Here is a 57,671-nt window from a genome sequence, read left to right on the forward strand (position 1 = left end):
TGGCTCAGCAGCTCGCCCCGGTCGGCCCCGGGCAGGTCCAACGCGCGGCTGTAGTCGGCCACCGCGTCGGCCCAGCGGCCCGACGCCTGGTGGACGAAGCCCCGGTTGTACCACAGGTCCGGGTTGTCGGGCTCGACCGCCAGCGCCGCGGTCAGGTCCGCGACCGCGGTGGCGTGGTCCCCGCCGTCGAAGGCGAGGGCGGCCCGGCTGGCCAGCGCGGCAACCAGTGCCGGGTCGGCCCGCAGCGCCGCGTCGAAGTGCCGCCGCGCCTGCGCCCGGTCGCCGTCGGCCAGCGCGAGCACACCGCGCAACTGCCGCAGACGGGGCTCGTCGGGGTGCCGCAGCAGTCCTTCGTCCAGGTGTGGGCGGGCGTCGTCGAGCAGCCCGTCGTCGAGCAGCAGGCTGACGAGGTTCACCCGGGCGTCCACCTGGTCCGGCTCCAGCTCGACGACGTAACCGAAGTCGGCCACCGCGCCGGCCAGGTCGCCCAGCTCGGTCCGGATGTCCGCCCGGTTGTAGTACAGCTCGTAGAACGGCGGCGACAGGCTGATCGCGGTGTCGCAGTCGGCGACGGCGCCGGCCAGGTCGCCCAGCCGCCGCCGCACGTCGGCCCGGTCGAAGTAGTAGTCGGCGTAGTTCGGATCCAGCTCGATCACCTTCGTCAGGTCGGCCAGCGCCTCGTCCAGCCGGCCGAGCGCGAGGTACGCCTTGCCCCGGTTGTGCACCAGCACCGACCGGTGCAGCCGGTGCTTGTCGCCGGGCAGCTCCTGGTCGAGCCGGCGCAGCCCCTCGTCGACCAGCCGCAGCGCCGCCGGCAGCCGGCCCAACCGCATCTCGATCAGCGCCAGACCATTGTTCTGGAACACCGAGTGGAAGGCCCGCTTCTCCAGGTCGGGCAGGAGCGAGGCGATCGCGATGGAGTTGTTGATGTAGCCCCGGGCCAGATGGTGGTCCCGCAGCTCGTCGGGGTGGAACCGGGTGTAGAGCATCGCCAGCGCGTACCCGGTGGACATCTGCAGCTCCGGGTCGGCGTACCGGCTGCGCAGGTCCAGGTAGGTCGGTTCCGCCTCCACGGTGCGCCCGAGCACCACCATCGCCGAGCTGGCCCGGGTGCTCAGCAGCCAGAACCGTTGCATCTGGGTCTCCGGGTCCACGATCGCCCGGCCGCGGGTCCCGTAGTCGATCACCGCGTGGTAGTAGCCCATCGCGCCGCAGTGCCGGGCCGCCTCGTAGAGCGCGTCCGCGCCGGCGCCGGCCGGATCACTGCCGCGCTCCAGGTGCCACGGGATCGCGCCCAGCTCCAGGCTCCACTCGCCGCGCTCGCGCAGCCGCGCCGCGCGCGCGTCGTGCAGCCGTACCCGGCGGTCCGCGTCCGTCTGCTCGTACGCGGCCAGCTCCGCCGGGTCGGTGGAGGTGCCGTCCGCGTCGACGTACGCCTGCGCCAACTCCTCCCGGTCGCGGCCGGCGGCGGCGCCCGGCCGGGGCAGGTCCGGCCGCCGGGTCGCGTACCGCTCGAGCGCGGCGGACAGCTCGGGCTCCAGGGGGCCGCCGTCGGTGCCGATGGTCACCTGCACCCGGTCCGGCCGGACCCGACGCAGGAAGATGGCGAGGAACTCCTGGTCGGTCGGGTCCGCCTGGTCCACCCGGTCGAACGCCACCCGCAGCGGCAACCGGCCGGTGGCGGCGGCGTGGCCGGCGACGAACTCGGTCGCCCCGTGCGCCAGCCGCCGGGTCCGGTTGGCCGGGTAGATCCGGGTCCGCTCCTCGGGTACGGCGAGGGAGGTGAGGGTCTCGGGCGCGGCGTCGATCGCGCCCCGCAGCTCCGGCGCGGCGGAGAGGATCTCGGTCAGGTGCCGGCGGACCAGGTCGGGCCGGCGCTCGTAGGTCTCCGGCACGATCAGCCGCAGCAGGCTGCCCAGCCCGGTGTACGGACCACGCAGGCCCCGGTGCGCGTCGACCGCGAGATCGGCCCGCTCGCCGTCGGCCGGCGACGGCCCAACCCGCCATTGGTGTGCAGTCATGCCTTGCTCCTCGGTTGGGATGGGTCCGGCGGCTCGGTGGCCGTCGTGGACGGTCGTGGTGGGCGGGCGGCGGTCAGCCGGCCGGAGCGGGGCTCGGACTTTTCGCCCGCCGGCGCTGGACCCGCCCGGCCAGCAGCGGCAGCAGCACCAGCTCGAACGCGACCAACAGGAGGGAGGCGACCGAGTCCCAGAAGCCGGGCCCGGCGGGCGAGCCGTTGACGAGGGCGCTGACCACCCGGGTGCCGAACTCCCAGATCAGCGGCGCGGTCCAGAGCGCGACGGTGACCAGCAGCACCCCGACGCCGGCGCAGGTGACCAGCGCGAACCAGGGGGCGAGCCGCCGGTCCCGCGGCGACCAGTCGCCGTCGGTCCAGTCGGCGCGGCGCACCCAGGGCAACCAGCCGAACCGGTCGCGCAGGTACGCCCGACTCACCTCGTCCAGGTTGGTGCAGCCCAGGGCCGTGGTGGCGACGTAGTACATGTCGGTGCGCAGGAAGACGTAGAACTGCCAGGACATCCGCAGCAACACGGTGTACGCCACCGCGAGCGCGAGTCGTCCCGGCCAGGACAGACCGTCGGACAGGTCGGCCGCGGCGGCGAGCACGAGCGCGCCGAAGAGCACCGCGTCGGCCAGCAGGCCGGCCGTCATCGGCAGGTAACGCCGCCGCGCCGGCACGGTGAGCAGCGCGTCCAGCTCGGTCTCGACCACCACGTAGTAGAGCCGGCGGCCGATCTGCATCCGGGTGGGCAGGCCGAGCCGGCGGGCCGCGAGCAGGTGGTAGAACTCGTGCCAGAGGATGGCCGGCGACTGGCAGAGGGCCAGGCCCAACTGCACGCCGAGCAGGGAGGGCACGAAGAACACGTGGTCGGCCTGGGGGCGCAGCTCCGGTCGGTTCACCATGGCGACGACGGCCGCGCCCATCACCAGCAGGTAGACGACCCAGGCCAGCGGGGAGAAGGCGAGCCGTCCGAGCCGGTGGAAACGCACCTTCGGCGGCGTGGCAAGCGGTTCCCCCTCGGCCCGGACGAACCTCAGCTCGCGCATCGCGTCCACGAAGTCGGCCATGTCGACGGTCTCGCCGTAGGTGCGCCGGTACCACTGCTCGGCCTCGTCGACCGGCATGCCCCCGGCCAGTCGGCGCAGCAGCGCGACGCCGTCCTCGGGCAGCATGGCGAAGGAGGCGGCGTCGACGCGGCCGACCGTGATGCCGTCCCGCTCCGGCACGTACGTGAGCGGGTGGAACTCCAAGCGGGTGGGTGACATCGGCCCTCCATCGCGGTGACGGCCGGCGACGGCCGCCCCGGCGCCACAGGCGTCGGGGCGGCCGGACCGGTCAGCAGCAGTCCGTGCAGTACAGCGGCGCAGACGTGGTGAGCTTGATGGAACCGGTCTTGCGGATCGTGATCTTCTTCATGACGTTCACCTCCTCGGACGGGCGTCGGGGTGGCTGGCCGGCCGGGGCCTGGGGAAGAACCTGCCAGCCGGCCGGTCCGGACGGCATGGGGAACGGCCCCCAAACTCCCGGCGGGCGGGGGCGCGAAGACGGGGCCGCTCCCCCATGTCCGGGACCGGGTCGTCACGCCACGCTGTCGCCATGCGAGATGACGCACTGTCGGTGATCGTCAGCGGCTCGAGCGCCGCGATGGCGACCTCGGGGTACCTGTCCTGGCTCCGCCAGGAGATCGACCTGCCGCTGCGGGTGCTGCTCACGGCGAGCGCCGAACGTTTCGTGCCGCCCCAGGTGGCCGCCTGGTACGCCGACGAGGTCTGGACCAGCGCCGATCCGGCGCTGAATCCGACCGAGTTCGCGAAGCGTTCCCTCGGCCTGGTGGTGCTGCCGGCGACGGCCAACATGCTCGCCGCGACGGCCCTCGGCCTGGCCGGCACGCCGGCGCAGACCGCGCTGCTGGCCAGCGACCGCCCGTCGCTGTTCTTCCCCAGCATGAACCGCTCCATGTGGGTCAAGCGGGTCACCCAGCGACACGTCGAGGCGTTGCGCGACGAGGGGCACACGGTGGTGGAGCCGCAGGATCGCGTGATCTTCGAACTGTGGCAGCGGGAGAACGCGATCGGCATCGCCATGCCGCCGCCGGACACCGTCGCCGAGCTGATCGCGAGCTGGCTGGAGACCACCCTCGCCACCGAGGGCGAGGAAGCCACCGGGGCCGAGCAGACCGCCGACCCGGTGGCCTGAGCCGGCTGACCGGGACAGGGCAACGAGGCGCCGGCGTTGGCGTGCGCCGTGTACTGGCCCGGCTTCCGGAAGGTCGACTTTCTCCGGGCCCTTCGCTCGTACGCCGCCCGACATCGCCGCTTCGGGGCCTGAGCGCCGGCGGGAGGGCGAGGACGACGACCTCCCCCTCCCGCCGGGGCTGCTCATGACCCGCGGTACGCGTCCCCGGCCGGGGTCAGGACGCCGTCCTCGCGATACAGCCCGAGTGCCGCCGCCTCCCCCGACGCGGGCAGCGCGAACAACGCGTAGCGCTCCACGTACGGGGTCGCCTGAAGCCGGGCGGTGGCCTCGCGGACGAACGCGGTCAACTGCTCGGCGCTCGGGTAGCGAGGATGACCGGCGAAGTTGGTCAGGCTGAACTCGGTGACCCACACGGGCAGTCCGTAGCGCTCGTGCACCGCCTGCACGTAGGTCATCAGGTGTTGCGGCGCGGCGGGGCCGAAGTCCGAGCCGTACCAGTGCAGGGCGATGAAGTCCACCCGCATGCCGCGCTGACGCGCCCCGCTCAGGAAGCGGTCGAGCCATCCGCCGGGGACCTCGCCGCCGAAGGCGACGGCCGGGCTACCCAGGCGCATACCGGTCCGTTCGAGTCGCGGCCACAACGTCAGCGCCTGCTCGACGCTCATGTTCGCCTGCTGCGGCAGGTCGGGCTCGTTGAAACCGAGCAGCGTGGTGCCGGAGCGCCGCGCGCTGTCGAGTTCGCCGTCGTTGACAGCGCCGGCTCCCCAGATCATCGGTACGAACTCCGCCTGTGCCGGGACGTCGTCCGGGTTCGCGGACCAGTCGTAGTACCAGCCGGCCCCCACCGCGTGGACGCCGTCGGCGACCCGGGGGAAGGCCCACGTGCTCACGCCCTTCTTCCCCGCCGCGCCGGCCGGACGCGGTGCGCCCGGCACGCTCCACCGCTGGGTCGGGCTGCCGGTGCAGGTCCACAGCCGCAGGTGCGTGCCGTCGGCGTCGCCGGGAGCGTCGAGGCACTTGCCGGAGCCGGTGTTGACCAGTTGCCCGTCGGTGAACCGCCACTGCTGCGCGCCGGTGCCGTTGCAGTCGAACAACTGGATGCGCGTGCCGTCCGCCCCGACGCCGCCCGCCACGTCGAGGCACTTCCCCAGCGCCCGCACCGGCCCCGAACCGTCGTGGAACCAGTCCTGGGCGACCGTGCCGTTGCAGTCCGCGAGCTGGATCGGCGTGCCGTTGGCGGTCTGCGTCCACGCCACGTCGACGCATCTGCCGCCGACGCCGACGATGGTCGTGTGGGCACTGGCCCGCGCGGTGGGCACCACGGCCAGACCCGCGCCGAGCACGGCCCCGACCGCACCGAGGACCACCACGGCGCGCACCGCCCGGTGCGCGCCGCCCCGCTGCCACATCTGCATTCGACCCCTCCACCACTCGCCGGACCCGCCCCACGACAGGCGGGACTGCGCCTACGACGGTCGGGGACGACCTTCGGTTCACCGATCACGCGATCCGATCGGACCGCGACGCCGACAGGTGACCGCGCCGAGCACCCCGAGCAGTAGCCGGACGGCCGCTACAGCCAGTCGTGTTCGCGGGCGTACCGGGCCGCGTCGTGGCGGGTCCGGGTCTGGGTCTTGCGCATCGCGTTGGAGAGGTAGTTGCGCACGGTGCCCGGGGCGAGGTGCAGCCGGACGGCGATGTCGGCGACCGAGTAGCCCTCCCCGGTGACCCGCAGCACGTCGATCTCGCGGTCGGTCAGCGGGCAGTCCTCGGTGACGGCGAGCGCGGACACGTCCGGGTCGATCCAGCGTTTGCCCGCGTGCAGGGTGGCGATGACCGAGGTGATGTGGGCCGGCTCGGCGGACTTGCTGACGAAGCCCTGCACGCCGAGCCGCAACGCCTTGCGCAGCACGCCCGGCCGGGCGTGCCGGGTCAGCATGAGGATCACCTGCTCGGGCCGCACGCGGCGGATCTCCGCGACCGCGTCCAGGCCGTCCACGCCCGGCATCTCCAGGTCGATGACCAGCACGTCGGGCCGGTGTCGCAGGGTCGCGGCGATCGCCGTCCCGCCGTCGGTGGCCTCGGCGAGCACGGTGATGTCGCCCTCCATCGGCAGCAGCGCGGCCAGGGCCGTCCGCAGCAACACCTCGTCGTCGGCGAGCACGATGCTCGTCATCGGCTGTCCTCCCTCGCCACCGTGGGGGCCGCGTCGGCGCGGGCGGGCGCGAAGACCGCAGCCGTACGGAACCGCCCGTCGCGCTGTTCCACGGAGAACTCGCCACCGTCGTCCACGACCCGTTGCCGCAACGCCGCCAGGCCCCGCAGCTCGGGAAGCCCGGTGGCGGTCACACCGTCGTTGACGATCGTGATGCCGGTCCCGGCGAGCGTGATCTGCACCTGGGCGGCCTGCGCGTGGCGCAGGATGTTGGTGGTGGTCTCCCGCAGCACCTGGCCGAGCAGTTCGCTGACGCGGGTGTCGACCTCGGCCTCCCGGGTCACCCGGACCCGGATGCCGGCGGCCTCGAACAGGTTCTTCGCGTTCTCGATCTCCGCGGTGAGGTTGAGCCGCCGTTGCGCGTACGCGAGTTCCTTGGTCTGCGCGATGGTGTCGCTGACCAGCGCGTACGTCTCCCGCAGCTCCTTGGCCACCCGTGCGGTGTCGCGGTCCAGCAGCCGCTGCGCCAGGGCGATCTTGAGCTTGACCACGTGCAGGGTGTGGCCCTGGATGTCGTGCAGGTCGCTGGCGAACCGGACCCTCTCCCGGACCACGGCCAGCTCCGCCTCGCGCTCCCGGGTCTGTTCGAGCTCCCGGATGAGGTCGTAGAACCGCTCCCCCACCACGGTCAGGACCGTCACGACGACGGTGAGGACGGTCGGCACGAGGACGTAGCGCCCCACGACGTCGCCCGGGTCGTCCCGCTGCACCAGCAGCCGCATCGCGCCGACCACGGCGACGAAGGAGAACAGCCCGGCCATCACCAGGGCACGGCGCCGCCGCACCTGGCGCAACGCGAGCGAACCCACGGCGCAGATCCCCCAGTACGCGTTGGGACTGCCGGTCACCAGCACTCCCAGTGGCCACACCGCTGCCGCGACGACCGCGCAGGGCAGCGCGAACCGGCCGAGGTCGCCCGCCGTCCACCGCTCGAAGGCCACCAGGGCCGCCATCGCCCCGGGCGCCAGGACGGCGACGTGCCACCAGGTACGCGCGTCGGTGTAGACCAGCACCACGGCGGCGAGCACCACCGGCGGCAGTGAGGCGGCGAGGTTGAGCCGGCGCAGCCTCTTCTGCGTCGACGCGGTGAAGCGCGGCGATGGTGCGGTCACCACCCCAGTATCCGACGATCACCGGCGACCACCAGTGACACCACGTCACACGCGGTCATGACACCGCGCCACTGCCACGCCGGGCACACCCGCGCTGTCATGGGTGCATGTCCACCACACCCGTCATCGAAGTCGACCGGCTGAACCTCACCTACGGTGACTTCCACGCCGTCAAGGACCTCTCCTTCGAGGTACGCCCCGGGGAGCTCTACGCGCTGCTGGGCACCAACGGGGCCGGCAAGACCTCGACGCTCGAGGTCGTCGAGGGGCATCGGAGGCAGACCTCCGGCACCGTACTCGTCTTCGGGCACCGCCCCGACGACCGGCGGACGGTGCGTCCCCGCACGGGGGTGATGCTCCAGGAGAGTGGTTTCTCCCCCGACCTCACGGTCCGCGAGTCCGTCGGTCTGATCGGACGGCTCAGCGGGCGCCGCGACGACGTCGACCGGGTGCTCGACCTGGTCGATCTCACCGACCGGGCCGGCCGGAAGGTGGCTCAGCTGTCCGGCGGCGAGAAGCGGCGGTTGGACTTCGCCACCGCGGTCTACGGCACCCCGGAGCTGATCGTCCTGGACGAGCCGACCACCGGCCTGGACATCCAGTCCCGCGACGCCGTCTGGGCGACTGTCGACCGGCTGCGCGAGAACGGCACCACCATCGTGCTGACCACGCACTACCTGGAGGAGGCGCAGCAGCGCGCCGACCGGATCGGGCTGATGCACCAGGGCGTCCTCCACCGCGAGGGCACCGTCTCCGAGCTGACCCGCAGCCTGCCGGCCGTGATCCGCTTCTCCCTCGCGGAACCGGCGCCGATGCTGCCGGTGCAGGCCACCGTCGACGCCGACGGGACCGTCGTGATCGAGACCTTCGCCCTGCAGAAGGACCTGCACGCCCTGCTCGGGTGGGCCCAGGACCACACGGTGGAGCTGCGCGACCTGCACGCCGGGTCGACCCGGCTCGACGACGTCTTCCGCGCCGTCACCCGCTGAACCTCTTCTCGAACCGGAGCGTCCCATGTTGTCCATCGCGTCCACCGAGCTGATCCAGATCTTCCGGAACCGGCTGGTGCTGATCACCAGCCTCATCATCCCGGTCGTTGTCTGCGCCGTCTTCGTCCGCCAGCACGAGATCTTCGCCGAGATCGGCAGCCTCGGCTACATCGCGGCGATCGTGCTGTTCACCGTGGCCGCGTTCGGGCTCTACGCCACCGCCGTCACCACGTTGGCCTCCCGACGCCAGAACCTCTTCCTGAAGCGACTGCGCTCCACCGCTGTCGCCGACTCCACCATCCTGGCCGGCCTGCTGCTGCCGCCCACCACGATCGCGGTGGTGCAGGTGGCCGCGATCCTGACCGCGCTGGCCGTCGTCGCCGGCGGGCCGGCCGACCCCGCCCTGCTGGTGCTGGCGGTCCTGGCGACCCTGGCCATGATGATCGGCTTGGCCCTGGCCACCGCCGGACTCACCAACTCTCCCGAGCACGCCCAGGTCACCACCCTGCCGGTCACCCTCGGCATGATCGCCGTGGCCACCTGGGTCGGCATCAGCGGCACCGGGAACCTCGCCTGGCTCAAGCGGCTGCTGCCCGGCGGCGCCGCCACCGAACTGACCAGGAACGCCTGGAACGGCGGCGTGGCCGTGACCGACTCCCTGCTCCTGCTCGCGCCGACCCTGGGCTGGGTCGTCGTCGCCGTCGCCCTGGCCACCCGACTCTTCCGCTGGGAGCCCCGCCGATGACCACCGACCCCCGGTCCGACCCACCGACCCTGGTGGAGGATCTTCTGCTGCTGCTGTTCCAGCCCCGGTCCGGAACCATCGCGGGCGAGAACACGCTCTTCTCCGTGCTCGGCGGCGCCGTCCTGGCGGACCTCGCCCTCGGCGACCACCTGGCCACGGACGCCCGGGGGCCGGATCAGGAGCGTGGCGGGTCACCCACCGTCGGACGACCTCCTGCGTCCGACGTGGGACTACCTCTCCGCGAAGCCGAGGGGCGCGCAGACCGCACTCGCGGCGATCGGCCCCCCACTGCGCGAGCCGGTTTTGGACAGGCTGATCGCGCGAGGCGACCTCGACCGGAGGCCGCACAAGGTGCTCGGCCTGTTCCGCACGACAGCCCTCCGGGAGGGTGGGACCGGACGCCGGGCGCGTCTGCTCGCCGACGTCCGACAAGCCCTCTCGGCGGACACGCCGCCACCGGCCCGCATCGCCGCGCTCGCGGCACTGCTCTCGGCGAGCGGAACTCTCCCGCAGTTCCACCGCGAGATCCCGTGGACGTCGTCGGTGATCACGCGGGCCAAGGAACTGGAACGAGGCGACTGGGGAGCCGACGCCGCGGCGCAGGCCGTGACCCGTACCGTGACGGCAACGGTCGTCAACACCGCCATCGCGGCCATCACCGTGCTTCCGCGCGGCTGATGGTAGCCCCGCCCGCCCGCACGCAGCGGCTACCGCGAGTACCGCGAGGCCGACATCGGTACGGTGTGCCGCATCCGCAGCCTGGTCACCGCGGGCCCGAGCACCACGACCATCGCCACCGTCCTGCCGTGCGTGCGGGAGGACGGTGACCGACTGGCGCCGACCTGCTCGGTCATGCTGGCCGACCTCACCCAGGAACGCCGACGGATCCTCCGGGCCATCAACGACCTGTCGGCCTCGCGGGACGCGCTCGACACCGGCGGGGATCACGCGCCACGGCTCGACCCCTTCCGACCGCACTCGACCCCTCCGGATCGGTGGTGGCATCACCCTGCCCGTCATGTTTATTTCATACGGCGAACGAATTAAGCAGTCAAGTGGCTGAACGGCTGATGCGGCATGCATCCGAAGCACTTCGGCAGCGAAAACGTCACCGCCGCCGCGCGGGGAGCGCCCCCGGCCTGGCATCGCGCACCGCGCCCGTACCCCTCGACTGAGCGGCAACTTGTTTTCTTCTGGAAATTAAGAAAGTCCTTGCAAAGCATTGACGCGCCGCCGCGCCGGTCCCTAGCGTCACCGGCGAAGGCCTTCCAGTGTGTACGGACCGCCGTGCTGCTGGCATTCCGTCCCATGCCTGCACTCCGGCCTGCCGCCGTTGGCAGGCCCACTTACCGTCCACCGGCGACCCCGCCGTCGGCGCAGCCGCGCCCGACGTCGTCGGCCGCTGCGCGGACCTCGCCTCACGCGAAAGGATCTGCATGCGCATCAAGGCGTTCCTGCTACCCACGGCGCTCGCCCTGGCCCTGTCCGGGACACCGGTCGTCGCCCACGCCGCACCCCCCACCGCCCGCCCGACCGACGCGGTCGACCTGGACGTGCTCTTCGTCAGCGCGCACCCCGACGACGAGGCCGGCAGCCTCGCCACCCTCGGCCAGTGGAAGGAGAAGTACGGCGCCAAGGCCGGCGTCGTCACCATCACCCGCGGCGAGGGCGGGGGCAACGCCGTCGGCCTGGAGGAGGGACCACCGCTGGGCATCATCCGGGAGCGCGAGGAGCGCACCGCGATCGGCAAGGCCGGGGTGGAGAATCTCTACAACCTCGACCGCGTCGACTTCTGGTACACGGCCTCGGCACCCCTGTCGGAACAGATCTGGGGCCACGACGAGACGCTGGGCCAGATCGTCCGGGTGATCCGGCAGACCCGGCCCGAGATCCTGATGACGATGAACCCGTCCCCCACCCCCGGCAACCACGGCAACCACCAGCAGGCCGCCCGGTTCGCCGCCGAGGCGTTCCACGCCGCCGCCGACCCCAGGGCCTTCCCCGAGCAGCTCACCCGGGAAGGACTCACGCCGTTCCGGGCGGCCAAGCTGCTGCGTACCGGCGGCACCGGCACCTCGACGGCCGGGCCGCGGTGCGCCTCCAGCTTCGTGCCGACCGTCCCGACCGACCAGGTGTTCGGCGTCTGGGAGGGCGCTCGCGCCGCCGACGGCCGGACCTGGGCCGAGATCGAGGTCGACGCCCGCCGGGAGTACGTCACCCAGGGCTGGGCGAGCACCGCCGCCGCCCCCACCGACCCCGCCGCGATCCGCTGCGACTTCTACACCCTGGTCGACAGCCGCGTCCCGTACGACCCGTCGGACACCTCACCCGAGGCGATCCTGCGCGGGTCGGTGCTGCCTCCGGCCGCCGGCGGGCTGCCCCGCGGCACCGAGTTCCAGCTGACCGCCGACCGGTTCGACCTCGCACCCGGGCAGCGCGTCACGGTCACCGCCCACGTGCGGGCGCCCCGCAACCGGGCGCTGACCGCTCCCCGGGTCGCGCTGCGGCTGCCCGAGGGCTGGAGCGCCACCGGCTCCGGCGCGCTGCGCGGTGCCGTACCGGCCGGCAAGGAGCGTACGGCCACCTTCACCGTGACCGTCCCGGCCGGCGCCGGCACCAACGCCCAGCACCTGCTCGGCGCGTCGCTCACCACCGGCCAGGGCGCCGGCCGAACCGATCGCGCCGTCCGGGTGGTCGCCGACGTGCGCGGCACCCTGGAGCCGCTGCCCGAGGTCGGGCTGTTCCGGAGCTGGGCCGGCGACAGCGGCTACCCGCAACTGGACACCCTGATCAAGCCGGTGCTGACCATCGGCTCGGGCAAGAGCCGGACCGTGCGGATCGACCTGCGCAACCACGGCACGACGGCGCAGAGCGGCACCGTCGCCCTCGGCCTGCCGGCCGGCTTCACCGCGGACGCGGCGACGAAGAGCTACACCGGCCTGGCGCCGGGCGCCACCGGCGCGGTCACCTTCACCGTCACCAACAGCGACGCCGGCCTGCCGACCGCCAACGAGGGCGGCGACGGCGGCGACTACGGATTCACCATCACCACCACCAGCGGCACCGGCAGCACGGTGGAGACCGGCGCCCTGGAGATCGTGCCGACCAGCGTGGTCCCGCGAGCCGGGCAGAACCACACCGTCGACGGGGTGGCCGGCCCCGGCGAGTACCCGGGCGAGGAGCTGGACCTGTCCCGCATCTGGGAGGGACAGGCCACCACCGGACAGGACGCCTCGGCCACCGGGCGGATCGCCTGGACCGAGGACGCCCTCCTCGTCTTCGTGCAGGTCACCGATGACGTCCTCGGCAAGAAGGTGGTGCCCCAGGACTGCAAGCGACAGCGGCGTACCGACAGCGTCGAGATCATCGTCGATCCCAAGGGGAACTCGACGGACACCTCCACCGTGTTCAAGGCGGGCATCTTCCCGGTCACCGACGACCCCGCCAACGGCGACCCGCCGTGCTGGCAGCGGGACGCCGACAACCGGCAGGGACCGGGTGCCACGACCGCCCCCGGCATGACCGTGGTCAGCAAGGTCACCGCCCCGTACACCGGTTACACCATCGAGGCCCGCATCCCGCTCGCGGTGCTGCCCGACGCGATCGACCCGACGCACATGGGCTTCAACGTGCTGGTCTACGACTCGGACACCCAGGACCTCAGCTCCCAGTCCCGGCTCGGCTGGTCCACGTTCACCGGCGTCCGCGCCGACCCGTACCGGTACGGGCTGGTCACCCTGCCCGGCCTCACCCCGGTGGACCGGCAGCCCACCGCCCCCGTCTTCCCGGACACCGCCGCGCGCAGCGTGCACAGCGCGCAGACCATCGCGCAGTCGGCGGTGGACGGCGTCGCGCCGGCCGCCGTGGCCCGGCTGCCCGAACGGGCGCTGCGACTGACCGGCCAACGACAGGTGGCCGGTGGCGTGCGGGTGACCGTCCGGGCCGACCGCGCCGGCGCGGCCTACCTGCACACCTACGACGGTGACCGGTCGCTCGGTGAGCGCACGGTGCAGCTCCGTCCGGGACGCCCGGTCACCGTCCTGGTGCCGGTGACCGGTGGCACGCCCACCTCCGTCCTGGCCGCCTTCGAAAGCGGCGGTGCGGCACTCGCCCGCCAGGTCCCGTTGACCTGATCCGCGTGCCGGAACCCCCGCCGACCGGCGGGGGTTCCGGTCTCGTCGGAGGTGAGTTCCTCGCCTTGTCCGGCCCCCGGCGCTCCCGCTTTCGGGTTCGCGCAGGCGGGCACCGATCAGATGCCGACGCGGCGTGTCTCGTAGGCCCACATGACGATCTCTACGCGGTTGCGGGCGTTGAGCTTGCGCATCAGGGCGGCGATGTGGGTCTTGACGGTGCTGAGGCTGATGGCCAGCTCGTCGCCGATCTCGCTGTTGGTCCGCCCGCGAGCGGCGGCCAGCAGGACCTGTTCCTCGCGAGCGGTCAGCGGCTCGACCGGCTCGGGGGGCACCGGGCGCGGACGGCTGTTCGCGAAGGAGGACAGGAGCCTCGCGGTGATGTTCGGGGCGATCAGGGCGTCGCCGCGGGCGGCGGCATGGACGGCCTGGGCGAGCATCTCGGCGCCGGCGTCCTTGAGGAGGAAGCCTCGGGCGCCTGCCTTCAGCGCGCCGTAGACGTACTCGTCGAGGTCGAAGGTGGTGATGACGACGACGGGCAGCGGATCGGCGACGTCGGCGCCGGCGAGCTGGCGGGTGGCCTCGATCCCGTCGACCTCGGGCATGCGGATGTCCAGCAGGCACACATCGGGACGCAGCGAACGGGCCAGGGCGATCGCCCGGCGACCGTCGGCGGCCTCACCGACGACGGTGATCCCCGGCTGGGCGTCCAGGATCATGCAGAGCCCGGCCCGGACGATGTCCTGGTCGTCAGCGACCAGCACGCGGATGGTCATGACGCCCGCGCCTTGCGAGGCAGCGAGGCGTCGACGCTCCAGCCGCCGTCCGGGTCAGGTCCCGCCCGGAGGGTGCCGCCGAGCAGGCTCGCCCGCTCGGCCATGCCGCGCAGCCCGTAGCCGGCGTGCGGGGAGCTGGTCGTGGTCGCCTCGCCGTCGTCACGCACCCGCAGGTGCACCTGGCCGCGGGATGCGGTGACGTCGACGGTGACTCCGGTGGCGCCGGAGGCGTGGCGGGTCGCGTTGGTGACCGCCTCGGCGGCGATCAGGTAGAGCGCGGTGCCGACCGCTGGCTCAACGGTCTCGACGTCGCCGGAGACCCGCACGCGGACGCCCAGCACCTCGCCGCCGGGACGAGCGAGTCGTTCGACGTCCGCCACCCCTCGTCGGGGGGCGAGGTCGGCGTCCGTTCCGTCGCGCAGCACCCCCACGAGGGCGCGCATCTCCCGGAGCGTCCGGGACGCCTCCTCCTCGATCGTGACCAGGGTGGCCAACGCGCGCTTCGGGTCTGCGGCGGACAACGCGCGACCCGCCTGTGCCTGGACGGCGATGGCCAGGACCCGGTGGCCGACCGTGTCGTGCAGCTCGCGGGCGAGTTCGTTGCGCTGACGAAGCCGCACCTGCTCGATGTCGCGGTCGTGGCTTCTGGCGCGGTAGCGCACCGCCGCGCCGAGCGCGGCCGAGAACAGGAAGAACCCGTAACCGGCGATCTTCTCCGCGGGTGAGGTCGGGTCCGCGACGAGGGTGACGGGTAGCCAGACGAGGATGATGCCGAGCCCGAGGGCGGCCTCTCGACCTGCCCCCCAGCGCAGCAGGGCGTAGGGCAGCACCAGCAGCCCCGCGATGCCCAGCAGACCGGTGGCATCGATGACCGCGATCCTCGCGATGTCGAACGCGAGAACGGTTCCGAAGGCAACGGCGACCGCGGCCAGCGGCCGCGTGCGTCGCCAGAGCAGGCACCCCGCGACCACGACGCTGACACCGACCAGCAGCGGTGCCCACGCCTTGTCGTCGCGCAGCAGCATCTCGACGAGCGAGACCGCGACGAGAGCCGAGGACAGCGCCCAGTCCCGCCAGACCCGCACCGGCGGGCGCGCGGGGCGCGGCTCAGCCCAGATCCCAGCAACCATGCTTCCCCCTCCCGGACAACGTAGGAGGGTCGCCGCTCGGGCGAATCAGCCGAAAGTACGGCGGCTTTCCCGTGCCCGGGACCGGGACGGCGCGAGCCCGCGAGCGGATGTGGCACCCGTCGGCGCTGTTCATAGTGAAGACGTCGGGTGAGCCGACCCGGCTGACACCAGCACCCAGGAGAACCGATGATCAGAACCGACAGACCAGCCGGTGCGCTCCAGGAGCCGCACCTCCCGGTCCAGGCGAAGCTCGCCGCGGCCTGGACCAGCTTCATGTTCCTCTACATCTACGTCGACTACCTCGCCCTGTACAAGCCCGGCTTCATCGACGAGATCCGGGCCGGCGTCGTTCACGAGTTCGACACCGGCCCCACCTTCGTCACCCTCGCGCTCACGCTCATGGCCGCCCCGATCCTCATGATCCTGCTCTCCACGACACTCCCCGCCCGGGTCAACCGCGCCGCCAACCTCGTCGTGGCGACGCTCTACGTCCCCGTCTCGGTGTACAACGCGGACGGCGAGTCCTGGACGTACCTCTCCTTCTACGGCCTCTCCATCGGGCTCGAGCTGCTGCTCCTGGCCTTCATCCTGCGCGCCGCGTGGACCTGGCCGCGGGGAACTCGGGTCGCCGCCGGCCGCGACCTCGCCGAGGCCCGGCTGTGACGGTGGAGGCGGGCCCGGTGCCCGGGGTCGGCGACAGCGGTTCATGGCCGTCGTCGAGGAACTCGGAGAACTCGTGGCCGCCCGGCGCAACGGCGACCCGGGACACGAGCCGGGGGTCCGCCGCAGTCTGAGGACGCACGCGTCGTACGACCCGGAAACACCTACGGTGCGGGGCAAGTGTCGACCTTGCCGCGCACCGTTCGGGGTTCGGTTGGTGTCCTGATCCGACAGTCGAGGTGTTACCAGGGGGGACAGCCGATAGACACCTCTGGGCTCACCGCGAGCACCGATCCGGCACCGTTTCGAATGGTCGCCCTGGCGGTGGCGAAGGCGATGATGTCCTCGGTCCAGAACGAGTGCCCGGCGATGGTGCCGTCGGAGGCCACGGTCTGGGTACGACTCTCGGACTCCAGGTCGGACATCTGCCAGACCTCGACCGTGATGGTCACCGTCGTCCCGGGCGTCAAACCGTACCCGTCCCCGTATCCCCAGATCTCAAGGTCGTTACAACCTCCCCCCGCCACCGCGACAGGCGCCGCAGCCGCCACTGCGACCGTTCCGGGCGCAATCGCCAGGAGGGCCGCCCCGGCCAGCGCAGTCACGGCACGTCCTACCCGCGTCCTCAATGCGTTCATCATTTTCTCTCTCTCGACACACAGTCGTTCGCGCGAGAGAAGGGTATGGGCGACATCTATAGGCGGCCTATGTCGACGGACCCGACCCGCTCGATGACCCGACTGACCACGTCAGCTCCCCGCGCGTCACGCGCCCGTGCAGGACAATGGTCCTCACGACCGTCCCAGTGCTCGCGACGCTCCGTGCGCGATCTGCTCTCCGGGAGTCCATTCGTGGCGGCGCCGGTCCGTCACTGCAGCCAGGGTGGTGCCGACCTCCATGGAGTCCCGATCGCTACGCCGCGACATCCCTGAGTCAGCGTGATACCCGAAGTGCTGGGCACCGTGGGAGTCGGCTTCATCTCGGCCTTTCTTCCCGTCGTGCCCGCGGAGCCGTACCTCGTCGGGCTGGTCGCCACGACGACGACCAACCCCGCACTGCTGGCCGCCGCGGCAGCCCTTGGTCAGAGCGTGGGCAAGCTGACGATCTTCCTGACCGCGCGCGGGACACTGCGGTCACCGATGCTGCGTCACTGGCTCGCCAGGAAGCGGGCCCTCGTGGCCCGGCGCGGCGACTCCGCGAGCCAGCACCCCGGTCGGTTGCGCCGCATGGCGACCAGGCTGGTCACGGTGGTTTCGGCTGATCGCCACCGGATCACCGGCCCGCTGCTGCTGTTCGTGAGCGCCTTCACCGGCGCACCACCGCTCATCGTGATGACCTTCACCGCCGCCGCCGGCAAGATGCGCACGGCGGTCTTCGCGTCCGCATGCCTCCTCGGCCGCACGGCCCGCATGATGGTCGTGGCACTGCTCCCCGCTCTCGCCGGCCTGTCGCTCCATCTCTGACAGTTCGACATCCGTCCGCTGATCGGACCGACGCCGCCCCGGCAATCCGCCAAGAAAAGCTTGCACGTGTCCCGTCGACTTAGGCGTTGGCCGATATGCTCGATGACCCGAGAGGAGATCTTTATGATCACCACGGACGGACAGCCGACCCGGTCGCCGGTGGCGCTCGATGCCCGCCACGGATGGGCTCGCGACGTCCCGACCTCGATCATCAATGTCCCCAACGCGATCACCGTTGTCCGAACCGTGGTTTCCGTCCTCCTGGCCGTCACCGCGATCTCTTCCGGGAGTGGGCCACTGCTCGCCTGGGCCGTCGGCACCTATTGGTTCGGCGACATCCTGGACGGTTGGGCGGCCAGGACGCTGGGACAGGAGACACGGTTCGGCGCCGTTCTCGACATCGCCTGCGACCGGTTGTGCTGCGCGCTCTGCCTCGCGGGCCTGGTGCTCCGCTTTCCGGAGATGACCGCGCCCCTCGCGCTCTTCGCCGCGCAGTTCCTCGTCCTCGATCTCGTTCTCAGCCTGTCGTTCCTCCGGTGGCCGGTGCTGAGCCCCAACTACTTCCACCTGGTGCACCCCGGGGTCTACCGGTGGAACTGGTCGCCGGTGGCCAAGGCGGCGAACACCGGTGGCCTGGTGGTGCTTGCCGTGGTCGCGCCGTCGCCGGTCTGGCCGGCGCTTCTCGCCGTCGCTGTCGTCCTGGTGAAGGCGACTTCGCTCGTGGTCGTCCGACGGCTGCCGCACCCCTAGACGCCCCGGTCAGAGCCCACCGCCCGGACGAGGAGCGCCTGGACGGAGGCGGGGGCGGAGCGACAGGAGCAGAGGTGATCGAATGACCAGGCTGGAGACGGCATCCCTCCCCGCTCACGCCGGTCGCGATCATCGCCTACCGGGTCGGGGCCGGCGCCGACGGCCACACCGCCCGCCGGCTGCGCCAGGAGACCCGGCGCGGCGCCGTCTTCGACATCGTCGCCGATCGAGTGTCGAGTGTCGCTGTCATACTCGCGCCGGCAGAGGTGCGGCCATCAACGGCAGCCCCCTCCTGCTATTCCTCGTGCAGTTCGACGTGCTGGACTGCGTCCTCGGTCTCCGATTCTTGCACTGGCCGATCCTGAGTATCAACTACTTTTACCTCGTCCATCGCGGCGGCTACCGGTGGAACTGGTCGCCGATGGCCACGGCCGTCAATACCGCGGGCCCGGTTCTGCTCGTCGCCTTCGTGCCGTCGCCGGCCTACGCCATCGTTTTCGCCATCGCCGTGATCATGGTGAAAGTCAGATCATTGCGTACGCTCCACCGCCTTGCCGCCACGTCTTCCGAGGTGGGCGTGGCGGCTCGACAATCTGTCCGAATTATCCGTCGTGACGGATAAGTAAATTTCGACGTCTGCTGATTGACGACTACGCAGCGGGGGCAACGGTCACCACAAATGCGACATAACCCGCCTCCGGAAACGCTGTCGTAACCCTGCGATGACGGAGCGTCCCGGAACGATCGAGCCGCATCGCCGCCGGAATCCGCCCGGCTCGGCCCACCCCTGGGGCCGGTGCTGATCGGATGACCGTGACCTGCGCCGGAACCGTTCGGCCAGCAGGTCGCGGTCTTTGTATCGGGGCCACCAATAGCCCGTTGATCAGCGGCGGGTGCGGCCCCGGCCAACTAACACAGATCGCGGGAGCCTGCCAAGTGCACGCGATCGGCGCCGGACGCAATCCTCCGCTCGGATTGCCTCTCCGGCGCGGCGATGTGTACCTTCCGTGTAAGCGGTGATTGACTGGTAGATCGCAGGCAGACAAGACACCTGTTTGTGGTTGCGGTCGACGGCGGATCGTTCTGCGGAGCGCCTTAAAGATCTGCTCCGGAGATGCCCTGTCCGTCCGGCTCGTGACCTACCACGGCAGTCAACGGGGGACGTCGTGCATTTGTATTCTCGTCCGGACAGTCGGCTCCTCACGCCCACGTTGGGAACTCCCCGCGGGCGCACCTCGTCCGGCCCCTCTCCTCGCGCGATAGCCGCGCCGCCGTCCCGGTCCAGGCCGGGGCGGAGCGCGCCGGACGGTCGCGCCGCCCTCGCCGGTTCGCCGGCGGCGACGAGCGCCGTCCGCTCAGGAACTGCCTCCCACCAAGCGCCCGCGTCGCGGGGTCGAACGAAAGGCAGACGATGCAGTTCCGCATCCTAGGACCGGTCGGCCTCTGGACCGACGAGGACGAGGTACCGCTCCATGGCATGAAGCAGCGCACCCTGATGGCCGCGCTCATGCTGTCCCGCGGCCGGGCACTTTCCGACCACCAGATCGGCGAGCTGCTGTGGGGCGCAGACCCGCCCGAGACGTTCCAGGCCCAGATCTACACCTACGCGTCCCGGCTGCGACGCCTGCTGCGCGACTCCATCCAGATCGTGCGGCGGGGGGCCAGCTACACGCTGCACATGCCGGGCACGCGCTTCGACTACGAGGAGTTCACCGACCTGTCGGCCAAGGGAACCGCCGCGCTGCGGGAGGACCGGCCACAGGAGGCCGGCGAGATGCTGCGCCAGGCGCTGGACCTGTGGCGCGGGCCGGCGATGACCGACGTCACGGAGCAGCTCTCCGACCGGGAGCGCCCGGCCATGGAGGAGGCCCGGCTCACCGTCCTGGAGAACCGGATCGACGCCGACCTGGCCAACCATCGCCACGAAGAGGTCACCGCCGAACTGCTCGGCCTGGTGCGGCAGTATCCGCTGCGGGAACGACTGAGGGCCCAGTTGATGCTGGCGCACTACCAGTCCGACCGGCGGGCCGACGCGTTCGCCGTGTTCCACGAGGGGCGCCAGTGCCTCGACGACGAACTGGGTGTCCAGCCGGGAGCGGCCATGCAGTACACGTACCAGGCGATCCTGACCGGCAAGCGGAGCGCGGACAGCCCGGCGGACCGATAGGCCGGATACCGACGAAATATAGGCCTGCGGCAGAGGGTCGGCATTGACCGACTCGCCTGGAAGGACCCGCAGATGGCCGTCGACAGCACCTGGACTCCGTTGGAGATCTCCCCGCACGACGTCGGCTGCGAGGCCGCGCCCCGCGCCCTGATCGACTACGTGCGGGGAGAACCCGATCTCACCGGTCTGCTGGCTCGCGAGAAGGCCGTGGTGTTCCGCGGTTTCCAGGCCACGCCGGACGAGCTGCCCGGCGTGATCGACGAGCTGCTGCCGGACCGGCTCGCCTACGTCCACGGCAACTCGCCGCGCACGAAGGTGGGCCAGAACGTCTACACCTCGACCGAGTACCCGCCGGAATTCACCATCTCGATGCACAACGAGCTGTCGTACGGGCACGCCTGGCCCTCCCGGCTCCTCTTCTTCTGCGAGACGGCTCCCGAGACCGGCGGCGCCACCCCGGTGGTCGACGGCGAGCGCTGGCTCGAGTCGCTCGACGACGACGTACGCGACGCCTTCGCCGGCGGGGTCCGGTACACGCAGAACCTGCACAACGGCCGCGGTCTCGGCAAGAGCTGGCAGGAGACCTTCGAGACCGACGACCGCGACGCCATCGAGGGCTTCCTCGGCGACTCCGAGGCGGAGTGGGAGTGGCGCAAGGACGGCTCCCTGCGGGTGATCCAGCGCCGGCCGGCCACCACGGAGCACCCGATCACGGGCACGCGCGTCTGGTTCAACCAGGCCGACCAGTGGCACGCGGCCGGCCTCGGCTCGGAGACCGCCGCGGCGCTGGCGAGGGTCATCCCGGCCGACGAGCTGCCGCAGTCGGTCACCTTCGCCGACGGTTCGCCGATCCCGGACACGTACGTCGAGCAGATCCGCGACCGTGGCCTGGCGCTGGCCGTCGACGTCGACTGGCACGCCGGCGACGTCCTGCTCATCGACAACGTGCTGGTCGGGCACGGTCGCCGCCCGTTCACCGGCAAGCGGCGGGTCCTCGTCGCGATGTCCAGCTGAGCTGGGGGTCGTCATGACCGCGAACCTGCACGACCAACGCATCGGATCGTCCCTGCGGCGTAGCGCCAGGCGGTTCGCGACCGGCGTCACGGTCGCCGCCGTCCGCCACGGCGCGGACTCGCATGCCCTGACCGCCAACTCCTTCCTGACCCTGTCGCTCGAACCGCCGCTGGTCGGCCTCTCGGTAACCGCGTACGGCCGGATGCGGGCCCTGATCGAGCCCGGTGACCTGCTCGGGATCAGCGTCCTTCGCGAGAGCCAGCACGAGTACGCACAGCACTTCGCGGCCCGTGAGCGGGGCGTCCTTCCGTCGCACCTGCCGCCGTTGACGACGGCCGAGCCGGCCCCGCTGGTGCCCGGCTGCGTGGCCTGGTTCCAGTGCCGGATCGCTCAGATCCACCCGGTCGGCGACCACGACCTGCTCGTCGCCGATGTGCTCGAGTGCGACGTCGCCAACCGTGACGACCCGCCCCTGATCTTCCTGGACGGCGGGTACCGGACGGCCGGAACCGAGGTGCGCCATGACTGACCAGGTGTCCCACCGGATCCCGCTCTCCGCGGCGCAGCAGGGCGTCTGGTTCGCCCACCGGCTGGACCCGACGGGCCAGCAGATGAACTGTGCCGAATACCTGGACATCGTCGGGCCTGTCGACGCCGGGCTGATGCGTCACGCCTGGCGGCAGGTTGCCGGCGAGGCCGACGCGGTGCGTACGGCCGCGATCGTCGAGGACGAGGGCGACCTGCTGCAGGTCATCGCGAGCGAGCCGCTGTCCGAACTGGAATGCCACGACCTGAGCGGGGCCGCGGACCCGGCCGCCGAGGCGCGTCGCTGGGCTACCGCCGACCTCACCCGGGCGGTCCAGCCGGCGGCGGGCGGGCTCGTCTCGGCCGCGCTGCTCACGCTCGCCGACGACCGTCACTGGTTCTACTACCGCCTGCATCACGCCGTCATCGACGGCTACGGCGTGCTCCTGCTCGGGCGGCGGCTGGCCGAGGTGTACACCGCCCTCGCCGCGGGTCCCGAGCGGCAGGCCGAGGCGTCCGGCCCGCCGCTGGGGTCGATCGAGCTGCTGGTCGGGCAGGACCGCGCGTACCGCGACTCGGCGGCGTTCGCCCGCGACCGCGACTACTGGGCGGGCCGCCTCGGTGATCAGCCCGAGGTGATGCGGATGCCCGGGCGACCGGCCGCTCCCGATCGGCCGCTGCGGCTGAGCAGCCCGGACCGGCTGGGCGACGGGGACGTCGCGGCGCTCTCCGAGGTGGCCCGCCGCAACGGCACGACCTGGCAGGTGGTCCTGCTGACCGCGATCGCCGGGTACGTGCACCGCGTCACCGACCGCCGGGACGTGATTCTGGGCCTGCCGGTGGCCGGGCGGCGAACCGCGGCGGCGCGCCTGGTTCCGGGGATGGCCACCAACTCCGTGGCGCTGCGCATCGACGTCGACCCCGCGAAGAGCCTGACCGAGCTGATCCCGGCGATGGCGGCCGAGGTCGGCGGCGCGCTCCGACACGAGCGCTACCGCGCCGAGGATCTCCGCCGGGCGCTGGGTCTCACCGGCAGCGCCAACCCCTTCCTCGGTCCGATGGTCAACTTCATGCCCTACGAGCAGGAGCTCCGCTTCGGCGCGGCGTCCGCGACGTTCCACAATCTGGCGTCGGGCCCGATCGTCGACTATTCGATCTCCATCTCCGGTACGCCCGGCGGCCCGATGCCGCTGATGTTCGAGGCGAACCCCGAGCACCACGACGAGCAGGGGCTGCTCGCGCACAAGGACCGGGCGCTCGCCTTCATCCGGACCGTCCTGACCACTCCGGACACGGCGGTCGGCCGGCTCGAGGTGCTGACGCCGGACGAGCGCGCGGCCGTGCTGGCCGCCTCCCAGGCGCCGGAACGCTCCGACCCGAGCGGCCGGGTCACCGTCGAGAAGCTGGTGCAGCGGCAGGCGTCCGCCACGCCCGACGCGGTCGCGTTGGTGCACGGCGACGAAGAGGTGACCTATTCCGACCTGGCGGCGCGAGCCGCGGCCGTGGCCCGCTGCCTCGCGGCCCGGGCGGTCGGACCGGAGGACTTCGTCGCGCTGGCGATTCCCCGCTCCCCCGGGCTGATCGTCGCCATGCTGGGCGTGCTGCGGAGCGGCGCGGCCTACGCCCCGATCGACGTCGCCTATCCGGAGGGCCGGATCCGGTTCATGCTCGAGGACCTTCGTCCGCGGTATGTGCTGGTCACCGAGGAGACGGCCGGCTCGGTGCCGGACGGCGCGGAGCCGATCCTGCTCAGCGAGGCCGAGGCGTTCGCCGGAGACGCCGCGCCGGCGGGCGCGGCGGCCGACCATCCGGCGTACGTCATCTACACCTCAGGATCGACGGGCACGCCCAAGGGGGTGGTCGTGTCGCGTCGGGCCATGCTGAACTTCGTCCTCGACCACGCCGACCGGTTCGGCTTCGACGCCGGCAGCCGCTCGTTGCAGTTCGCGTCGCCCAGCTTCGACGTCGCCACCGGGGACATCTGGCCGGTGCTCGTGCGCGGCGGACGGCTGGTGCTGCCGCAGCCCGACGAGGCCGCCGGCGCCGAGTCGCTCGTCGGGCTGCTGCGGCGACAGCGGATCACCCATGCCGCGATCCCGCCGGTGATGCTGGCCCAGCTACGCGGTGACGACCTGCCCGAACTCATCTCACTGATCACCGGTGGAGAGACACCGGGTGACGATCTGGTACGCCGCTGGGCCGCCGGCCGCCGCATGGCCAACGTGTACGGCGTGACCGAGGCCGCCGTGGCCAGCACCGTCAGCCCGCCGCTCGACACGGTGGAGACGCCCGCGCCGATCGGTCACCCGATTCGGGGCACCCAGGCACTGGTCCTCGACTCGCAGCTCACCCTCACCGCGCCGGGCGTCGCGGGCGAGCTCTTCCTGGGCGGGGCCGGGCTGGCTCGCGGCTACCTCGGCCGGCCGATGCTGACCGCCGAACGCTTCGTGCCCAACCCGTACGGGCCGGCGGGATCGCGGCTGTACCGCACCGGGGACGTGGTGCGCCGGCGCGCCGACGACATGCTGGAGTTCTCCGGGCGTACCGACGACCAGGTGAAGATTCGCGGTTTCCGCGTGGAGCTGGGCGAGGTCGAGGCGGCGCTGGCGGCTCATCCCGCCGTGGCCGCGGCGGTGGTCGTGCTCCGCGAGGACCAGCCGGGGCACCGGATGCTTGTCGGCTACGCCCGGCCGGCCGACGGCGCGCAGGTGACCGGCGCGCAGCTGCGCCGCTTCGCCGGTGACCGGCTGCCGGAGCACATGGTCCCGGCCGCGGTGGTCCTGTTGGACGAGCTGCCGGTGACTCCCCACGGCAAGGTGGACCGCAAGGCGCTCGCGGCACCGGTGTTCCGGGCCGGCGGCGGCGACCGGCCGGACCCCACATCCGTCGAGGGTGTGCTGTGCGAACTGTTCGCCGAGGCGCTCGGGCAGCGCGAGGTCGGCGTCGACGACTCCTTCTTCGAGCTCGGCGGCGACAGCATCCGCGTCTTCCCGCTGGTGGCCAACGCGGCGGAACGCGGCCTGGAGTTCAGCGCCCGCGACGTCTTCCAGCACGCCACCGTGGCACGCCTCGCCCAGGCCGTGCGGCGGATCGCCCCGGAACCTGAGGCTCCGGCCGGCCAGGCGGAGCCTGACCTGCCCTGGCTGGACGCCACCCGGCGGGCGACGCTGGCCGAGGAGTATCCGGGGATGACGGCGGTCCTGCCGGTCTCGCCACTACAGGAGGGCCTGCTCTTCCAGCATCTGGTGGCCCGGGGCGGCCGGGACGCCTACACCTCCCAGGTCCGCTTCCACCTGACCGGGCGGGTCGACCCCGACCGGCTGCGATCGGCCGCGGACGCGCTGCTGGAACGCCACGAGAACCTGCGGGCGGTGTTCCGTTACGACGACGGCTTCGCCGGGCCGGTCCAGGTCATCACCGGCGTACGCGAGGCGGGCTGGGCCCACACCGACCTGTCCGAGGCAGCCGACCCGGAGGCCGAGGCGGACCGGCTGGCCGCGGCGGACCGGGAACGCGGCTTCGACCTGACCCGCCCGCCGCTGCTGCGGCTGCACCTGATCCGGCTCGGCGACCGGCACCTGCTCACGCTCACCGCCCACCACGTGCTGTGGGACGGCTGGTCGACCGCGATCCTGGTGCGGGAGCTGTTCACCGCGTACGCCGGGGGAACGCTCGGCCCGGTCACGCCGTACCGGGACTATCTGCGCCACCTCGCGGGCACCGACGGGGAGGCCTCGCGCCGGGCGTGGCGCGCGGCGCTGGACGGCCTGACCGCGGCGACCCTCATCGCGCCGGGTGCGCAGCCGGCCGCCGGCCCGCAGACCCAGCTGCGCCGGGACCTGGACGAGTCGCTGAGCGCCACGCTCACCGACCGCGCCCAGGGCCTGGGCGTCACGCTGAACACCATCGTCGAGGCCGCCTGGGCGACCGTACTGTCCCAGCTCACCGGGCGCGACGACGTGGTGTTCGGCGCCTCCGTCTCGGGCCGGCCGCCGCGGCTGCCGGGCGTCGAGAACATCGTCGGGCTGCTCACCAACACCGTGCCGGTACGCGTGCGCCTGCGCGCCGGCGAGCCGGCCGGCGCCCTGCTCCGACGCGTCCAGAACGAGCAGGCCGACCTGATCGCCCACCACCACCTGGGGCTGGGCGAGATCCAGCGGCAGAGCCCGCTCAGCGGCGAGCTGTTCGACACCGCGATCACCTTTGTCAACTACTCGTTCGACCCCGCCGTGTGGGACGCCGCGCTCGACGAGCCGCGGCTGACGGGCGTCGAGGTGGTGGACGACACCCACTACCCGGTACGGCTCGTCGTCGTGCCGGGCGAGCGGATCCACCTGCGGCTCGGCCACCGGCCCGGACTGTTCCGTCCGCGCACGGCCGAGCAGCTGCTGGACCGCCTGGTGCGCGCGCTGCGCGACGCGGCCTGAGCACCGCGGACAACGGAAAGGAGCGCGGCGGTCGTGCGAACGCCGGACATCTTCATCAAGGGGCTCGGGACCTACGTACCCCCGACCGTGCCCATCGAGCAGGCGGTCGCCGACGGGCGGTACCCGGCCGAGGAGGTCGGCCTGCACCAGCTCGCCGGCGCCGCCGTGGCCGGGGACGTGCCCGCGCCCGAGATGGCGCTGCACGCCGCCCGCGAGGCACTCGGGCGCGGCGGGCACTCCCCCACCGACGTCAGCCTTCTGCTCTACGCCGACTCCTGGTACCAGGGGCCGGACGGCTGGCAGCCGCAGTACCACCTGCAGCGGCACCTGCTCGGCGGCGACCTGCTCGCGATGGAGGTACGGCAGGGCTGCAACGGCATGTTCGGCGCCCTGCAACTCGGCGCCGGATTCCTCGGCGACGGCGCCGCCCGGGCCCGGGCGGCGCTGCTCGTGGCGGCGGACAACTTCGGCACCCCGCTGATCGACAGGTGGCGGATGGGGCCCGGCTACGTCGCGGGTGACGCGGCGAGCGCGGTTCTGCTCAGCACCGAGCCCTCGTTCGCCCGGCTGCTCTCGGTCTGCTGCGCCGCCGTGCCCGGGGCCGAGAAGATGCACCGCGGCAACGAGCCGCTCTTCCCGCCGGGCCCGACCGTCGGGCGGTCCCTCGACTTCGCCGCCCGCAACGCCGACTTCAAGCGGGAGGTGCTGGCCGACGGCACCGGCACCGCGGCCCTGGTCGGCATCCACCGCCAGACGCTCGCCGTGGTCGACCGGACGCTCGACGAGGCGGGCATCGACATCGGCGACGTGACGCGGGTGGCGTACATGAACTACTCCCGGGAGATCGTCGAACAGCGCTGCATGGCCGTGCTCGGCCTGGCGATGTCCCGCTCCACCTGGGACCACGGCCGCACCCTCGGCCACCTGGGCGCCAGCGACCAGATCGTGGCCCTGGACCACCTCCTCGCCACCGGCGCCCTCGAGCCCGGGGATCACCTGCTCATGCTCGGCGTCGGGCCGGGCGTGACGGTGTCCAGCGCCGTGGTGCGGATCGAACATCCTGCTCCCTGGTTCGAACAGTGAGGAGACACTGATGGGGACATCCGACATCGCGCCGATCGCCGTCATCGGCGCCGGCTGCCGGTTCGCTGGCGACGTCCACAGCGCCGACGACTTCTGGCGGCTGCTGGTCGACGGCCGGGACGGCATCGGCGACCCGCCCACCGAACGCTGGGCGGCGTATCAGGACGTCGGCCCGGACCATGCCACCGCCGCCCGCCAAGCCGCCGTTCCGGGCGGCTTTCTGCGTGACATCGACGTCTTCGACGCGGCGTTCTTCGGGCTGTCGCCGCGCGAGGCCGAGCTCATGGACCCGCAGCAGCGGCTTCTGCTGGAGGTGACCTGGGAGGCGCTGGAACACGCCGGCATCCCGCCGCACGACCTGGCCGGCGGAGACACCGGCGTCTTCGTCGGCGTGGGCTCCGACGACTACGGCCGCCGGATGCTGGAGGACCTGCCGTCCATCGAGGCGTGGACGGGCATCGGCAGCGCCATGTGCGCGGCGGCGAACCGCATCTCGTACGCGCTCGACCTGCACGGGCCCAGCGTCGCCGTGGACACCGCGTGCTCGGCCTCGCTGGTCGCCACCCACCTGGCCACCCAGGCGCTGCGCGACGACGAGTGCCGGATCGCTCTCGTCGGCGGCGTCAACCTGATCGTCTCCCCCGGCCTGACGCTCACCTTGCAGGCCGCCGGTGCGACCGCGCCGGACGGGCGTTGCAAGCCGTTCGACGCCGAGGCCAACGGGTACGGACGGGGTGAGGGCGGGGGCGTCCTGGTCCTCAAGCGGCTCGACGACGCGGAACGCGACGGCGACCGGATCCTCGCGGTGATCCGGGGCAGCGCGGTCCACCAGGACGGCCGCACCGGCGGAATCATGGCGCCCAACGGCGACGCCCAGCGCAGGCTGCTGGCCGAGGCGTGCCGCCGCGCCGGAGTGGACCCCGCGTCGGTCGACTACGTCGAGGCCCACGGCACCGGCACCCGGCTGGGCGACCCGCTGGAGGCGGGCGCGATGAGCGCCGTCTACGGCAGCGGCCGTCCGGCCGGGCAGCCCTGCCTGATCGGCTCGGTCAAACCCAACATCGGCCACCTGGAGGCCGGCGCGGGCATCGCCAGCCTGATCAAGGCCACGCTGGCGCTGCACCACGGGACGCTGCCACCGAGCCTCAACTTCCACGAGCCCAATCCCCTGATCGACTGGAGCGTCTCCGGGCTGCGCGTGGTCACCGAGCCCACGCCGTGGCCGAACCATGACGGGCCGCGCAGGTGCGGCGTCTCCGGCTTCGGATACGGGGGCACGATCGGGCACGTCGTGCTGGAGCAGGCGCCGGCCGACGCCGCGGCGCAGACGGACGCCTCGGGCCCGAGTGCCCCGGACGCGACCGAGCCGCGGCTGTATCCGCTGTCGGCCGGTTCACCACAGGCGCTGGCGCAGCGCGCGAAGGCGCTCGCCGACCAGCTCACCCAGGACGGGACGCTCCCGCTCGACGCGGTCGGCCGAACCCTTGCCGTACGCCGCTCGCACCTGGGACACCGGGCGGCGATCGTCGCCACCGGCCGTGACGAGCTCGTCGAACGGCTGCGGCTGATCGCCGAGGGTCAGCAGGACCGGAATGCCGTCCTCGGCTCACCCGGCGACGATTCGGGACGCGGCCTGGTCATGGTCTTCTCGGGCCACGGCGCGCAGTGGGCCGGGATGGGCCGCGATCTGCTGGTCGGTGAGACCGCCTTCGCCGAGGTCATCGACCGGCTGGAGCCGATCTTCCAGGCGGAGATCGGCTTCTCGCCGCGGCAGGTCCTGGTCGACGGCGACCTGGAGAGCGTGGACAGGATCCAGACGATGATCTTCGCGGTCCAGGTCGGCCTGGCGGCGGTCTGGCGTTCCTACGGGGTACGCCCGGACGCCGTCATCGGCCACTCGGTCGGTGAGCTGGCGGCCGCCGTCACCAGCGGCGCGCTCAGCCTCGACGACGGCGCGCGGCTCAGCTGCCGGCGCTCCAAGCTGCTGCGCCGCATCGCCGGTCAGGGCGCGATGGCCATGGTCGCCCTGCCGTTCGCCGATGTCGAGGAACGCCTGCGCGGACGCGACGACGTGGCCGCCGGCATCGCGGCGTCACCGTTCTCCACTGTCGTGTCCGGTGCGCCGGAAGCCGTCGAGGAGCTGATCGAGCGGTGGGGCGCCGAGGACGTCACCGTCCGGCGGGTCGCCTCGGACGTCGCGTTCCACAGCCCGCAGACCGATCCGTTGCTCGCCGATCTCGCCGCCGCCGCGGACGACCTGGACACCGGCAAGCCCCGGCTGCCCATGTACAGCACGGCGCTGGCCGACAGCCGCGGCGCCGGGACGCTGGACGGCGCGTACTGGGCCACCAACCTGCGTCAGCCCGTACGCCTGACCGACGCGGTCCGGGCCGCCGTCGAGGACGGCTACCGGGCCTTCCTGGAGGTCTCGGCGCACCCGGTGGTCGCCCACTCGATCCGCGAGACGCTCGGCGAGACCGACGCCCCGGACGCGTTCGTGGGCACCACCCTGCGGCGCGACCAGCCCGAGCAGGCCACCCTGCTGGCCGCGGCCGGCCTGGCGCACTGCCACGGCATCGCGCTCGACTGGGATCGCCGGCAACCGACAGGCGGCCACGTCGACCTACCCGGCATTCCGTGGCAGCACCGGTCCCACTGGCACGACACCGCCGTCTCCGGCCCGGGCGGCCGGCGCCCGCACGACCCGGCGTCGCACACGCTGCTGGGCGCCGCGTCCACGGTGGCTGGTCCGTCCGAGATCGAGGTCTGGCGTACCGACCTCGATCGGGAGAGCCGGCCCTATCCCGGCAGCCACACCATCGGCGGTGTCGAGATCGCGCCGGCCGCCGTCTACCTGACCACGTTCCTCGGCGCGGGCGGCGCGGACCGCACCGTGCTGACCGAGGTGTCCCTGCGGCTGCCGCTGGTGGCTCAGGAACGCCGCGAGGTCCAGGTGGTCCGGGACGGATCCGGCCTGCGGCTGGTGTCCCGGTCGCCGGGCGAGGACGGCGTCTGGCTCGTGCACGCGACGGCGACCGCCGGTCTCGACGACGGGGCCGCGGCCGCGGCGCTGCCCCGGACGCGCTGGCGGGCGGCAGAGCCGGGCGGCGTGCGGGAGTACCTGACCGGGGTCGGCGTGCCGACGATGGCCTTCGACTGGGATGTCGAGGAGCTGCTACGCGGCGATGACGCGCTGCGGGCCCGGGTCACCGTGGACGACACGAGTTCGTGGGCCGGGGTGCTCGACGCGGCGTTCTCCGTCGCGCCGACCGCACTGCCCGGCGAGCCTGTGCTGCGCATGGTGGCCGGCGTCGACCGGGTCCGGGTGACGGGCTCGCCGCCGGCCGTCGCCGACATCCACGTGGTGCGCGATCCGTCCGCGCCGAACCGCCTCGACGTGCGCGTCAAGGGCGCGGGCACGGAGGGTCGCGCCGAGATCACCGGGCTCGCCTACGCCGCCGTCGACGACGACACGCTGGCCGCCGCCGCGCCCGGGGAGCTGGTCCACGAGCTGCGCTGGCGCGAGCTCACGGCGGACGAGGACGCCGGTCCGGTGCCCGCCCTGGTGCTGGTCGGCGACCCGGATCGCACCGGCGCACTGGCCGGCGCGCTGCGCGCGGAAGGCGTCCCGGTCGACGTCGCCGACACGGCACCGGAGGACGCCGTGCTGCCGGGCGGCGAGTCGGCGGACGTGGTCCTGGTGGCCGGTCCCGCCCCGGGCGCCGGCGCCGATCTGCCGGACGAGGCGGCCCGCGCCACGTGGGACCTGCTCGGCACCGCACAGCGGCTGCTGGCGCGGGACCGGCGCGTCCGGTGCGTCACCACCGGGGTGCTGGAGAGCGAGTCGCCGGCCGCGCTGGCCCAGTCGCCGGCGTGGGGGCTCGGCCGGGTGCTCGCCGGCGAGTACGGGGAGCAGTGGGCCGGCATCGTCGACCTGCCCGCCGACGACCCCGCCGCGGAGATCACCACGCTGCTCGCCGTGCTGCGCGGAAGGCGGCGTGAGGACGTCGTGACCGTACGCGACGGCGTCGCGCGGGCCGCCCGCCTGGTGCGCACGGACCGCGAGCCGGCGGGCGGGCCGCTCGCCTGCCGTGCCGACGGCACCTATCTGGTCACCGGCGGCCTCGGTGTGCTCGGCCTGGACGTCGCCCGGTGGCTGGCCGAGCGGGGCGCACGGCGCATCGTGCTGGCGGGACGGACCGGGCTGCCCGCCCGGGCCGACTGGGACACGACGCAGGACACGGAGACGGCGCGGCGGATTCGCGGCGTACGCGAACTGGAAGGGTCGGGGGTCACCGTCAAGGTGATCGGCCTGGACGTCGCCGACGCCGCTGCGGTGGCGCGGGCCCTCTCCCCTGACGCGCTCGGCATGCCTCCGATCCGCGGCGTCGTCCACGCCGCGGGCGTCCTCGACAACCGGATGGCGCACGCGGTCGACGAGCCGTCGCTGCGCACCGTGCTGCGCCCCAAGGTGGACGGCGCCTGGGCGCTGCACCGGACGTTCCCGCCGGGCAGCCTCGATTTCTTCGTGCTGTTCTCGTCGTGCGGCCAGCTGCTCGGCCTGCCGGGCCAGGCGTCGTACGGCGCCGCCAACGCGTTCCTGGACGCGCTCGCCACCCACCGCGGCGACGTGATCAGCTTCGGCTGGACGTCGTGGCGTGGCCAGGGCATGGCCGTCAACGAGACCGTCGACCAGGAGTTGCGGTCCCGCGGCACCACGCCCGTCTCCCCCGCCGAGGCGTTCGCCGCGTGGGACTACGCGCAGCAGCGCGGCCCGGGCCACTACCCGGTCCTGCGGATGCTGTCGGGCGTGGAGGTGACCGAGCCGATCGCGCTGCTGAGCGAGGTGGCCGTCGCCGAGGCGGCCGGTCCGGCCGCGGAGGAGGACCTCGGTCTCGCCGGTCTCGACGCCGGCGAGCTGCGCGAGCGTCTCCTGGGCGAGGTGAGCAGCGACATCGCCGCCGAGATGCGGATGCCTGTGGATTCGCTCGACCCCCGGCGCTCACTCGTGGAACAGGGCCTCGACTCGGTGATGACCATCGTCATCCGGCGGCGCCTGGAGAAGCGGTTCGGTCAGCCGCTGCCGACCGCCCTGCTCTGGCAGAAGCCGAGCATCTCGGGGATCGCCGATCACCTGGCGACGCGGCTCGCCGCCTGATCCGCGCGGCGTACGCACCGGAAAGGGCCGGGCCGGGAACGAATCCCGGCCCGGCCCTTTCCGTGGGTCAGAAGCTCGGCGCCGCGGTCGGCGCCTTCAGCGTGCCGAGGTACTTGTGCCACAGGTGGTCGGGGTTGCCCTCCACCGTGGTCAGCACCTCGCGCATGGCGGCCAGCGCCTTGGGCTCCTCCCCGTCGTAGACATCGCCCTGCAGCATCTTCAGCACGTCGAGGCGGTAGCGCGGGTCCTGGACGAACGCGGTGAAGAGCACGTTCAGCCGGTAGTAGATGGAGATGAACTCGTACCAGTACTTCACGGCGCGGCGCAGCTTGTTCTCGTACGTGGCGAAACGCTCCTTGCCGAAGTCACCCGCCTTGTGCGCGGCGATGATGTCCTGCGCCGCGATGCGGGCGCTGTTCAGCGCCACGCTGACGCCGCTGGAGAAGATCGGATCGACGAACCGGGCCGCGTCGCCGACCAGCACGTAACGGTCACCGCAGATCTGCTTCATGGAGTAGCTGTAGTCGCCCTCGGTCTTGAACGGCCGGACCTGCTGCGCGTTCTTCAGCGCGTCGTGCAGGTCAGGCCGGCTGGCCACCATGTCCCAGAAGAAGCCGTCCTGGTCGCCGCCGAACTCGCGGAAGCGACTCTTCTGGCTGACCACGCCGACGCTGGTGACCTTGTCGGTGATCGGGATCTGCCAGACCCAGCTGTCCTTGACCTGCAGGAAGTGCACGAAGATGTGGTCCGCCTGCGCCTCGGTGGGCGCGAGGGCCCGGCGGTCCAGCCCTTCGAACCAGCTGTGCACGGCGTACTGGTCGAAGACCGGATCCGCGACCTTCGTGCGCAGCTGCCGGCCGAGCATCGTCTGCCGGCCCGACGCGTCGACCACCATCCGGGCGGTGTACGTCAACCGGCGCGGGCCGGCGCCGCACTCGACCGAGACCAGCTCCGGGTCGTCGAAGTTCACCCGGTGTACCCGCATGCCGTTGAAGACGGTCGCGCCGCTCTCCTGCGCGTGCTTGAGCAGAATGGCGTCGAACCGCCCCCGGTCGACGTGGAACGTGTAGTCGCGGTCCACGCCCGGCTGGTTGCGCTCGACGAACTGGACGTCGGCGGTCCAGCCGTGGCTGAGCCCGTCGTGTCCGAGCAACGGGATGTATCCCGAGAGCCCCGACGTCCACGAGGCGCCGTACTTCTTCGGGAAGTCCGCCTCGTCGATCCGGCCGATCGCGCCGATCTCGACGAGCACCGGCGTGGTGGCGGGGACGAGCGACTCACCGACGTGCTCGCGCGGGAAGACGGCGCCCTCGATGACGGCGACCGAGATGCCGGCCTGAGCCAGGTAGGAGGCCATCGTGGAGCCCGCGGGCCCGCCGCCGACGACCACGACGTCGTAGTCGGCGGTCACCGCCGGCCTCCCGTCGCCGGAACCGGGTCGGCCTCGTCGAGCAGAGCGGCGATCGAGCGTACGTCCGCGAAGTTCGCGGCGTCGATCTTCTCGAGCGGCACGAGCAGGCCGAGACGGTCCCGGATGAAGGTCATGAGGATCGCGATCCGCAGCGAGTCGAGCACCCCGGACGTCATCAGCGGAGTGGTCTCGGTGATCGGGCCGTCGTCCACGGCGTCGGGGAACTGCTCCCGCAGGAACGCGAGGATCGCCGGCTGATAGGTGTTCTCGGACATCAGAAGCCTTTCTTTGCTGGGTACGGTCCGGTTACGCGTCGGAACTGCTGGCCACGACCTCCTCATCGGACATGCCGGCGATCTCCGCGGTGACGGCCTGCTCGACCGCCGCGGCGATCTCGGCGACCGTGTCCCCGTCGAAGATCGTTCGCATCGACAGGGGAACGTCGAACGCCGCCTGGATCGCGGCGATGACCCGGATCGCGAGGATCGAGTTGCCGCCCGCGGCGAAGAAGTGGGTGCCGGCGTCGACCGGCACGCCGAGGTGCTCGGCGAAGATCTCGGCGATGCGCTCCTGCACGACGCCGCTGACCGAGACGCTCGGTGCCGCCTCGCGCGGCGCGGTCGCCGGCGGCAGCGCGCCGCGGTCCAGCTTGCCGTTGGCGGTCAGCGGCAGCCCGGCCAGCGGCACGAAGGCGGCGGGCACGAGGTAGGCAGGCAGCCGCTCGGCGCAGAAGGCCGCGAGGTCCGCCGGTACGGTCGCGGGATCGGCCGGGACGACATACGCGACGAGCGCGGCGGCCTCGCCCGTGCCGTCCACCACGACGGCAGCGGTGCGTACCGCCGGGTGATCGCGCAGGACCGCGGCCACCTCGCCCGGTTCGATCCGGTACCCGCGCACCTTGACCTGCTCGTCCCGCCGGCCGAGGAACTCGATCGTGCCGCCGGGCAGCAACCGGACCAGGTCGCCGGTGCGGTAGATCCGCGAGCCGGGCGGCCCGGACGGGTCCGGCAGGAACCGCTCGGCGGTCGCCGCCGGCCGCCCGGCATAGCCGCGGGCCACGCCGGCGCCGCCGACGTGCAGCTCACCGACCACCCCGATCGGCTGAGGCGCCAGCCGATCGTCGAGCACGTGCAGGGTGACGCCGGGGAGCGGGCGGCCGATCGGCACGCGTTCACCGCGGACGGGCGCGGTCACCGGATGGATGCTGGCGCCGACGGTCGTCTCGGTCGGGCCGTACTCGTTGATCAGATTCTCCGGGCCAAGCGCGGCGGCCCACGCGTCGGCGAGCGGGACCGGCAACTCCTCGCCGGCGACCACGATCGTCGCGGCCAGCGCCGACATCTGCCCGGCGTCGAGCTGGTGGCGGAGGATGTCGAGGTAGCCAGGGGTCAGCTTGATGAAGGAGAACGCCCCCGCGGCCAGCAGCCGGCCGCCCAGCTCGGTCAGGTCGAGGTCCTGCGGCAGCAGCCGGACGGCCTGCCCGGCCAGCAGCGGCGCCCACAGGTTCGGCACCACCAGGTCGAAGGCGACCGAGAGGAACACCGGCGCGCCGCCCGTGCCGCGGGAAGCGAGGTCCTGCACCGCCCAGTTGACGTGCCCGGCCAGACCGGAGTGGGTGACCTGGACCCCCTTGGGCGAACCGGTCGACCCGGAGGTGTAGATGACGTAGGCGAGCGCCTCGACAGCCGTGTTCCGCTCCGGGCGCCGCGCGTCGGCGGCGTCGATCACGGCGGCGTCCCGGTCCACCGCGACCACGGCGACGTCGGTCAGGCTCTCGCCGAGCCGGTCCAGGTGGGACTGGGCGGTGACCAGCAGCCGGGCGCCCGCGTCGGCGAGCACCAGCCCGGCCCGGGCCGCCGGCGTCTGCGGATCGAGCGGCAGGTACGCCGCGCCGGCCTTCCAGATCCCCAGCAGCGCCACCGGCAGCGCCGGACCGCGGTCGAGCAGGACACCCACGGTGGACTCCGGCCCGGCGCCCGCAGACCGCAGGTGGTGCGCGAACCGGTTGGCGGCCGCGTCCAGCTCCGCGTACGTCAGCTCATCCTGGTCGGTGACGACCGCGACGGCCCGGGGCGTGGCCGCCGCCTGCCGCTCGAAGCCGTCGAGCACCGTGGCGTCGCCGGTCCGCGCCGGAACCGACCGGTACCCGGTCAGCAGTTCCCGCTCGCCGGCCGGCAGGAAGTCCAGCTCCGACAGGCGACCGCCGGGGTGCGCGCAGATCGCGGACACCAGCTCGGTCAGGTGCCCGGCCATCCGCTCGATCGTTGCCCGCTCGAACAGCGACGTGGCGTACTCCAGCAGGCCGACCATCGCGCCGTCCGGCTGCGGCCGGACGTAGAGCGTGAGGTCGGTCTTGGCGACCCGGGAGGCGTGCACCAGCGTGTCCAGGTCCGCCTCGTCCTCGGGGGCGCCCGAGAGTTCGGCGCCGTGGAAGTCGAACGCCACCTGGTACAGCGGGGTTCGGGACGAGTCGCGCGGCGGCGCGAGATCGGCGACCAGTTCGTCGAAGGGCAGGCTCTGGTGCGAGAGCGCCTGCTTGCAGACGTCCCGCACCCGCTCCAGCGCCTCGGCGACCGTCATCGCGCCGTCGAGCCGGCAGCGCAGCACCACGCTGTTGAGGAAGAACCCGACCACGTTCTCGGTCTCCGGCCGGCTGCGGCCGGCGACCGGTGCGCCCACCACGACGTCCCACTGGCCGGTGTAGCGGGCCAGCAGCACGGCAAAGGCGGTCAGCATGGTCATGAACGCCGTGGCGTCGCTGTCGCGGCCCAGCTCGGTCATCGACCGGGCGAGCGGCTCGGGGATCGCGAACGGGACGACGGCGCCGGCGCTGTCGCGGACGGCCGGGCGGAGCCGGTCGGTGCGCAGCTCGGTGGCCGCGGCCCCGGCCAGGTCCGCGCGCCAGTGGTCCAGGTCCGCGCGGCGCGCCGGCGCGTCGGCGGCGGCGCGTTCCCAGGCGGCGAAGTCGGCGTACTGGATCGGCGGCTCGGGCAGGTCCGCGCCGCGGCCGGCCAGCAGCTCGTCGAACTCGCGGGTCAGGATCGCGGACGACCAGCCGTCGCTCGCGATGTGGTGCACGAGCAGCACGAGGGTCCGTGAGCCGTCCGGGACGGTCTGCGGGTCGGTGTGCAGCAGCGCCCGCACGAGGTGGCCACGTTCCAGGTCGAAGCCCGCACCGGTGGCGTCGGCGAGAACGTCGCCGAGCTCCGCGCGGGGCACGGCGACGGTCCGCAGCGGGACCGGGCGCGGCTCCTGTACGTACTGCTTCGGCTCGCCGTCGACGACGGCGTACCGGGTGCGCAGCGACTCGTGCCGGGCGGCCAGCGCGTCGAGCGCCTGCCGCACCGCCGACTCGGGTACGCCGGCCGGGACCGTCAGGAAGACGCCCGAGACCCACTCCCGGCTGCCCGGGTCGAGGCGGTCCAGCAGCCAGATCCGTTGCTGGCCGGCGGAGAGCGGCAGGCCGCCCTCGCGCGGCGCCCGCTCGATCCGGTGGTGGTCGTGGCGGGCGGCCTCGACCAGCTCGGCGTGCCGGGTCACGGTCGCCGGCGACAGCAACGCGTCCAGCGCGATCGTGCGGCCGTACGCCGAGCGCAGGCGGTTGGCCAGCTGCACCAGTTGAAGTGAGGAGCCGCCCAGCCGGAAGAAGTCGTCGTCGCGCTCGACCCGGTCGACGCCCAGCACCTCGCGCCACAGGCCGGCGATTCGCGCCTCCTCCGGCGACGCGGGCGCGCCGGAGGTCGCCCCGGACCCGGCGCCGGGTACGGGCAGTGCCCTGCGGTCGACCTTGCCGCTCGACGTGCTCGGCAGGGCGTCCATCGGCACGATCGCGGCCGGCAGGTGGGTGGCGGGCAGCCGCGTCGCCAGGAAGCCCGACAGCGTCGTCAGGTCGGCTCCGGGCGCGGCGACCGCATAGGCCGCGAGCCGCATCGCGCCACTCGACGCCCGATACGCCGAGACCGCCGCCGCCCGTACCGCTGGGTGGTCCAGCATCGCGGCCTCGACCTCGCCGGGTTCGATCCGCACGCCGTTGATCTTGAGCTGGTCGTCGAGGCGACCGGTGAACTCGAGAGCGCCGTCCGCGCGGCGGCGCACCCGGTCACCGGTGCGGTAGAGCCGGGCGCCGTCGCCGGTGGGGTCGGGCACGAATCGCTCGGCGGTCAGCGCCGGGTCGTTGAGGTATCCGTGCGCCAGGCCGACGCCACCGAGGAGCAGCTCGCCCTCGTCGCCGTCCAGGACGGTGCGGATGCCCTCGATGGCCCGCCCGATCGCCACCGGCCCGGACCGTTGCAGCGGGTCCGCCTCCTGCGCCACGGCTTCGATCGAGCACTCCGTCGGGCCGTACGTGTTCCAGACGGTGACCGACTCGGTGTTGTCCTCGACCTCCGCCAGGAAGTCCTGCACCAGCTCGGCCGTCAGCTGCTCGCCGCCGCTGGACAGCAGCCGCAGCCCGGTGCAGCGATCCCAGCCCGTCTCGTGCACGAGCGCGCGCAGCAGGGACGGCACCACCTGCAGCACGGTGACGCCGTGCTCGGCGACCAGGCGCACGAGCGACGCCGGGTCGCGCTCCGCGCCGTCGGGCGCCACCACCACCGTGCCGCCGGCGCGCAGGACCGCGAAGATCTCCCAGCCCGCCGCGTCGAAGGTGACAGGCGTCTTGAAGAGCACCCGGTCGGCGGCGCCGAACCCGTGGCAGCGGACCCGCCAGGCGAGCTGGTTGTCAAAACCGGCATGCGGGATCACCACGCCCTTCGGGCGGCCGGTGGATCCCGAGGTGAAGAGGACGTAGGCGGCCGAGTCCCGGTCGATCGGGCGGAGGGCAGGTTCGGCCGGGCGGTGCGCGGACGTGGCGAGGGCGTCGTCGAGCACGACGGCGCGGGCACCGGCGGCCACCACGGGCGCCTGCGTGTCCGCCTCGGTCAGGGCGAACCGGGCGCCGCTGCCGGCCAGCAGGCCGCGGAGGCGCTGCGCCGGATGGTCGGGCGCGAGCGGGAGATAGGCCCCGCCGGCCCGCCAGATCGCAAGCAGGGCGATCACCAGCTCCGCGCGGCGGCGCAGGAGCACACCGACCGGCTCACCGGGCCGCAGCCCCTGCTCCACCAGGAGTCCCGCCAGGCGGTCGGCGCTGCTGTTGAGTTCGGCGTAGGTGACCTCCCGGTCGCCGTCGGCCAACGCCACCGCGTCGGGTCGCGTCGCGGCGTGCCGGGCCACCAGCGCCGAGGTCGGTACGGCTTCGGTTGTCATGTCGATCTCCTCGCGTCGTCGCGGGTCAGCCGAGGGGGGTGAACGTGATCGGCAGCCGCTGCAGGAACCGGAAGTTGACGCTCTCCAGCCAGTCCGGCTCGACGTCGACGGTGTGCAGGTCGCCGGCCCGGCGCAGCAGGGCAGCGATGCCGATCTCGATTTCGGTCACGGCCAGGGCGGCACCGAGGCAGTAGTGGATCCCGTACCCGAAGGACAGCTGGTCGGTCGCGTGGCGGGCCACGTCGAGCCGGTCCGGGTCGGGGTAGCGCTCAGGATCTCGGTTGCCCGCGCCGAGTACGAGCGTGACCGTGTCGCCCCGCTTGATGTGCCGCCCGCCGATCTCCAGGTCGTCGAGCGCCACCCGGGAGGTGAACTGCACCGAGCCGTCGTAACGCAGGAACTCGTACGCGGCGCCGTTCGCCAGCTCTGGCCGTTCACGCAGCAGCGACTGCTGGTCCGGTTGCTGGATGAGGGCCAGCACCGCGTTGCCGATCACGTGCGTGGTGGTGGCCTGCCCGGCGTCGATGAGCAGCAGGAAGTTGGCGAAGACCTCGTCGTCGGTGTAGTCCGCCTCGTCGAGCTGTCCCGCGATCATCCGGCTGAACAGGTCGTCGGCGGTGCCGGCCCGGCGCGCCGCGGTCTGCCGGTCGAAGACGGCCCGCAGGTCGTTGATGCGCGGCACGGCCCGGCGCGACTGCGTGAAGAACTCGTGCAGCAGGCCGGGCCAGTCGCTCAGCAGGTGCAGCGCATCGTCCGGCACCCCGGCCAGCCTGCCGACGACGCGGCGGGTGAGCGGTTCCGAGAAGTCGCGGATGACGTCCATCCGCCCGCTGCCGGCCACCTGGTCGAGCAGGTCGTCGGCGATCTCCTGGACGAGTGGCCGCAGCTCGCGGATGAAGCGCGGGGTCAGGCCCGGCTTGATGAGCCGCCGCAGCCGGGTGTGCCGAGGCGGCTCGTTGAACAGCATCATGTCGGCGAGCGCCGTCTTGAGCGGCTTCATCTCGGTACGCGCGCTGGCCGGCAGCTGCTCGTAGAACGACTCGACGCGCGCGCCCGTGAGCCGCTCGTCCTTGGAGAGCTGAACGATCTCTGCGTAGCCGAGGACCAGCCAGGTCCGCATCCATTCGTCCCACACCACGACGCCGTCGGTCCGCATCGCGCGATACAGCGCGTACGGGTCGAGTTTCCATTGCGGGTCGTAGAGGGCCAGCAGGCTCGGCGGCCGCGTCCCGGCGGAGGTGTCAGTCACCTCTCCAAGCGTCCGGAGCGGACTATATTTCTCCGGTACCGAAGCTATCGCGCCCCCGCGACGGTGGTCGCGGGGGCGCGGGTCGGCTCAGTGTGCCCGGGTCAGTGGGCGTGCGCGTAGACCTCCGGCTCGGCCTGGTCGGTCTTCAGCTCCCGTTCCCGGGAAAGGCTCCGGCGCGACCAGGCGCGGTCACCCAGCAGCGCCAGCGCGGCCGGCAACAGCACACCGCGCACCACCGTCGCGTCGATCAGGATCGCCACCGCCATGCCGACACCCAGCATCTTGTACTCGATGGCGGAGAGCGTCACGAAGACCGAGAATACGCCGATCATGATGGCGGCGGCGCTGGTCACCACGCCGGCGCTCGCACCGACACCGCCCACGGTCGCCGTGCGGACGTCAGCACCGGCCGCCCGGCGCTCACGGACCCGGCTCAGGATGAAGATGTGGTAGTCCATGCTCAGCCCGAACAGCAGCACGAAGATGAAGAGCGGCAGCCAGTCGGTGATGCCGCCGTACGCCGTGAAGCCCAGCAGGCCGCTCAGATGCCCGTCCTGGAACACCCAGGTGAGCACGCCGTAGGCCGCGCCGATCGAGAGCAGGTTGAGCACGATCGAGGCGACCGGCAGCCACCAGGACCGGAACGCGAGGCTCAGCAGGACGAACGCGAGCAGCAGCACGAAGGCGAACACGTAGATCATTCGTTGCCGTACCTGCTGGGTGAAGTCGTACGCGAACGCCGTCTTGCCGGCCACCGCGAACTTCGCACCGGGCACCTTGCCGAACGTCGCGGGCAGCACCTCCTGCCGCAGTTCGCGCAGTGCCTGGTTGGACCGTTGGTCGGTGCCGTTGCCGTCGAGCGGGACCCGGACCACCAGCGCCTCACCCACCCGCATCACCGACACCGGTTCGTGCAGCAGTCCTCCGCTGGCGCCGATCCGCCGGCGCAGCTCGTCGGTCGCGGCCGTCATCTGCGGGCTTGCGGCGTCGGCTCCCCAGACGACCACCTGCTCCGGTGCGGCCGCTCCGGGGAACGCGGCCTGCATCCGGACCGCACCGTCGACGGCGGGCACACTGCGCGGCAGGCTGTTCGTCGGCCCGGCGTCCTGGAGCCGCATGTCGAGCGCCGGCACCATCAGGCCCACCAGCACGAGGACCGCGACCGTGCCCCAGAGCAGAGGGCGGCGTACGACGTTGCGGGCCACGGCCGTCCAGAAGCGCGACTCCCGCGCGACCGTGCGCCGGCGGCCGAGCCACGGCACCCGCGCCCGGTCCACGCGATGGCCGAGGATGGCCAGCAGTGCGGGCAGCGCGGTCACCGAGCCGATGACGGCGAGACCGACCACGGTGATCGTGCCCATGGTGAGGCCGCGGAAGTTGTCGAGGCCGGTCATCCAGAGGCCGCCGACACAGAGCATGACGGTCAGCCCGGAGATGACCACGACACGTCCCGAGGTGCGGGCGGCGATCTCCAGTGCGGCGCCGGTCTCCCTGCCGGCGGCCCGCTCCTCCCGTTCCCGGCGCAGGTAGAACAACGAGTAGTCGACGCTCACGGCCACGCCGATCAGCAGGATCATCGACGAGGTGGCGCTGTTGATCGGGACCACCAGGTCGACCACCGACAGCACGCTCATGGCGGCGGCCACGGTGGTCGCGGCGAGCAGCAGCGGGATGCCGGCGGCGATCAGCGACCCGAACACGACCAGCAGGATCAGGATCGTCAGCGGCAGCGACGTGGTCTCGGCGGTCTTGAAGTCCTTCTTGATGGCGTCGTCCACCGTGGCGGAGAGACTCCGGTCGCCCGCCTGGTCGATGCGCACGCCGGTGTGCGTGGCCGCGACGGCGCTGACCGCGTCGGTCGCCTTCTGGTAGTTGTCGAGCATCGCCTCGTCGGGCCCGGCGACGACGAAGGTGACCAGGCCGGACCGGCCGTCCGCGGACACCTGTCCGGGTGCGGCCGGGTCCAGCGGTGACCGGACGTCGGACACCGCGGACGGCATCTCACGCAGCTCGTCGACCACGTCGGCCGCGGCCGCCCGCGCCTCGGGGTCCGACGCGAACCCTGAGCTACCCGGCCCGCTCGGAGAAATGAGCACGTTCTCCCGGATGGGCAGGTACTCCGGCTGGTCGCGCAGAGCCTGCTGGGCCACCCCGGACTCGCCGGGATCATGAGCCGGTGCGCCGTTGCCGCTGATCAGCGAGCTGCCGAGGACGGTGGCCACGACCAGGACGAGCCAGCCGACCAGCACCGGCCATCGATGGCGCACCGACCAGCTCGCGACGCGCTCGGCGAACGGCTTCCGGACGTCTCCAGTTTGGATGGACACAGAGACAATTCCCCTCTTGAAAAAGACGGCGTTTCTCTGTCGTGCCTCCGAGCGCCGGGCCCGTGCACCACGAGCGCTACTCGACGTCCTTGAGGATGCGCTCGATGGCGGCCAGACGCTCCTCCAGGCCCGCCATTCGGGTGTCGATCCCGGTGAGCTTTCCCTCCACCGCCTCCTCAGCGGCCGTGGAACGCTTCGCCAACTCGCGATAGTCGTTGTCGCGAGCAATGGCAGCCTTGGCGCGCAGCGTCTTGGCGACCTCGCGGATCACCAGGGCAAGAACGGTGATCACCAGGGCGAAGAGCCCGATGGCTCCGATGACTTCCTGCCAGGCCAATGCGTCCATGCCAGCATTCCCCTTTTACCGCTGCGACTGTCATTTGGTGAGTGTCCGCACCGCGTCCGCGATGGATTCCGGCGTCAGGGTCAGCGCGAAGTCACGGACCTCGTAGAACTTCATCGCCTTGCCGTCCTCGGAGAACTCGAGCTGCGAGTCCACAAGGCCCGCCGCCTCCAGCTTGCGCAGGTGGACCTGCAGCAACGCCCGGCTGATGCCCAACTCGCGGGCCAGCTGACTGACATAGTTGCGCCGCTTCGCGAGCACCCCTATGACCCGCATGCGATGCGGGTTTGCCAGCGTCGCCAGCGTTTCGACGAGTTCGTCACCGTTCACCGTAGCGGGCTCCACGTGACCTCCTGCATGTGCATAAAAAACTTAGCACATGCCTAACCAGGCAACAACCGGACCCGGCGCGGACCGCTCACCGCGGCTCAGCCGTGCAACTGGCGCAGGTACTCGTACGTGCTCGGCAGCGTGTCCAGCAGCTCCCGCTGCTTCCGCTTGATCTCGGCGAAGATGGGTTCGGCCCGCTGCATCGCGCCGTCGCGGTAGGTGAGCGCCGGCAGCGGGTGCTCCGGAAGCACGTCGAGACCCGCGAAGACGCAGTAGTAGCTGCTGTTGGTCCAGTAGTTGCGGAACTCCGCCTCGAAGTTGGCGTAGTAGGTCGACTCGTCGGTGATCGGCATGTTGATCGCCAGCCCGGCACGGTACTGAGCGATCTTCCGCTTGATGTCGTCGGCCAGGACCAGTTCCTTGCAGGCCCGCCAGAAAGGGGTGTCCCGGCGCGGGGAGAGGCTGAAGTGGGCCTGCAGGAAGTCGCGCGAGTCGTCGAACATGTGCTCGATCTCGTCGTTGAACGAATCCCGCAGCGCCGGGTCGAAATTGCGGTCGGGGAAGAACTTGCCCAACTGGTAGAGCGCGGCGGTGATGAAGTAGATGCCCGTCGACTCCAGCGGCTCGAGAAAGCACGAGGAGAGCCCGATGCTGACCACGTTGCGCACCCAGGCCCGGCGGTTGCGGCCCACCCGGAACGTGATGTGGTTCAGCGGCTGCGTCTCCGGGTCCAGCCCCCACAACTCGCAGAACTGCCGGGTGGCGGTGTCCTGATCGGCGAACCGGCTGGAGTAGACGTACCCGGTGCCGAAGCGGCCCAGCATCGGAATCTTCCACGTCCAGCCCGACGGCATGGCGATCGAGGAGGTGAACGGCTCGACGCCGTCGGCCTCGTCGTCGTGCGGCACCGCCGTGGCGACCGCCCGGTCGTTCAGCAGGTTGTCGCTCATGTCCAGGAACGGCTCGCGCATCACCTTGTTGATCAGCAGGCTGCGGAAGCCGGTGCAGTCGACGAACAGGTCGCCGTCGACGGTCCGGCCCGACTTCAGCCGCAGCGAGGTGATGTGGCCGCGCTGGTCGACCTCCGCGTCGACCATCTCGTCCTCGATGTGGATCGCACCCTGCTTCTCGGTGGCGAACCGTCGTAGGAACGCCGCGACGAGGCTGGCGTCGAAGTGCCAGGCGTAGTTCGTCCACTTGGTCCCGTCGGCGAACCGCGGAGCCAGGTTGGCGTCCAACACCGGCGACTCGCGGTAGCAGGCGTAGTCGAACGGCTCATCCGTCTCACCAGCGACACGCTTCGCCGCCCAGTAGTGCGACAGCGGCAGGTTCTCCGAGTTCGGCAGGATCCCGAACAGGTGGTAGAAGTGGTCGCTGTAGCCGTTGAGCTGCCGCGGCTTCGGGGAACCGGCGCCGGGCGTACGCCAGTTGACGAATTTGATCCCCATCTTGAAGCTGGCGTTGCACTCACGCATCCAGTCCTCCTCGGCCAGACCGAGGAAGTCGAAGAAGGTCTTGTGCAGGTTCGGCACGGTCGCCTCGCCCACGCCGATACTCGGGATGGACGGCGCCTCGACGACCGTGATCCGGACGTGCGGCCCGAGCGCCCGGCCGAGGTAGGAGGCCGACATCCAGCCGGCCGTCCCGCCGCCGAGGACGACGACACTTCTGAGCCTGTTGTCTTCCATTCGCATGGCACCCTTCGGATCGGATCCGTGTCCCGGGTGGGGACGGATCGTGGCCTGCCGCGCGGCGAATCCGCGCCGACGCCACTGTCGCGAAGGGCCTTGATAGGCGGCCTATATTCCAGCTATCCGGGCGAATCCCGGACAGGATGACGGCCCGGCACGCCGAAGCGCACCGGGCCGTCGTGCGGAAGGTCAGACGGCAACCGGCTCCCGGCGCTCGACCTTCCGCCGGGCGCCGACACCGAGCCGCGGGGGGTCGGCTGCGGCGGCGGCGCGTCGGGCGGCACGACGGGCCCGGACCTGGAGGACGACGGCGATCGCCGCACCCAGGACGATGCCCGGAATCGCACCGATGAGGGGACGATCGGCGAAGGCCATGCCGCCGAGCCGTCCGAGGCCGTTCATGTAGAGCGACCACAGCACGCCGGCGAGCACGCTCACCGGCAGGAACCGGCGCAGCGGGAACCCCATCGAGCCGGCCGCCAGCGTGGCGGCCGTGCGCCCGCCGGGCAGGAAGTGGCCGACCAGCAGCGCCACGCCGCCACGCCGCTCCACCGCGCGTTCCGCGCGGGCGAGCGCCGCACCGAGGGCGCCGGTGCGACTCCGGCGGAGCCGCCCGAGCGTGCTACGGCCCAGCAGGTAGGCCAGGTAGTCGGCCGCCACCGAGCCTGCGGCGGCTGCCACCAGCAGGCCGACCGGGTGCGGCTGGCCCGCGACGGCGAGCGCGCTCAGGCAGATCGTCAGCGAGTCGGACGGCAGGGCGGGGAAGACACCGTCGACCGTGACCACGAGTGCGGTGAGAACGTAGATCCACGGCGATCCGGCCAGGTGCATCAGGTGCGCAAGCATCGTTCCACCTCCTGTCCGATCACGGCAGGCGCCGCCTTGGTGATGTGCAAAACCAGACTTGCACATGCCGATCGGAGTTAACAAGAGCGACGCCCCGGAGATTGACCCTGACGTTTCTCGGCGTCGATCTGCCGACGGTCAGGGGGATTCGGCGGTCACCAGGTGATCCGCCAGCTCATCGAGCCGCGGATGGCGGTACAGCTCCCTCAGTGGGAGGCGTGGCAGCCCTCGCTCGCGCATGAGGGACGCGATGCGGACCGCGTACAGCGAGTTGCCGCCCAGCTCGAAGAAGTTGTCCGAGCCGTCCACCGGCACGCCGAGCACGTCCTGCCAGACGGCGGCCATCGCCCCCGCCAGACCCCCGTCGGCAGCGACCGCCGGCGCGGACGCGGGTGCAGGCGGTCGGCCGACGGCGGGCGCCGGCAGCCGGTTGCGGTCCAGCTTGCCGTTGACGGTCAGCGGCAAGGACTCCACCGCCGTCACCGTCGCGGGCACCATGTACTCCGGAAGCATCCGGGCCGCCCGCTCCCGGACTCCCGCCACGCCTTCCCCGCGCGGCACGACGTAGGCGTCCAGGCGCTGCTCGGCGGCGTCGCCGTTACGGCCGCCACCGACCACGACGGCGGCTGCGGTGACGGCCGGGTCGGCGAGCAGCACCGTACGGATCTCGTCCAGCTCGATCCGGAAACCCCGGATCTTGACCTGGCTGTCGATCCGCCCGAGATGCTCCAGGCTGCCGTCGGCGCGCAGCCGACCACGGTCGCCGCTGCGGTACATCCGGCCGCCGGACCACGGATCGGGAACGAAGCGCTGCGCCGTCAGGGCGGGCTTGCCCAGATAGCCGGCCGCCACTCCCCGGCCGCCGACGCAGATCTCGCCCGGCGCCCCGATCGGCTGCAGGCGGCCCCGCTCGTCGATGACCCGCAATGACCAGCCGGGCAGTGCGCGCCCCACCGAGCGCGACCCGGCCAGCGCGTCGCCGCGGGTCACCGTGTGCTCGGTGACGTGCACCGTCGTCTCGGTAATGCCGAACATGTTCACCGCACGGCACGCCGGCTCGGGGTAGCGGTCGTGCCACCGCAGCAGCAGCCGCGCGTCCAGCGGCTCACCGCCGAAGATCACCAGGCGAACCGCGAGCCGCCGGTCGGCCCGCGCGTCCTCCGCGACCAGCTGCGCGAAGGCCGACGGCGTCTGGTTCAGGACGGTCACCCGTTCCTGGGCGAGCAGAGCGTGGAAGTCCTCCACCGATCGCGACGTCCAGTACGGCACGACGACCAGCCGGCCGCCGGTCAGCAGGGCGGCCCAGATCTCCCAGACGGAGAAGTCGAACGCGCCGGAGTGGAAGAACGTCCACACGTCGGCCGTCCCCAGCCCGAAGTTCCCGCGGGTGGCGGCGACCAGCGCCGTGACGTTCTCGTGCGGGACCACCACGCCCTTCGGGCGCCCGGTGGAACCCGAGGTGTAGATGACGTACGCGGGTGCGCCGTGGTCCCGGTGCGGGACGAGCCCGTCCGCCTCCCCCGCCGCCAGGTCGGCGGTGGTCAGGACCGGCGGGAGGCCGGGTCCGTCGAGCACGCCCCCGTCCGCGACGATCAGGACCAGGCCCGCGTCCCGCACGGTGTACTCCAGCCGGGCCCGTGGGTAGGCGGGGTCCATCGGGACGTAGACGGCGCCCGCGCGGACCGCGGCGAGCATGGTGACGACCAGGTGCGACGAACGCTCGAGGCAGATGCCCACCCGGTCGCCGGGCCGTACGCCTGCCGACCGCAGCTCCGCGGCGAACCGGCCGGCCCGCTGGTCCACCTCGCGGTACGTCAGCGTGTGCCCGTCACAGGTCAGCGCGGGCGCCTCCGGGTGCAGCGCGACCCGGGCCGTGAAGAGCTCGTCGAGATGGGCGCGCGATCCGGGCGGCTCGGGCGTCTCACCGAGGGCGGCCACCCGCGCGCACTCGTGCTCGTCGAGCAACTCGACGTCGCCGGGCTCCGCGGCCGGGCCGCCCAGTTGGGCGTGCACGTGGGCGACGTGGGTGGCGAACCGGCGGGCCGACGCGCCGTCCACCGCGTGCTCCTGATGATGCAGCTCCAGGAAGCGCTCGTCGGCGCCGCGCCGGACGAGGAAGGTGAGTGGGAACGGCGCCGCCGGGCCGGGACGGTAACGGGCGTCGAACTCGCCGAGCAGGACTGCGGCGTACGGGTCCTTGTCGCCGCCCGTGACGAACGGTCCGGGGGCCTGCGGTGCCCGGCCCAGCGTCACGACGGCGGGACAGCGCTCGTCGTCGTAGCGGGCGAGGACGGCGGCGACCGCGTCGGCGAGCAGGCCATCGGTCGGTCCGGGGCCGAGCGGCACGCGGACCACCCCCGTACGCCCGTGCGCCGCGGGGTCGGGCACCGCCCAGTCGAACGGGGACGCCCCGGGCGCGGGCAGCGGCACGGGCGCGGCAGAGCGCGACTCGGGCCCGCTGCGGTGGCCGAGCACGACGTCGGCGACGAACGCGAGCGAGGCCGCGTCCACCGCGGAACGGTCGGCCACGAGGATCAGCTCGGCCGCACCGCCTGGGTAGGTCAGCACCACGGCCCGCAGCGGATCGGCCGGGTGCGCCAGCTCGGCCCGCCGCCGCCGGTCGGCGAGATCCGATCCCACGGGCGCGGGCACGCGGTCGACCCACAGGCGCGGGCTTCGCGGGCCCGGCCACCAGACCGCGGCCGCCTCCTGAAAACGCCGTTCGAGATCGGCCGGGTCGCCTGGGGCGGCGACGCACCAGCCGTGGTTTCCGGACAACACGGTCAATCTCCCTCGCACTCAGCGGGCAGTGAAACCGCCGTCGACGGTCAGCACGCTTCCGGTGACCTGGCGGGCGCCGTCACCGGCGAGCCAGAGCACCGCACCGGCCACGTCGTCCGGCTCGATCAGGGTGTTCATCGGCTGGTCGCGGACGAACGTCTCCTCGTGCTCGGCGACCGGCACCTCCAGCGACCGCGCGATCTCGGCAAGCATCCGGCCCTCGACCCGCGGGTCGTCGCGGACCGAGCCGGGGCACACCGCGTTCACCCGCATCCGGTACGGCGCGTAGTCGAGCGCGGCGGCCCGAGTCAGTCCGATCAGGCCGTGCTTGGCCGCGACGTACCCGGCGAAGTGGCGATAGCCGACCAGGCCGGCGGTGGAGGAGACGTTCACGATGCTGCCGGAGCGCCTGCGCATCATCAGGCCACCGACGGCGTGGATCGTGCGCCAGGCGCCGCTGAGGTCGACGTCGAGCATCAGCTCCCACTGCTCCTCGTCGATGTCGTGGACCGCCCGGCCGGACGGCGCGGCGATGCCCGCGTTGTTGACCAGGACGTCGATCGTGCCGAACCGCTGCGTGGCGGCGTCGACGGACTCCTCGATCGCGCGCAGGTCCCGCACGTCGGCCTGCCGCGCCAGCACCGCGGCGCCGGCGTCGCGGCAGAGCGCGGCGGTGTGCTCCAGCTGGCTGGGCGAGGCCATCGGGTACGGCACCCCGGGCAGGTCCCGCGCGACGTCGAGCAGGACCAGGTCGGCGCCGGCACCAGCCAGCGCCACCGCGATGGCCCGGCCCAGGCCACGCCCGGCCCCGGTCACCATCGCGGTTCGGCCGGTCAGGTCGTTGGCGATCGTCGGCGCGGCGGTCATGACATCCCCGGCCGGGCGAACAGGCTGCCGTCGATCAGCCGCAACAGCGCGCGCTCGCCGCCGGGCTCGGTCAGGTACATGTGACCGCCGGGCAGCTCGGCGCTGGTGAAGGCGGCGGTCGTGGTGTCCGCCCACTGGCCGCACTCGGCCGGCGTGACCAGGTCGTCGCCGTCGCCGCGCACGGCCGTCACGGGCGTCCGCAGCGGCGGTCCCGGCGGCGGGCGGTAGCCCTCGTGCATCGCGACGTCCGCGCGCAGCATCGGCAGGATCATCTCGCGCATCTCCGGGTCGTCCATCGCCGGATGGCGGTAGCCGGCCAGGCGGCGGACGGCGGCCAGGAACGCGTCGTCGTCCAGCCCGGCGGCCGGATTCTCGCGTACGGTCCCCGGGCCGGGCGATCCACTGACGACCAGCCCGGCGATCGGGCCACCGGCGGACATCCGCCGCGCCAGCTCGTACCCGAGGACGGCGCCGAGGCTGTGCCCGAAGATCACGATTCGCCCGGCGTCGTCCAGCCGCGGACGCAGCCAGGCGTGCGCCTCGTCGACCGCGGCGGCGACGGTCGTGTGCGGCTCGTCGTCCAGCCGCTCCTCGCGGCCGGGCAACTGGACCGCCAGCACCCGCCAGTCGGCGGGCGCGGCGGACTGCCACTTCTTGAAGAATGACGCGCCCGACCCGGCGAAGGGCAGGCAGATCAGCGTGACCGACGGCACGGTGGTCTCCTCAGCTCGGCTGGTGGACAGGGTCGACCACGTCGCCGCGGAACAGCCCGGAATCTTCGGGAACCTCGGCCGGGTCGTCACCGAGGAGGCGGATCCGGTTGCGCTCGTCGACGAAGACCACGCGCGGCCGTGCCGTGCGCACCTCGGCCTCGGTGTACATCCCGTACGCGATGATGATCACCAGGTCGCCGGGGCTGATCAGCCGTGCCGCGGCGCCGTTGATACCGATCATTCCGGTCCCGCGCGCGCCCTCGATGACGTACGTCGAGAGCCGGTTCCCGTTGTCGACGTCGACGATGTCCACCTTCTCGTCGACGGCCAGGCCGGCCGCGTCCATGAGGTCGCGATCGACGGTCAGTGACCCGACGTAGTGCAGGTCGGCCTGGGTCACCGTAGCGCGGTGGATCTTCGACTTCAGCAGCGTCGTAAACATGATTCGTCCCTCGACAGTCGTCAGTCGCCATGTGCACGCCACCGTCGGTCGATCTCCGATATTGCGCCTATATGCCGCCTATCACGGCAGCCACCATCCGTGGCCGCCGCGCCGCCGCCCGGCCGTCCGTAGCTGGCGTATAGGCGGAATATCGGCGGGCCCGCAGGATCGCTAGCAATGACACCCGTCCGGTGAAGGAGGCCGTCGTGGCCGACGAACGCGAAGACAACCAGCGGTACAAGGTCGTGCTCAACGATGAGGAGCAGTACTCGATCTGGCCGGCCGACCGGGACGTCCCCGCCGGCTGGCGCGGCGACGGCGTCGAGGGCACCCGTGACGAGTGCCTGAAGCACATCGGCGAGGTGTGGACCGACATGCGCCCGCTGAGCCTGCGCCGCCGGATGGCGGAGACGGCGAGCTGAGCGGCGCCGCCGGATGGCGGTGTGCCCCACGGGCACACCGCCATTCGCGCGTGCACCCCGGGATCATGCCTGGGTGAGCAGCTCCACCAGCTCCTGCGGTAGGTCGTTGAGGTAGAAGTGCCCACCCGGCATGCTGCGCGCCACGAAGCCGGAAACCGTGTGCGCGCGCCAGCGCCGCATGTCCTCGACCGTGGCGGACTCGTCAAGCGAACCGGCGACGGCGACGATCGGGCAGCCGAGCGGCGGACCCTGCCGGTACTCGTAGCTGCGGATGGACCGCAGGTCGGCCCGCAGGGTCGGCAGCAACAGGTGCCAGACGTCCTCGTTCTCCAGCACCACCGTGCCGGTGCCGCCCAGGTCGCGGACGAACTCGCGGATGCCCTCGTCGTCCAGCAGCGGCTTGCGGGCCACCACGTCGGAGGGTGCCTTGCAGGCCGACACGATGAGCCGCGCCAGCGGCGCCGGAAACCGCGGGCGTAGCCGGCGGGCCACCTCGAAGGCGACCATGGCGCCCATGCTGTGACCGAACAGGGCGGTGTCGCGGCGGATGCCCGGCCCGATCGCCTCGACGATCTGGTCGGCGAGCGCGGCGATCCCGACGGGCATCTCGGCACCCAACCGGTCCTGTCGCCCGGGGTACTGCACGGCCGCCACCTCGACGTCCGGCGGGGCGGCCAGGGCCAGCGGCCGGAACGCGGCGGCCGTGCCGCCCGCGTGCGGGAAGCAGATCAGCCGTCGCGTCGCGGCCGGCCGCGGGTCGAATATCCGCAGCCATTCGCGCGTCGCGGACGTGCGGTCATCCACGGTCGTCATCCAGGCCTCCTCGAGATGTGCGCGCGCTGCGCACGGCGGGGCTGAGTACGGCGGCCACCGCGAGGGCGAGCATCACCCCGCTGATCCCCGCCACCGCGGCCGCGGTCGGCACGGCGGCCAGCAGGAAGCCGGCCCCGAGCGCGCCGAGCGAGTTGGCGCCGGAGCCGAGCAGCCCGGCCACGCTGCCGACCCGGCCCTGCAGGGCATCCGGCGTGATGCTCAGCTGGTAGGTGCCGGCCACGACGTTGAGCAGCGCACCCAGCATGGTGGTCGACGCGAAGAGCAGCGCCAGCAGCGGGATCGGCGGGCCGAGCGAGATCAGGAACATCAACACGGCCCACGCGACCAGCACCGAGACCAGCACGGTGACCAGGTCCAGCCGGCGGTTGACGGCGGACCCGGCCAACGCGCCGAACACGCCACAGATCCCGGAGACGGCACCGATCACGCCGATCACGGCAGGCGAGCTGCCGGCGTCGCGCACCATCACGAGCAGCGCCAGCGACAGTATCTGGAACAGGATGTTCGTCACCGCCACCAAGCCCAGCGCGCTGCGCAGAAACCTCTGGCGCAGCACCCAGGAGATGCCCTCGGTCAGGTCCCGGCGCAGGTTGCGTGCGGTGCTCGCGCGCTCCTGCTGGAAGCTGCCCCGGACGAACAGCAGACTGCCCAGCGCGAGCAGGTGGCTGAGAGCCGCGAACAGGAACGGCGCCGCGCGCAGCAGCACGAACAGCGACGAGCTCAGCGGCTGCCCGATCAGCCCGGCGGCGCGGGTACGCGCCTCGTTCTGCGACATCGCGGAGCTGAGCTGCGGCGCGGGCACCACGTTGCTGACCGCGGCCCGCTCGGCGAGCCGGTAGACGATCGCCGCGGTGCCCTCGACGAAGGCGGCCGCCATGAGCAGCGGCAGCCAGAGCGCGCCGAGGGCGACCGCGACGCCGACGGCGCCGACCGCGGCCAGTGCGGCCACGTTGCACCAGATCATCGTGCGGCGGCGGTCCCACCTGTCGACCATGACCCCGGCCGGCAGCTGCACCAGCAGCATGGGCAGCAGCCCGGCGAACCCGGTCCAGCCGGCCGACACGGTCGAACGGCCCGCGAACACCAGCAGCAGCGGGAAGCCGACGGTGGCGACGGTGCCGCCCAGGCTGGTCAGCCCGGCGCCGATCCAGAGGGCCAGGAAGTCCCGGTTGCGGCGCAGCGGCACGACGGGCGTGTCGGTCAGTGCGGTCATCGCGACTGCCCGCCGTCCACGCCGGCGACGAGCCGCTTCGCCACGGCGGCGCCGGCGTCGGAGTTGGTCAGCACGACCACCCCGGAACCCCGCCTCAGCCGGCACAGCGAGATCGCGTGGTAGCCGTCGGCCGAGCCACCGTGGCCGTACCCGAATTCGGTGGCGCTCTCGTCGACGACCGTGCCCAGCCCGTACGCGCTGTCCGGATGCTGAACGGTCAGCAGCTCGCCGGCCGCCGGCCGGGACAGCAGCGCCTGCGGGCGACCCAGGTGCGCGCGGCGTATCTCCAGCGCCAGCCGGGCCAGGTCGGCCGCCGTGGTCCACAGGCCACCCGCGGCCATGTCCGGCCAGCGCAGCCAGCCGCCGTCGAGCGGCCGGCCGTCCGCGGTGTGCCCGGTGGCGACCGAACCCGCGTACCGTTCGGGGAACTCCTGGCCGAAGTCGCTGGCCGCCATCCCCACCGGGTCGAGCACCAGCTCCCGCATGAGGTCGGCGAGCGGCGTGCCGGTGACGTCGGTGAGCACCTGCTCGACCACCCAGTAGTGCGCGTTCGCCTTCTCGAAGGCGTCGCCGGGCGAGCCGTGGACTCGGAAGTCCGGCCCGCGGAGCAGGTCGGTCACGGCGGGCAGCCCGCCCTCCCGCGGGTGGCCCGGCGCCGGGGCCGGCGCGATGCCGGACCGGTGCGCGAGCAGGTGCCGCAGCGTGATCGGGGAGCCCGGCGGCAGGAAGTCGCCGCGCAGGTAATCGCGCACCGGCCGGTCGAGGTCGAGCACGCCGCGGTCGGCCAGGCGCAGCACCCCGAACGCGGTGACGTGCTTGCTCAACGAGCCGGCCTGGAACAGGGTGTCCGCGGTCACCGGCTCCGGCCGTCCGGCCGTCAGCAGGCCCTCGGCGTGCAGGTCGACCAGCTCGCCGTCGCGCAGCACCGCCACGCTCACGCCGGGAACCTCCGGTGTGGTGAGCGGGTCGTTCCAGGCGGCGGACACGGGCCCGACCTCCGCCCGGACCGGCTCCGCGGTCGCGGCGACGGCGCGCAGGCTGTCGTCGGCGTAGACCTGGACCAGCGAGAGCGCCAGTCCGTCGGCAGCCGCCGCCGAGATCAGCCGGAAGACGACAAGCGAATTGCCGCCCAGCTCGAAGAAGCGGTCGTCGCGGCCGATCGGGTCGACGCCGAGGACCTGTGACCACAGCTCGGCCATGCGCCGCTCGGCCGCCGAGCGCGGTGGCACGTACGGCCGGTGCGCGAGCGCGGCGCCGTCCGGGTCGGGCAACGCGGCCCGGTCCAGCTTCCCGTTGTGGGTGAGCGGGATGGCGGGAACCGAGACGTACGCGGACGGCACCATGTACTCCGGCAGCCGCCGAGCCAGCCACTCCCGCAGGTGCAGCCCGCTCACCGGCTCGCCGGCCGGCACCAGGTACGCGGTCAGCCGGTCGCCGCGCAGCAGCACGCGCGCCTCGCTCACCTCCGGGTGGTCGCTGAGCACCGACTCGATCTCGCCCGGCTCGACCCGGTTGCCGCGCACCTTGACCTGCTCGTCGAGGCGGCCGAGGTGCTCGAGCGTGCCGTCCGGCAGCACCGTGGCGAGATCGCCGGTGCGGTACAGCCGGGTGCCGGGGGCGCCGAACGGGTCGGGGACGAAGCGGTCAGCGGTCAGTCCGGGACGGTCGAGGTAGCCGCGGGCGATCGACTCGCCGCCCAGGAACAGTTCGCCCGGCACGCCGACCGGCAGCGGGTCCAGCCGCTCGTCGAGCACGTACGCGCTGGTCCCCAGCATCGGCCGGCCGATCGGGACCGTGTCGCCGCCCCGCCAGCCGGTCAGGACGTGCTCGGTGCTCGCCACGGTCGCCTCGGTCGGCCCGTACGAGTTGATGACCCGGCCGTCGCCGAACGCGCCGTACAGCCGCGCCGCCGCCGCACCGCGGAACGCCTCGCCGCCCAGCGACAGCCGGTCGGTGACCGCCTCGAACTGTTCGTCGGTCAGCTGACCGGCCAGCAGGTCGAACAGGCTGGGCGTCAGGTCGACGAGGTCGAACGGCCCGTGCCGCAGCAGCCACTCACCCAGCCGCCCCAGGTCGAGGTCCTGCGGCGCGAGGTGCACCGGCAGGCCGTCGGAGAGCGTGATGAACAGCGAGGTCACCGACACGTCGAAGGAGATCGAGCAGAACAGCGCGCTGCCCGCCCGCCGGCCGCCGCCGAGGTACTGCGGCCGGGCCCAGCGCAGGTAGTTGGCGAGCGCACCGTGGCTGATCTGCACGCCCTTGGGCACACCCGTCGAGCCGGAGGTGAAGATGACGTACGCGGTCAGATCCGGGTCGTCCATCCGCGGCGGCCGCCCGGCGGGGGCGCCGTCGAACGCGGCGGCGTCGCTGTCCAGCAGGACGCCGCGGCTGGCGAGATCCGGGTCCGCCGCGATGATCCCCGCGAGCGCCGCCTCCGAGACGATCACCTCGGGGTCGGCGGTACGCAGCAGGTCCCGCAGCCGCTGCGGCGGGTTCGCCGGGTCGAGCGGCACGTACGCGCCGCCGGCCTTCCACACGCCGAGCATGGTGGCGACCAGGTCGGGGCCGCGGCGCAGCAGCACCGCCACGCGCGACTCCGCCGTGACGCCACGGCTGCGCAGGTACTGCCCGATCCGGTCGGCGCGGGCGTCCAGCTCGGCGAAGCTGAGGCGCCCGTCGTCGGTGACGACGGCCAGGGCGTGCGGCGTCCGGGCCGCGTGCTCCTCGATCTGGTGGAGCGCGGTGGTCCCGGCGGGGCCGGCCGGCGCGGTGCCCTGGGCGAGCAGCCAGTCCCGTTCGCCCACGGGCAGGTGCACGCGGTCGGCGCGGGTGCCGGCGGCCATCGCCTCGAGCACCGCCCGGTACATCGCGATCACCCGCTCGCCGTGCTCGCGGTCGAGCACCGCGTCGTCGGCCTGGAGGACCAGGCGCTCGTCGCTCGCGGTGACGGCGTACGGGAACTCGTTCCGGCTGAAGCCGCCGCCGTCCGTGGTCGGTGGGCGCCGGCCCGCGGGGGTGTCGAACTCCTCGTAGCTGAAGAAGGTGTGCAGCAGCCGCCCGCCGTCGGTGAGTTCCACCTGCATCGCCGGCATCGGGAAGTTCCGGTGCGGCCACATCTCCAGCTCGCGGTCGAAGGTGCGGCGCACCTCGTCCGCCCAGTCGGCGGCGGCCGGGTCGACCGGGAACGGCACCGTGTTGAGGTGCGAGCCGTACACCAGCTCGGCGCCCGCGGCCTCCGGGCGGCAGTGCACCACCAGGCCGGTGTGGAACCGGCGCTCGGGGCTGAGCTGCCGCAGTACGGCGAGGTGCGCCGCCAGCAGCACGCTCTTGATCGGCGCGCCGGCCCGGGAGGCGAGTTCCCGCAGCGGGCCGGCGAGGTCGCCGAACTCGAGGTCGAACCGGTGGGAGCCGGCTCCGCTGCCGCCCAGCCCGGCCGGCAACACCAGTGGCCCACGCCCGGTGACCAGGTGACGCCAGTACTCGCGGTCCTCCGGCGAGGCCAGCGCGCGTACCTCGGCGGCGATGGTGTCGGCGAAGCGCACCGCCGGCCGTGGCCGCTCCGGCGGCTCCTGCCCGGCGCGGATCGCCCGGTACGTGTCGAGCAGGTCGGCACGGAGCCGGCTGAACGTCCAACCGTCCACGATCAGATGGGACTGGGTGATGAAGAGCGTCCATTCGCCGCCGGGCAGCAGGTGCACCCGGATCCGCAGCAGGGGTGCGCACTCGTGCGGCAACGGTGTGCGGCTCTCCTCGTCGAGCGCGTCACGCAGGGCCCGCTCGCATCCGTCCGCCGATTCGCCACGCAGGTCGGCAACCCGCACCGGCAGCGCCGCGGCGGCGTGCACCACCTGTAGCGGAACCGTGTAACCGGTCAGGTCGACCGAGGTGCGCAGCACGTCGTGCCGGGCGACCAGTTCGTCCACGGTGCGCTGAAGCGCGTCGGCCGAGAACGGTTCCGTCGCCGGGATGCGCGCGGTGGCGACCCGATGGTAGTTGAGCGGCCCGGCCGACGCCGTCATCTCCACCAGCATGCCGAGCTGGTTCTGCGACAGCGGGTAGGCGTCGGCCGCATCCGCCGGAAGCCTGGTCCGGTCCTCGTCACCGATCAGCGCGAACGGCTCGACGCCGGACTCGGTGGCGTGGCCGCCCGCGGTCAGCCGCTCGGCGAGGGCGGTCACCGTGCGGCCGGAGAGCACGTCCCGGGCGGTGACGGCGAGGCCGTCCTCGCGGAGGCGGCCGGCGACGGCCACGGCGCGGATGGAGTCGCCGCCGAGTTCGAAGAAGCTGTCCCGGATGCCGACCCGGTCCACACCGAGCACATCGGCCCACACCACGCACAGCCGCTCCTGCACCACGTTCTCCGGCGCCACATAGCCGACCTGACCGAACGCCCGACCA

41 protein-coding genes and 2 pseudogenes (2 of these 43 only partly in view) are annotated in these 57,671 nt (G+C 72.5%); 18 read left to right on the forward strand and 25 right to left on the reverse strand.

The features are described 5' to 3' along the window. The 3 genes from AB0B02_RS11685 to AB0B02_RS11695 all read right to left on the reverse strand — a co-directional run. On the reverse strand, positions 1-2,021 hold the 5' portion of the coding sequence (locus tag AB0B02_RS11685) for a tetratricopeptide repeat protein (protein ID WP_357299535.1). It extends 100 nt beyond the left edge of the window; 2,021 of the gene's 2,121 nt are visible here — the first part of the coding sequence; it begins with the start codon at positions 2,019-2,021; the stop codon falls past the left edge of the window. Positions 2,022-2,094: 73 nt separating this feature from the next. Continuing rightward, entirely contained in the window at positions 2,095-3,285 is a 1,191-nt protein-coding gene (locus AB0B02_RS11690; protein ID WP_281939299.1) for a hypothetical protein, read from the reverse strand. Between the two features lie 70 nt (positions 3,286-3,355). Next, the gene (locus AB0B02_RS11695) at positions 3,356-3,523 is read right to left on the reverse strand and encodes a hypothetical protein (RefSeq protein WP_281939298.1); all 168 of its coding nucleotides are present in this window, start codon (positions 3,521-3,523) and stop codon (positions 3,356-3,358) included. Positions 3,524-3,616: 93 nt separating this feature from the next. Here AB0B02_RS11695 and AB0B02_RS11700 point away from each other — a divergent pair, with 93 nt between their 5' ends. Both AB0B02_RS11700 and AB0B02_RS11705 read left to right on the forward strand, forming a co-directional pair. Beyond that, on the forward strand, positions 3,617-4,216 hold the full coding sequence (locus AB0B02_RS11700; RefSeq protein WP_357299540.1) for a flavoprotein: 600 nt from the start codon (positions 3,617-3,619) through the stop codon (positions 4,214-4,216). 42 nt (positions 4,217-4,258) lie between these two features. After that, a pseudogene (locus tag AB0B02_RS11705) lies at positions 4,259-4,348 on the forward strand (undecaprenyl diphosphate synthase family protein); the annotation flags it as partial. Positions 4,349-4,398: 50 nt separating this feature from the next. On the opposite strand, the gene AB0B02_RS11710 reads toward AB0B02_RS11705, so the two are convergent. From AB0B02_RS11710 to AB0B02_RS11720, 3 genes are all read right to left on the reverse strand, one after another. Continuing rightward, positions 4,399-5,631 (reverse strand): glycosyl hydrolase, encoded by a 1,233-nt coding sequence (locus AB0B02_RS11710; protein ID WP_357299542.1) that lies wholly within the window; start codon positions 5,629-5,631, stop codon positions 4,399-4,401. A 158-nt stretch (positions 5,632-5,789) separates the two neighbouring features. Then, positions 5,790-6,392, reverse strand: coding sequence for a response regulator transcription factor (locus tag AB0B02_RS11715; protein WP_281939294.1), 603 nt, complete (start codon positions 6,390-6,392; stop codon positions 5,790-5,792). Beyond that, on the reverse strand, positions 6,389-7,543 hold the full coding sequence (locus AB0B02_RS11720; RefSeq protein ID WP_357299546.1) for a histidine kinase: 1,155 nt from the start codon (positions 7,541-7,543) through the stop codon (positions 6,389-6,391). Before AB0B02_RS11720 ends, AB0B02_RS11715 begins: the two co-directional genes overlap by 4 nt. 107 nt (positions 7,544-7,650) lie before the next feature. On the opposite strand from AB0B02_RS11720, the gene AB0B02_RS11725 reads away from it, so the two are divergent. The 4 genes and pseudogenes from AB0B02_RS11725 to AB0B02_RS11740 all read left to right on the forward strand — a co-directional run bounded on the left by AB0B02_RS11725 (position 7,651) and on the right by AB0B02_RS11740 (position 13,410). Further along, complete coding sequence (locus AB0B02_RS11725; protein ID WP_357299549.1) at positions 7,651-8,532, forward strand: ABC transporter ATP-binding protein; 882 nt, start codon at positions 7,651-7,653, stop codon at positions 8,530-8,532. A gap of 25 nt (positions 8,533-8,557) precedes the next feature. Next, entirely contained in the window at positions 8,558-9,277 is a 720-nt protein-coding gene (locus tag AB0B02_RS11730) for an ABC transporter permease (protein ID WP_357299552.1), read from the forward strand. Further along, a pseudogene (locus AB0B02_RS11735) lies at positions 9,274-9,955 on the forward strand (GPP34 family phosphoprotein). Before AB0B02_RS11730 ends, AB0B02_RS11735 begins: the two are co-directional and overlap by 4 nt. Before the next feature lie 758 nt (positions 9,956-10,713). Next, complete coding sequence (locus tag AB0B02_RS11740) at positions 10,714-13,410, forward strand: sugar-binding protein (protein ID WP_357299555.1); 2,697 nt, start codon at positions 10,714-10,716, stop codon at positions 13,408-13,410. 116 nt (positions 13,411-13,526) lie between these two features. Here the strand turns inward: AB0B02_RS11740 and AB0B02_RS11745 are convergent, their stop codons facing one another. Together AB0B02_RS11745 and AB0B02_RS11750 are read right to left on the reverse strand one after the other, a co-directional pair. After that, a complete protein-coding gene (locus tag AB0B02_RS11745; RefSeq protein ID WP_281939284.1) occupies positions 13,527-14,183 on the reverse strand; it encodes a response regulator transcription factor in 657 nt (218 codons plus the stop codon). Continuing rightward, a complete protein-coding gene (locus tag AB0B02_RS11750) occupies positions 14,180-15,313 on the reverse strand; it encodes a histidine kinase (protein WP_357299557.1) in 1,134 nt (377 codons plus the stop codon). The genes AB0B02_RS11745 and AB0B02_RS11750 overlap by 4 nt, the downstream gene beginning before the upstream one ends. Positions 15,314-15,499: 186 nt before the next feature. On the opposite strand from AB0B02_RS11750, the gene AB0B02_RS11755 reads away from it, so the two are divergent. Beyond that, entirely contained in the window at positions 15,500-15,976 is a 477-nt protein-coding gene (locus tag AB0B02_RS11755; protein ID WP_357299559.1) for a DUF6326 family protein, read from the forward strand. Between the two features lie 239 nt (positions 15,977-16,215). On the opposite strand, the gene AB0B02_RS11760 is transcribed toward AB0B02_RS11755, so the two are convergent. Then, positions 16,216-16,578, reverse strand: a complete 363-nt coding sequence (locus AB0B02_RS11760) for a hypothetical protein (RefSeq protein ID WP_281939277.1) — start codon at positions 16,576-16,578, stop codon at positions 16,216-16,218. A gap of 345 nt (positions 16,579-16,923) precedes the next feature. On the opposite strand from AB0B02_RS11760, the gene AB0B02_RS11765 reads away from it, so the two are divergent. The 10 genes from AB0B02_RS11765 (at position 16,924) to AB0B02_RS11810 (ending at position 32,560) form a co-directional block, all read left to right on the forward strand. Continuing rightward, positions 16,924-17,436, forward strand: coding sequence for a hypothetical protein (locus AB0B02_RS11765; protein ID WP_281939275.1), 513 nt, complete (start codon positions 16,924-16,926; stop codon positions 17,434-17,436). Between the two features lie 207 nt (positions 17,437-17,643). Beyond that, positions 17,644-18,186, forward strand: a complete 543-nt coding sequence (locus tag AB0B02_RS11770; RefSeq protein WP_281939343.1) for a CDP-alcohol phosphatidyltransferase family protein — start codon at positions 17,644-17,646, stop codon at positions 18,184-18,186. A 131-nt stretch (positions 18,187-18,317) separates the two neighbouring features. Next, on the forward strand, positions 18,318-18,551 hold the full coding sequence (locus AB0B02_RS11775) for a CDP-alcohol phosphatidyltransferase family protein (RefSeq protein ID WP_357299615.1): 234 nt from the start codon (positions 18,318-18,320) through the stop codon (positions 18,549-18,551). Then, positions 18,491-18,808: a hypothetical protein gene (locus tag AB0B02_RS11780; protein WP_357299562.1), complete on the forward strand. Its 318-nt coding sequence runs from the start codon at positions 18,491-18,493 to the stop codon at positions 18,806-18,808. Before AB0B02_RS11775 ends, AB0B02_RS11780 begins: the two co-directional genes overlap by 61 nt. 855 nt (positions 18,809-19,663) lie before the next feature. Continuing rightward, positions 19,664-20,353 carry an AfsR/SARP family transcriptional regulator gene (locus AB0B02_RS11785; protein WP_281939272.1) on the forward strand — a complete coding sequence of 230 codons (690 nt, stop codon included), beginning with the start codon at positions 19,664-19,666 and terminating at the stop codon, positions 20,351-20,353. Between the two features lie 72 nt (positions 20,354-20,425). Next, complete coding sequence (locus tag AB0B02_RS11790) at positions 20,426-21,367, forward strand: TauD/TfdA family dioxygenase (RefSeq protein WP_281939271.1); 942 nt, start codon at positions 20,426-20,428, stop codon at positions 21,365-21,367. Between the two features lie 13 nt (positions 21,368-21,380). Then, positions 21,381-21,896 (forward strand): flavin reductase family protein, encoded by a 516-nt coding sequence (locus tag AB0B02_RS11795; protein ID WP_281939270.1) that lies wholly within the window; start codon positions 21,381-21,383, stop codon positions 21,894-21,896. Further along, entirely contained in the window at positions 21,889-26,319 is a 4,431-nt protein-coding gene (locus AB0B02_RS11800; protein WP_357299566.1) for an amino acid adenylation domain-containing protein, read from the forward strand. Before AB0B02_RS11795 ends, AB0B02_RS11800 begins: the two co-directional genes overlap by 8 nt. 33 nt (positions 26,320-26,352) lie before the next feature. After that, on the forward strand, positions 26,353-27,402 hold the full coding sequence (locus AB0B02_RS11805) for a ketoacyl-ACP synthase III family protein (RefSeq protein ID WP_357299568.1): 1,050 nt from the start codon (positions 26,353-26,355) through the stop codon (positions 27,400-27,402). A gap of 10 nt (positions 27,403-27,412) precedes the next feature. Next, entirely contained in the window at positions 27,413-32,560 is a 5,148-nt protein-coding gene (locus AB0B02_RS11810; RefSeq protein ID WP_357299571.1) for a type I polyketide synthase, read from the forward strand. Between the two features lie 67 nt (positions 32,561-32,627). Here the strand turns inward: AB0B02_RS11810 and AB0B02_RS11815 are convergent, their stop codons facing one another. The 13 genes from AB0B02_RS11815 to panD all read right to left on the reverse strand — a co-directional run bounded on the left by AB0B02_RS11815 (position 32,628) and on the right by panD (position 50,804). Continuing rightward, positions 32,628-33,971 carry an NAD(P)/FAD-dependent oxidoreductase gene (locus tag AB0B02_RS11815; protein ID WP_357299574.1) on the reverse strand — a complete coding sequence of 448 codons (1,344 nt, stop codon included), beginning with the start codon at positions 33,969-33,971 and terminating at the stop codon, positions 32,628-32,630. Continuing rightward, complete coding sequence (locus tag AB0B02_RS11820) at positions 33,968-34,246, reverse strand: hypothetical protein (protein WP_357299577.1); 279 nt, start codon at positions 34,244-34,246, stop codon at positions 33,968-33,970. Before AB0B02_RS11820 ends, AB0B02_RS11815 begins: the two co-directional genes overlap by 4 nt. 31 nt (positions 34,247-34,277) lie before the next feature. Next, complete coding sequence (locus AB0B02_RS11825; protein WP_357299580.1) at positions 34,278-39,215, reverse strand: amino acid adenylation domain-containing protein; 4,938 nt, start codon at positions 39,213-39,215, stop codon at positions 34,278-34,280. Between the two features lie 25 nt (positions 39,216-39,240). Further along, positions 39,241-40,464, reverse strand: coding sequence for a cytochrome P450 (locus tag AB0B02_RS11830; protein ID WP_357299583.1), 1,224 nt, complete (start codon positions 40,462-40,464; stop codon positions 39,241-39,243). A gap of 101 nt (positions 40,465-40,565) precedes the next feature. Next, on the reverse strand, positions 40,566-42,791 hold the full coding sequence (locus AB0B02_RS11835; protein ID WP_357299587.1) for an MMPL family transporter: 2,226 nt from the start codon (positions 42,789-42,791) through the stop codon (positions 40,566-40,568). Between the two features lie 76 nt (positions 42,792-42,867). Then, entirely contained in the window at positions 42,868-43,137 is a 270-nt protein-coding gene (locus AB0B02_RS11840; protein WP_281939256.1) for a hypothetical protein, read from the reverse strand. A 30-nt stretch (positions 43,138-43,167) separates the two neighbouring features. Then, positions 43,168-43,479 (reverse strand): winged helix-turn-helix domain-containing protein, encoded by a 312-nt coding sequence (locus AB0B02_RS11845; RefSeq protein ID WP_281939255.1) that lies wholly within the window; start codon positions 43,477-43,479, stop codon positions 43,168-43,170. Positions 43,480-43,562: 83 nt separating this feature from the next. Further along, the gene (locus AB0B02_RS11850) at positions 43,563-45,152 is read right to left on the reverse strand and encodes a tryptophan halogenase family protein (RefSeq protein ID WP_281939254.1); all 1,590 of its coding nucleotides are present in this window, start codon (positions 45,150-45,152) and stop codon (positions 43,563-43,565) included. Positions 45,153-45,344: 192 nt separating this feature from the next. Beyond that, positions 45,345-46,001, reverse strand: coding sequence for a VTT domain-containing protein (locus tag AB0B02_RS11855; RefSeq protein WP_281939252.1), 657 nt, complete (start codon positions 45,999-46,001; stop codon positions 45,345-45,347). A 138-nt stretch (positions 46,002-46,139) separates the two neighbouring features. Next, entirely contained in the window at positions 46,140-48,653 is a 2,514-nt protein-coding gene (locus tag AB0B02_RS11860; RefSeq protein ID WP_357299593.1) for an amino acid adenylation domain-containing protein, read from the reverse strand. Positions 48,654-48,800: 147 nt separating this feature from the next. Next, positions 48,801-49,649, reverse strand: coding sequence for an SDR family oxidoreductase (locus AB0B02_RS11865; protein ID WP_281939248.1), 849 nt, complete (start codon positions 49,647-49,649; stop codon positions 48,801-48,803). Next, the gene (locus tag AB0B02_RS11870; RefSeq protein WP_281939246.1) at positions 49,646-50,362 is read right to left on the reverse strand and encodes an alpha/beta fold hydrolase; all 717 of its coding nucleotides are present in this window, start codon (positions 50,360-50,362) and stop codon (positions 49,646-49,648) included. The genes AB0B02_RS11865 and AB0B02_RS11870 overlap by 4 nt, the downstream gene beginning before the upstream one ends. Positions 50,363-50,372: 10 nt before the next feature. Further along, positions 50,373-50,804 (reverse strand): aspartate 1-decarboxylase, encoded by a 432-nt coding sequence (gene panD, locus AB0B02_RS11875; protein WP_281939234.1) that lies wholly within the window; start codon positions 50,802-50,804, stop codon positions 50,373-50,375. Positions 50,805-51,010: 206 nt separating this feature from the next. Between panD and AB0B02_RS11880 the strand changes: the two genes are divergently transcribed. Then, a complete protein-coding gene (locus AB0B02_RS11880; RefSeq protein WP_281939232.1) occupies positions 51,011-51,226 on the forward strand; it encodes an MbtH family NRPS accessory protein in 216 nt (71 codons plus the stop codon). A gap of 63 nt (positions 51,227-51,289) precedes the next feature. Here AB0B02_RS11880 and AB0B02_RS11885 read toward each other — a convergent pair whose 3' ends face one another. The 3 genes in view from AB0B02_RS11885 to AB0B02_RS11895 are tightly spaced (each overlapping or abutting the next) and all read right to left on the reverse strand, a layout consistent with a single transcriptional unit that may run on beyond the window. Beyond that, on the reverse strand, positions 51,290-52,039 hold the full coding sequence (locus AB0B02_RS11885) for an alpha/beta fold hydrolase (protein ID WP_281939230.1): 750 nt from the start codon (positions 52,037-52,039) through the stop codon (positions 51,290-51,292). Then, positions 52,023-53,273 carry an MFS transporter gene (locus AB0B02_RS11890; RefSeq protein WP_281939228.1) on the reverse strand — a complete coding sequence of 417 codons (1,251 nt, stop codon included), beginning with the start codon at positions 53,271-53,273 and terminating at the stop codon, positions 52,023-52,025. The genes AB0B02_RS11885 and AB0B02_RS11890 overlap by 17 nt, the downstream gene beginning before the upstream one ends. Next, positions 53,270-57,671: the 3' portion of an amino acid adenylation domain-containing protein gene (locus AB0B02_RS11895; RefSeq protein ID WP_357299600.1), read on the reverse strand. Its footprint extends 308 nt past the window's final position; only the last 4,402 of its 4,710 coding nucleotides appear in the window; its start codon lies beyond the right edge, outside the window; the stop codon is at positions 53,270-53,272. Before AB0B02_RS11895 ends, AB0B02_RS11890 begins: the two co-directional genes overlap by 4 nt.

Source organism: Micromonospora sp. NPDC049240, from assembly GCF_040647835.1.
Classification (GTDB): Bacteria; Actinomycetota; Actinomycetes; order Mycobacteriales; family Micromonosporaceae; genus Micromonospora.

Bases quoted from the DNA above. Each gene is read 5' to 3' on its own strand.
- AB0B02_RS11795 (WP_281939270.1), top strand. From the start codon at position 21,381: ATGACCGCGAACCTGCACGACCAACGCATCGGATCGTCCCTGCGGCGT.
- AB0B02_RS11825 (WP_357299580.1), bottom strand. From the start codon at position 39,215: ATGACAACCGAAGCCGTACCGACCTCGGCGCTGGTGGCCCGGCACGCC.
- AB0B02_RS11785 (WP_281939272.1), top strand. From the start codon at position 19,664: ATGAAGCAGCGCACCCTGATGGCCGCGCTCATGCTGTCCCGCGGCCGG.
- AB0B02_RS11865 (WP_281939248.1), bottom strand. From the start codon at position 49,649: ATGACCGCCGCGCCGACGATCGCCAACGACCTGACCGGCCGAACCGCG.
- AB0B02_RS11695 (WP_281939298.1), bottom strand. From the start codon at position 3,523: ATGCCGTCCGGACCGGCCGGCTGGCAGGTTCTTCCCCAGGCCCCGGCC.
- AB0B02_RS11740 (WP_357299555.1), top strand. From the start codon at position 10,714: ATGCGCATCAAGGCGTTCCTGCTACCCACGGCGCTCGCCCTGGCCCTG.
- AB0B02_RS11790 (WP_281939271.1), top strand. From the start codon at position 20,426: ATGGCCGTCGACAGCACCTGGACTCCGTTGGAGATCTCCCCGCACGAC.
- AB0B02_RS11710 (WP_357299542.1), bottom strand. From the start codon at position 5,631: ATGCAGATGTGGCAGCGGGGCGGCGCGCACCGGGCGGTGCGCGCCGTG.
- AB0B02_RS11700 (WP_357299540.1), top strand. From the start codon at position 3,617: ATGCGAGATGACGCACTGTCGGTGATCGTCAGCGGCTCGAGCGCCGCG.
- AB0B02_RS11750 (WP_357299557.1), bottom strand. From the start codon at position 15,313: ATGGTTGCTGGGATCTGGGCTGAGCCGCGCCCCGCGCGCCCGCCGGTG.
- AB0B02_RS11745 (WP_281939284.1), bottom strand. From the start codon at position 14,183: ATGACCATCCGCGTGCTGGTCGCTGACGACCAGGACATCGTCCGGGCC.
- AB0B02_RS11850 (WP_281939254.1), bottom strand. From the start codon at position 45,152: ATGGAAGACAACAGGCTCAGAAGTGTCGTCGTCCTCGGCGGCGGGACG.
- AB0B02_RS11800 (WP_357299566.1), top strand. From the start codon at position 21,889: ATGACTGACCAGGTGTCCCACCGGATCCCGCTCTCCGCGGCGCAGCAG.
- AB0B02_RS11730 (WP_357299552.1), top strand. From the start codon at position 8,558: ATGTTGTCCATCGCGTCCACCGAGCTGATCCAGATCTTCCGGAACCGG.
- AB0B02_RS11715 (WP_281939294.1), bottom strand. From the start codon at position 6,392: ATGACGAGCATCGTGCTCGCCGACGACGAGGTGTTGCTGCGGACGGCC.
- panD (WP_281939234.1), bottom strand. From the start codon at position 50,804: ATGTTTACGACGCTGCTGAAGTCGAAGATCCACCGCGCTACGGTGACC.
- AB0B02_RS11690 (WP_281939299.1), bottom strand. From the start codon at position 3,285: ATGTCACCCACCCGCTTGGAGTTCCACCCGCTCACGTACGTGCCGGAG.
- AB0B02_RS11855 (WP_281939252.1), bottom strand. From the start codon at position 46,001: ATGCTTGCGCACCTGATGCACCTGGCCGGATCGCCGTGGATCTACGTT.
- AB0B02_RS11755 (WP_357299559.1), top strand. From the start codon at position 15,500: ATGATCAGAACCGACAGACCAGCCGGTGCGCTCCAGGAGCCGCACCTC.
- AB0B02_RS11820 (WP_357299577.1), bottom strand. From the start codon at position 34,246: ATGTCCGAGAACACCTATCAGCCGGCGATCCTCGCGTTCCTGCGGGAG.
- AB0B02_RS11890 (WP_281939228.1), bottom strand. From the start codon at position 53,273: ATGACCGCACTGACCGACACGCCCGTCGTGCCGCTGCGCCGCAACCGG.
- AB0B02_RS11885 (WP_281939230.1), bottom strand. From the start codon at position 52,039: ATGACGACCGTGGATGACCGCACGTCCGCGACGCGCGAATGGCTGCGG.
- AB0B02_RS11725 (WP_357299549.1), top strand. From the start codon at position 7,651: ATGTCCACCACACCCGTCATCGAAGTCGACCGGCTGAACCTCACCTAC.
- AB0B02_RS11840 (WP_281939256.1), bottom strand. From the start codon at position 43,137: ATGGACGCATTGGCCTGGCAGGAAGTCATCGGAGCCATCGGGCTCTTC.
- AB0B02_RS11810 (WP_357299571.1), top strand. From the start codon at position 27,413: ATGGGGACATCCGACATCGCGCCGATCGCCGTCATCGGCGCCGGCTGC.